This window comes from Pseudomonas ficuserectae (genome assembly GCF_024584585.1).
GTDB lineage: Bacteria > Pseudomonadota > Gammaproteobacteria > Pseudomonadales > Pseudomonadaceae > Aquipseudomonas > Aquipseudomonas amygdali.
Genome location: NZ_CP085684.1, coordinates 5,898,101 through 5,955,771, shown reverse-complemented (window position 1 = coordinate 5,955,771; position 57,671 = coordinate 5,898,101). Strand labels below are relative to the sequence as shown.

The 57,671-nt window shown below is 56.0% G+C and carries 36 protein-coding genes, 2 tRNA genes, 4 rRNA genes and 6 pseudogenes (2 of these 48 running past the window's edge); 25 read left to right on the top strand and 23 right to left on the bottom strand.

What is annotated here, in order from left to right; translation table 11 throughout:
- The 10 genes from LJU29_RS26755 to LJU29_RS26710 all read right to left on the bottom strand — a co-directional run.
- On the bottom strand, positions 1-1,668 hold the 5' portion of the coding sequence (locus LJU29_RS26755) for a DUF7844 domain-containing protein (protein WP_057423963.1). The gene continues 294 nt to the left of window position 1, outside the view; 1,668 of the gene's 1,962 nt are visible here — the first part of the coding sequence; its start codon is at positions 1,666-1,668; its stop codon lies beyond the left edge, outside the window.
- A complete protein-coding gene (locus LJU29_RS26750; RefSeq protein WP_257111435.1) occupies positions 1,665-1,985 on the bottom strand; it encodes a DUF2388 domain-containing protein in 321 nt (106 codons plus the stop codon). The genes LJU29_RS26755 and LJU29_RS26750 overlap by 4 nt, the downstream gene beginning before the upstream one ends.
- Positions 1,986-2,023: 38 nt before the next feature.
- The gene (locus tag LJU29_RS26745) at positions 2,024-2,347 is read right to left on the bottom strand and encodes a DUF2388 domain-containing protein (protein ID WP_005757043.1); all 324 of its coding nucleotides are present in this window, start codon (positions 2,345-2,347) and stop codon (positions 2,024-2,026) included.
- A gap of 67 nt (positions 2,348-2,414) precedes the next feature.
- A complete protein-coding gene (locus tag LJU29_RS26740; RefSeq protein ID WP_257111434.1) occupies positions 2,415-2,732 on the bottom strand; it encodes a DUF2388 domain-containing protein in 318 nt (105 codons plus the stop codon).
- A 310-nt stretch (positions 2,733-3,042) separates the two neighbouring features.
- Entirely contained in the window at positions 3,043-3,258 is a 216-nt protein-coding gene (locus tag LJU29_RS26735) for a DUF1127 domain-containing protein (RefSeq protein WP_002555870.1), read from the bottom strand.
- Positions 3,259-3,578: 320 nt separating this feature from the next.
- Positions 3,579-5,072, bottom strand: a complete 1,494-nt coding sequence (gene scpC, locus LJU29_RS26730) for a succinyl-CoA:acetate CoA-transferase ScpC (protein ID WP_057423962.1) — start codon at positions 5,070-5,072, stop codon at positions 3,579-3,581.
- A gap of 180 nt (positions 5,073-5,252) precedes the next feature.
- Positions 5,253-6,707 carry an NAD(P)(+) transhydrogenase (Re/Si-specific) subunit beta gene (locus LJU29_RS26725; protein WP_057423961.1) on the bottom strand — a complete coding sequence of 485 codons (1,455 nt, stop codon included), beginning with the start codon at positions 6,705-6,707 and terminating at the stop codon, positions 5,253-5,255.
- Positions 6,704-7,027, bottom strand: a complete 324-nt coding sequence (locus LJU29_RS26720; protein WP_002555867.1) for an NAD(P) transhydrogenase subunit alpha part 2 — start codon at positions 7,025-7,027, stop codon at positions 6,704-6,706. The genes LJU29_RS26725 and LJU29_RS26720 overlap by 4 nt, the downstream gene beginning before the upstream one ends.
- Positions 7,028-7,037: 10 nt before the next feature.
- Entirely contained in the window at positions 7,038-8,159 is a 1,122-nt protein-coding gene (locus tag LJU29_RS26715) for a Re/Si-specific NAD(P)(+) transhydrogenase subunit alpha (protein ID WP_005757047.1), read from the bottom strand.
- A 422-nt stretch (positions 8,160-8,581) separates the two neighbouring features.
- Complete coding sequence (locus LJU29_RS26710) at positions 8,582-9,490, bottom strand: LysR family transcriptional regulator (protein ID WP_054995684.1); 909 nt, start codon at positions 9,488-9,490, stop codon at positions 8,582-8,584.
- Between the two features lie 155 nt (positions 9,491-9,645).
- On the opposite strand from LJU29_RS26710, the gene LJU29_RS26705 reads away from it, so the two are divergent.
- From LJU29_RS26705 to rrf (LJU29_RS26670), 8 genes are all read left to right on the top strand, one after another.
- Positions 9,646-10,827, top strand: coding sequence for an acyl-CoA dehydrogenase (locus LJU29_RS26705; protein WP_257111433.1), 1,182 nt, complete (start codon positions 9,646-9,648; stop codon positions 10,825-10,827).
- A gap of 12 nt (positions 10,828-10,839) precedes the next feature.
- A complete protein-coding gene (locus LJU29_RS26700) occupies positions 10,840-12,060 on the top strand; it encodes a CaiB/BaiF CoA transferase family protein (protein ID WP_057423959.1) in 1,221 nt (406 codons plus the stop codon).
- 589 nt (positions 12,061-12,649) lie between these two features.
- Positions 12,650-14,188, top strand: a 16S ribosomal RNA gene (locus tag LJU29_RS26695).
- Between the two features lie 123 nt (positions 14,189-14,311).
- Positions 14,312-14,388 (top strand) — tRNA-Ile (locus LJU29_RS26690).
- A 30-nt stretch (positions 14,389-14,418) separates the two neighbouring features.
- Positions 14,419-14,494: transfer RNA gene (locus tag LJU29_RS26685), tRNA-Ala, on the top strand.
- A 239-nt stretch (positions 14,495-14,733) separates the two neighbouring features.
- Positions 14,734-17,626: ribosomal RNA gene (locus tag LJU29_RS26680) — 23S ribosomal RNA — on the top strand.
- A 160-nt stretch (positions 17,627-17,786) separates the two neighbouring features.
- A 5S ribosomal RNA gene (gene rrf / locus LJU29_RS26675) occupies positions 17,787-17,902 on the top strand.
- Between the two features lie 106 nt (positions 17,903-18,008).
- Positions 18,009-18,124: ribosomal RNA gene (gene rrf / locus LJU29_RS26670) — 5S ribosomal RNA — on the top strand.
- Together the 16S, 23S and 5S rRNA genes with 2 tRNA genes alongside form the textbook arrangement of a ribosomal RNA operon.
- A 109-nt stretch (positions 18,125-18,233) precedes the next feature.
- Here rrf (LJU29_RS26670) and LJU29_RS26665 read toward each other — a convergent pair.
- From LJU29_RS26665 to LJU29_RS26635, 7 genes are all read right to left on the bottom strand, one after another.
- Positions 18,234-18,710 (bottom strand): SRPBCC family protein, encoded by a 477-nt coding sequence (locus LJU29_RS26665; RefSeq protein ID WP_005759476.1) that lies wholly within the window; start codon positions 18,708-18,710, stop codon positions 18,234-18,236.
- 33 nt (positions 18,711-18,743) lie between these two features.
- Positions 18,744-22,178, bottom strand: a complete 3,435-nt coding sequence (locus LJU29_RS26660) for a non-ribosomal peptide synthetase (protein ID WP_257111432.1) — start codon at positions 22,176-22,178, stop codon at positions 18,744-18,746.
- Positions 22,175-23,122: a diiron oxygenase gene (locus LJU29_RS26655; RefSeq protein WP_257111431.1), complete on the bottom strand. Its 948-nt coding sequence runs from the start codon at positions 23,120-23,122 to the stop codon at positions 22,175-22,177. The genes LJU29_RS26660 and LJU29_RS26655 overlap by 4 nt, the downstream gene beginning before the upstream one ends.
- Before the next feature lie 41 nt (positions 23,123-23,163).
- Complete coding sequence (locus tag LJU29_RS26650) at positions 23,164-23,940, bottom strand: DUF3050 domain-containing protein (RefSeq protein WP_005759481.1); 777 nt, start codon at positions 23,938-23,940, stop codon at positions 23,164-23,166.
- An 812-nt stretch (positions 23,941-24,752) separates the two neighbouring features.
- On the bottom strand, positions 24,753-25,490 hold the full coding sequence (locus LJU29_RS26645; RefSeq protein WP_010195575.1) for a GntR family transcriptional regulator: 738 nt from the start codon (positions 25,488-25,490) through the stop codon (positions 24,753-24,755).
- A 318-nt stretch (positions 25,491-25,808) separates the two neighbouring features.
- On the bottom strand, positions 25,809-26,816 hold the full coding sequence (locus tag LJU29_RS26640) for an aldo/keto reductase (protein ID WP_054077449.1): 1,008 nt from the start codon (positions 26,814-26,816) through the stop codon (positions 25,809-25,811).
- Positions 26,817-26,836: 20 nt separating this feature from the next.
- Entirely contained in the window at positions 26,837-27,526 is a 690-nt protein-coding gene (locus LJU29_RS26635) for an HAD-IA family hydrolase (protein ID WP_005746950.1), read from the bottom strand.
- A gap of 153 nt (positions 27,527-27,679) precedes the next feature.
- Between LJU29_RS26635 and LJU29_RS26630 the strand changes: the two genes are divergently transcribed.
- Positions 27,680-29,161: a YdgA family protein gene (locus LJU29_RS26630; RefSeq protein ID WP_005746949.1), complete on the top strand. Its 1,482-nt coding sequence runs from the start codon at positions 27,680-27,682 to the stop codon at positions 29,159-29,161.
- A gap of 63 nt (positions 29,162-29,224) precedes the next feature.
- On the opposite strand, the pseudogene LJU29_RS29815 reads toward LJU29_RS26630, so the two are convergent.
- From LJU29_RS29815 to LJU29_RS26620, 3 pseudogenes are all read right to left on the bottom strand, one after another.
- Positions 29,225-29,581, bottom strand: a pseudogene (locus tag LJU29_RS29815) (methyl-accepting chemotaxis protein); the annotation flags it as partial.
- A 555-nt stretch (positions 29,582-30,136) separates the two neighbouring features.
- Positions 30,137-31,243, bottom strand: a pseudogene (locus LJU29_RS29810) (FIST signal transduction protein); the annotation flags it as partial.
- Positions 31,244-31,358: 115 nt separating this feature from the next.
- Positions 31,359-31,502, bottom strand: a pseudogene (locus tag LJU29_RS26620) (mechanosensitive ion channel family protein); the annotation flags it as partial.
- A 188-nt stretch (positions 31,503-31,690) separates the two neighbouring features.
- On the opposite strand from LJU29_RS26620, the gene LJU29_RS26615 reads away from it, so the two are divergent.
- The 4 genes from LJU29_RS26615 to LJU29_RS26600 all read left to right on the top strand — a co-directional run bounded on the left by LJU29_RS26615 (position 31,691) and on the right by LJU29_RS26600 (position 41,613).
- Positions 31,691-32,671, top strand: a complete 981-nt coding sequence (locus LJU29_RS26615) for an IS5-like element ISPsy2 family transposase (protein WP_257112708.1) — start codon at positions 31,691-31,693, stop codon at positions 32,669-32,671.
- A 562-nt stretch (positions 32,672-33,233) separates the two neighbouring features.
- A complete protein-coding gene (gene xopAD / locus LJU29_RS26610) occupies positions 33,234-40,595 on the top strand; it encodes a XopAD/skwp family type III secretion system effector (protein ID WP_257111430.1) in 7,362 nt (2,453 codons plus the stop codon).
- Between the two features lie 458 nt (positions 40,596-41,053).
- Positions 41,054-41,305 carry a type II TA system antitoxin, ParD family gene (locus tag LJU29_RS26605; protein WP_004643047.1) on the top strand — a complete coding sequence of 84 codons (252 nt, stop codon included), beginning with the start codon at positions 41,054-41,056 and terminating at the stop codon, positions 41,303-41,305.
- The gene (locus LJU29_RS26600) at positions 41,302-41,613 is read left to right on the top strand and encodes a type II toxin-antitoxin system RelE/ParE family toxin (protein WP_053486599.1); all 312 of its coding nucleotides are present in this window, start codon (positions 41,302-41,304) and stop codon (positions 41,611-41,613) included. Before LJU29_RS26605 ends, LJU29_RS26600 begins: the two co-directional genes overlap by 4 nt.
- 105 nt (positions 41,614-41,718) lie before the next feature.
- Here the strand turns inward: LJU29_RS26600 and LJU29_RS26595 are convergent, their stop codons facing one another.
- Positions 41,719-42,033: an HU family DNA-binding protein gene (locus LJU29_RS26595; RefSeq protein ID WP_005758826.1), complete on the bottom strand. Its 315-nt coding sequence runs from the start codon at positions 42,031-42,033 to the stop codon at positions 41,719-41,721.
- Positions 42,034-42,189: 156 nt separating this feature from the next.
- Here LJU29_RS26595 and LJU29_RS26590 point away from each other — a divergent pair, with 156 nt between their 5' ends.
- From LJU29_RS26590 to LJU29_RS26575, 4 genes are all read left to right on the top strand, one after another.
- The gene (locus LJU29_RS26590) at positions 42,190-42,471 is read left to right on the top strand and encodes a hypothetical protein (RefSeq protein WP_257111429.1); all 282 of its coding nucleotides are present in this window, start codon (positions 42,190-42,192) and stop codon (positions 42,469-42,471) included.
- 1 nt (position 42,472) lies between these two features.
- Positions 42,473-43,681 (top strand): IS91 family transposase, encoded by a 1,209-nt coding sequence (locus LJU29_RS26585; RefSeq protein WP_257111428.1) that lies wholly within the window; start codon positions 42,473-42,475, stop codon positions 43,679-43,681.
- Between the two features lie 425 nt (positions 43,682-44,106).
- Positions 44,107-44,595 (top strand): YjaZ family protein, encoded by a 489-nt coding sequence (locus LJU29_RS26580; protein WP_257111427.1) that lies wholly within the window; start codon positions 44,107-44,109, stop codon positions 44,593-44,595.
- A 419-nt stretch (positions 44,596-45,014) separates the two neighbouring features.
- Positions 45,015-45,398 carry a BglII/BstYI family type II restriction endonuclease gene (locus LJU29_RS26575; RefSeq protein WP_257111426.1) on the top strand — a complete coding sequence of 128 codons (384 nt, stop codon included), beginning with the start codon at positions 45,015-45,017 and terminating at the stop codon, positions 45,396-45,398.
- 281 nt (positions 45,399-45,679) lie between these two features.
- On the opposite strand, the gene LJU29_RS26570 is transcribed toward LJU29_RS26575, so the two are convergent.
- Positions 45,680-46,660, bottom strand: coding sequence for an IS5-like element ISPsy2 family transposase (locus LJU29_RS26570; RefSeq protein ID WP_054078085.1), 981 nt, complete (start codon positions 46,658-46,660; stop codon positions 45,680-45,682).
- Between the two features lie 215 nt (positions 46,661-46,875).
- On the opposite strand from LJU29_RS26570, the gene LJU29_RS26565 reads away from it, so the two are divergent.
- From LJU29_RS26565 to LJU29_RS26545, 6 genes and pseudogenes are all read left to right on the top strand, one after another.
- Entirely contained in the window at positions 46,876-47,376 is a 501-nt protein-coding gene (locus tag LJU29_RS26565; RefSeq protein WP_019740153.1) for an Hcp family type VI secretion system effector, read from the top strand.
- 23 nt (positions 47,377-47,399) lie between these two features.
- A complete protein-coding gene (locus LJU29_RS26560; protein ID WP_257111425.1) occupies positions 47,400-47,927 on the top strand; it encodes a DUF2778 domain-containing protein in 528 nt (175 codons plus the stop codon).
- Between the two features lie 1,320 nt (positions 47,928-49,247).
- Positions 49,248-49,367 (top strand): annotated as a pseudogene (locus tag LJU29_RS29805) (type III effector); the annotation flags it as partial.
- A 1,123-nt stretch (positions 49,368-50,490) separates the two neighbouring features.
- Positions 50,491-51,699, top strand: a complete 1,209-nt coding sequence (locus LJU29_RS26555; RefSeq protein WP_257111424.1) for an IS91 family transposase — start codon at positions 50,491-50,493, stop codon at positions 51,697-51,699.
- 171 nt (positions 51,700-51,870) lie between these two features.
- Positions 51,871-52,395: pseudogene (locus LJU29_RS26550) on the top strand (IS5-like element ISPsy2 family transposase); the annotation flags it as partial.
- A 686-nt stretch (positions 52,396-53,081) separates the two neighbouring features.
- On the top strand, positions 53,082-53,807 hold the full coding sequence (locus LJU29_RS26545; protein ID WP_257111423.1) for a hypothetical protein: 726 nt from the start codon (positions 53,082-53,084) through the stop codon (positions 53,805-53,807).
- 164 nt (positions 53,808-53,971) lie between these two features.
- Here the strand turns inward: LJU29_RS26545 and LJU29_RS26540 are convergent.
- Positions 53,972-54,073, bottom strand: a pseudogene (locus tag LJU29_RS26540) (helix-turn-helix domain-containing protein); the annotation flags it as partial.
- Between the two features lie 181 nt (positions 54,074-54,254).
- On the opposite strand from LJU29_RS26540, the gene xopD reads away from it, so the two are divergent.
- Both xopD and LJU29_RS26530 read left to right on the top strand, forming a co-directional pair.
- A complete protein-coding gene (gene xopD / locus LJU29_RS26535; protein WP_005760395.1) occupies positions 54,255-56,510 on the top strand; it encodes a Ulp1 family type III secretion system effector isopeptidase XopD in 2,256 nt (751 codons plus the stop codon).
- A gap of 200 nt (positions 56,511-56,710) precedes the next feature.
- A protein-coding gene (locus tag LJU29_RS26530) for an IS5-like element ISPsy2 family transposase (RefSeq protein ID WP_054078085.1) crosses the window boundary here: on the top strand, positions 56,711-57,671 show its 5' portion. It continues 20 nt past the right edge of the window; the window shows 961 of its 981 coding nt (coding positions 1-961); its start codon is at positions 56,711-56,713; its stop codon lies off the right edge, out of view.

Sequence of the window (57,671 nt, the reverse complement as noted above, 5' to 3'; positions counted from 1 at the left end):
GGTGGCATTGGAGACCTTGCCATCTTTCACTTCGCGTGCACCGAGATAGCTCTGCTTCACTTCGTCCTGGGCCAATAGCAGTTGCCTGCGCAGGCTGGCCTGCTCCAGCAGCAGAATCGCAGCACTGGTACGCAGATCGGCCTTAGCGAACCACTGGCTGCGCTCACTGGCTGGCAGGGCCATCCATTCTTCAACGGTGTTCTGCTTGATCGGCAGGTGCTTCTTCAAAACCTCGAACATGGCCTGATAGCGGTCACGGTAGGAATCGAACCGGTATCCCAGACGCAATGCTTCTCTGGGGTCGTCCAGCACACTGGTATCGGCCAGCCCGCGGCCTTTGAGGACTTCAAGCAGGCCGTTGGGCAAAATGCTGTCCAAGCCGACGAGCTTGGGATTGTGCGTACCGGCGCGCAGCAACTTGAGGTTTTCAACGGCGCAATTGTTCGAGAGGAAGTAGTAATTGCCGTCGTAGCTCCAATGCATCTCGGCAGCGTGCTGGACCAGACCTTCGATTTCCGGGCGCGACAGCTTGATTGGCACGGAGGCCAGGCTGCGCAGTTCGGTCTTGGTGTATTCATCGATGACCTGCGCCAGCGGCAAGACGAACAGCCGCGACGGGTAGGCACCCATCAGGCCGTCCCAGCTCGATAGCTGTACATCGCCGACGAATGCCCGATAAGACAGGACCAGATGCTGGTCGAGGTCCAGGCGGCAGTCCGGCCCACGAGGACGACCAGGTTTGCAGATCACCAGGCGCAACATGCTGTGGCCCCAGCGGCTCGCCCAGTTCTGATTCGCCTCGGCGAGCAGATAATCCACCGCGTAGACCCGCTCGGGGTCCAGCTTGCCCAGCGGCTCACGGCCGAAGTCGCTGCCGGCATTCAGATAAGGGTAGTACGTGGGGCATTTATCCCGTGCTGCGGGTGCCCAGCCAAAGCGCTCTTTGTAATACGCATACAGCGCCGGGCGACGACAGGCGTAGGCCGGGTCGAGGAGGAAATACTCCATGTTCACGGCCACGAATTCCAGCGGGCTGGTGGTTTCGTAGATGTCCGGGCTGCGGGCGACCTGGCCGTTATGTTCCTCGCGTTCACCGCGGCGTCCGACGTATTGCTGCCAGCCCGCCAGGTCCAGCAGGCGAGGGTCGTCACTCAGGGTAAAGCGGCGCTCGGTCTGGCCGCGGCAGTCGTCAGGCAGACCTACCTTGCCCAGTGAACTGTTACGTGATGTGCAGCGAAAAATCGCCGCTCGCTCGCTGGGCGACCACAGGCGGGCGCGGTCGTAGACGTGGGTCAGCTCATGCAGGACGGTGGCGAGCAACTCCTGGCGCACCGTTCCGTGTGGACGGCCTGTCTGGGCGGTGGCTGCCGAACCGTCGGTCAACGAGGCCAGCAAGTGGCTGTTGAGGTATAGCTGATAAGGGCCCGCCGCCTGACCGTAGGCGTTTTGCGGCATGTCGCTGGACCAGCTTACCTCGACGGTTCGGTCCAGTGCTTCGACGAAGCTGGGCGGCAGCGCGTGCATGGCTTCGTCGAGCAGCGTCTGGCTGGCTTGCTGTTGCGGCGCATCGAGGCCGTCCGTGTGCAGTTCCAGCTTCAGGCTGGCAAAGGCATGCGTCCCGACCAGCGACAGCGCGCCAGCAAGCAGCCAGGCGCGAAATCGCCTCACAATGCGAGGATTGCTTCAGCCAGGGTCTGATCGCTTGCGCCGCGTGCTTCTGGTACGCGGGTACGCAGTGTATCGAAGGCTGCATCCAGCTGGGCACCGTGGATGTCACCGCCGCTGGCAACGTAACTGGCGGCGGCGTCCTTGGCCTGGAGCACGACTTTGGAGTCGCGAATCGATGTGGTGGTGTCCGAGGTGAAATCAATGGTACGGCCAAACGCGCGAACGATGATGTTGCTCGTGGCTACAACGGTCTGAGCCTGGGCAAAATCGGCCAGCAATAGCAGGCCAAGGGAAGCAGCAATCAGCGGGGTACGCATGTGGTGACGTCTCCAGTTACGCAAAGAGGGGAAAGTGGCTATTGGACGAGGATTGCCTGCGCCAGTTCAAGGTCGCTGGCACGAAGTTTTGCATCTGCCTGACGCAGGGCGTGCAGCGCGGCCACAAGCCGGGCACAGCGTATATCTCCGTCGCTGGCGATGAACGCAGCAGCGTCGTCTCTGGCAGCCATCATGAGTTTGTTATCGAAAGGTGCTGTTGTGACCTGACTGGTTGCATAGCCGGTCTTGACCAGACCCTGCGTGGTCGTATCGAACGCTTGAACCTGACTGATACACATCAGGCTGGCAACGGGTGCGATAAACAGAAGGTGCAGTAGCGCATGACTTTCACGAACCGGCAAAACAGGTAGCAAGGCTAGCGCCATGCTCTGGCCAGAGCTACCCCGGCACATGGCCGGGGCACCACGGTCAGATGGCCAGAATGGCCTGAGCCAGTTGGCTGTCGGTCGCTTGCAATTCAGGCAGAACCTGACGGATGTGCTGCAGCGCGCCTTCGAGGCGAGCGCTACGGATGTCGCCGGAGCTGGCCACGAAGCTGGCGGCATCGTCTCGGGCGGCCAGAACGATCTTGTCATCTTTCAGAGAGGAGGAAATGTTGGACGTGGCACGTGTCGATGCATTGATTGCATCGACCACTGCGTCAGTGGTCACAATAAAGCTGGAGGCGTTGGCACCTGCAGCAGCAGTCAACAGGAAGGCAGCGCCGAGGGTACGTAGCAGAGACATGATCGAGTTCCATTGTGGTCAAAAGGGCACAGGCTGCCTGCGAGGCCGAAGGGCCGAGGTAGAGCGCTAGACTATCCCACAGATAGCGCGCTTGTCATGGCAGTCGATGGCTGCAGCTTGCACAGTTTGCATTATTTGGTAACTGTACCTGACGTTTTTGATTTATCTGAAACTGTGCTGTTATTGGCAATCTGTTAAGTACCTGTGCGAAAACGACAAAACCCGTCTCGGTTGCCTGAGACGGGTTTTGTATGAAGCAATTCGGGTTGCTGGCGAGAGACTTTAAGGTCTGGGACCAGCGAGCGCTGATTTAGCGCCAGAACGGCTTGCTCAGCTCTTCGTAACGCTGGGATTCGCTGATACCGGCGTCAGCCAGCAGGCGTGCATCCAGACGAGCCAGTTGATGGCGGCTGGACAGGCGACGCTGCCAGAGCATCAGGTTGGCGAATACGCGCAGAGGCAAAGAAGCTTTTGCAGTGGTAACGGTGCTTTCGCTGAACAGATCGGAACTGATTGTACGTTCCATGGTGTGACTTCCTTCCGCTTGTGGCGGGATAAGTGAGTTGCTTGACTGGTGCCCATTTTCCTCGCACGCGTCCAGCTTCCATAGACACAGTTCACCTGTATTGTGAGGGTTCAGTTAACTGTGATTGGGCACTGTTTTGTTCATAAATGGGGCAACTGTACCGGTCAGCACCATATAAGTGCATTTTGTGGTCGATTATGGTGATTTTGGCGATTTGAGGCAGTTTTATGACCGGTACAGCAGTACAGTTTTTCAAGAAGCTATTGAGTGCGAGCAGGAAGTGAGTCGGGAAAGGTCTCGTTCACTTCCAACTGTCCTGTTCAGCCCGGCAGCATGCGCCCGGTTTCTTCCAGGTTGATGTGCCAACTCAGTGCTTCGCGCAGGATGTGCGGGGTATGGCCGCCCAGCACGCAAGCGGCTTTGAAATAGGCGTTCAGCGCGTCGCGGTAATCCGGGTGTACGCAGTTGTCGATGATGACCCGCGCACGTTCGCGAGGGGCCAGGCCGCGCAGATCTGCCAGGCCCTGCTCGGTGACCAGGATGTCGACGTCATGTTCGGTGTGGTCGACATGGCTGACCATCGGCACAACGCTGGAAATCGCGCCGGCCTTGGCAATCGACTTGGTGACGAATATCGCCAGGTGCGCATTGCGCGAGAAATCCCCCGAGCCGCCAATGCCATTCATCATGCGCGTCCCGCACACGTGGGTAGAATTCACGTTGCCGTACAGGTCGAATTCCAGCGCAGTGTTGATGCCGATGATGCCCAGGCGGCGGATAACCTCGGGGTGATTGGAGATCTCCTGGGGACGCAGTACCAGCCTGGACTTGTAGCGATTGAAATCGGCAAAGACTTCCGCGTGTTTGGTCGCCGACAACGTCATGGAACTGCCTGAAGCAAAGGTCAGTTTGCCCGCGTCGAACAGATCGAATGTCGAGTCCTGCAGCACTTCGGAGTACATCGTCAGGTCCGTGAAGGGAGACGCCAGCAGGCCGTGCATCACGGCGTTGGCGATATTGCCGATACCCGCCTGTAGTGGCATCAGCTTGTCGGTAAGCCGGTCTTCGCGCACTTCCTTCTTGAAAAACTCTACCAGATGATTGGCGATGGCCTGCGTGTCGGCGTCAGGTGGCGTGACGGTGGACGGTGAATCTGGCTGGTTGCTGATGACAATGCCGACGATCTTCGCCGGGTCGATCTTCACTGCATGACTACCGATGCGCGAGTCTGCTTCCAGCACCGGAATCGGCAGGCGTGTCGGCCGGTAGCTGGGTATATAGATGTCGTGCAGACCTTCCAGCTCCAGCGGCTGCGACAGGTTGATTTCCACGATCACCTGCTTGGCCAGAATCGCGAAGCTGGCCGAGTTGCCTACAGAGGTACTGAGCACCAGATGGCCTTCCTCGGTGATCGCAACGCATTCGATCACCGCCAGGTCCACCGCCTTGATCTGCCGATTGCGCAGCATCTCGACGGTATCGGACAAGTGCTGATCGATGAACATCACCGTGCCGTTGTTGATTGCCTTGCGCAGTGTGCTGTCGACCTGAAAGGGCATGCGCCGGGACAGCACGCCGGACTCGGTCATTTGCTTGTCCAGATCATTGCCCAGGCTGGCACCGGTCATCAGGCTGATTTTCAGCGGTGTCACTTTGGCGCGCTCGGCCAGCGCATGGGGCACGGCCTTGGCTTCGCCTGCACGGGTGAAGCCACTCATGCCGACGGTCATGCCGTCTTCAATCAAGGCGGCAGCGTCGGCTGCGCTCATAACCTTGCTCATCAGGGAGGGCAGGCGGATACGGTCACGGTACATGGATTCTGTCTCGTAGATAGAAGCGAGCGACAAGTCTAGAGCGTTGAACGAGGTTCGTCCTGCTACCAAGGTCGCATTTGAGGGCTCTAATTGGCGGCTTTCAGCGCAAAACACTGTTACGCAGAATGTAAAAAGCCCCGGTCGCCAAGCGAGCCGGGGCTTTAATGTGGCAGGGTCAGGCTAGGCGTTTTCGACGGCCTTCACCATGTCCTCGATCACCTTTTTGGCATCTCCGAATACCATCATGGTTTTATCCAGATAGAACAGTTCGTTATCCAGACCAGCGTAACCACTGGCCATCGAGCGTTTGTTGACGATGATGGTTTTGGCCTTGAATGCCTCCAGAATCGGCATTCCGGCAATGGGCGATTTCGGATCGTTCTTGGCGGCCGGGTTGACCACGTCGTTGGCGCCGAGCACCAGTACCACGTCGGCCTGACCGAACTCGGAGTTGATGTCGTCCATCTCGAACACCTGATCGTAAGGCACCTCGGCTTCGGCCAGCAGTACGTTCATGTGCCCCGGCATGCGCCCGGCCACCGGGTGAATGGCGTACTTCACGGTGACGCCGCGGTGCACCAGCTTCTCCGTCAGTTCCTTGAGTGCATGCTGCGCGCGCGCGACTGCCAGCCCGTAACCCGGCACGATGATCACGGTGTCGGCGTTGGTCAGCAGGAAGGTGGCATCGTCTGCCGAGCCGGATTTCACGGGGCGGGCTTCCTTGCTACCTGCCGGCCCTGCCGAATCCGTTGCGCCGCCGAAGCCACCGCCGATCACATTGAAGAACGAGCGGTTCATCGCCTTGCACATGATGTAAGACAGGATCGCGCCCGAAGAACCGACCAGCGAGCCCGCGATAATCAGCATCGAGTTGTTCAGCGAAAAGCCGATCCCGGTCGCTGCCCAGCCTGAATAGCTGTTGAGCATCGAGACCACCACCGGCATGTCTGCACCGCCAATCGGGATGATCAACAGCACACCGATCACGAACGCCAGCGCGAGCATGATCGCAAAGGCAGTAAGGCTACCGGTGAACATGAAGGTCAGACCAAAGAACAGTGTGGCCAGACCAAGCACCAGGTTGAGCTTGTGCTGTCCGGCAAACTGTACTGGTGCACCTTGAAACAGCCGGAATTTGTACTTGCCCGACAGCTTGCCAAAGGCGATTACCGAGCCGGAAAAGGTGATCGCGCCGATGGCCGCTCCGAGGAACAGCTCAAGACGATTGCCCGCGGGGATGGCATCGCCCAGATGACCAACGATGCCCAGTGACTGAGGCTCTACTACGGCAGCGATGGCGATGAATACCGCTGCCAGGCCGATCATGCTGTGCATGAACGCGACCAGCTCAGGCATTTTGGTCATTTCAACCCGCTTGGCCATGATCGAGCCAGCGGTCCCGCCCACCAGCAGGCCGACCACAATGTAGCCAATGCCCGCACTGGTACCTTCAGCGGTAGACAGCGCAGCCAGTTTGAACACCAGCCCGATTGTCGTGATGACCGCCAGACCCATACCGAGCATGCCGAACAGATTGCCGCGGCGTGAGGTGGTGGGGTGTGACAAGCCTTTGAGTGCCTGGATAAAGCAGATCGACGCGATCAGATACAGCAGGGTGACCAGATTCATGCTCATGACTTCGGCGCCTCATCCTTTGCCTTGGGGGCCTTTTTCCTGAACATCTCCAGCATCCGCCGAGTGACCAGAAAGCCACCAAACACATTCACCGCTGCCAGTGCGACAGCCAGCGTGCCCATGGTTTTGCCCAGCGGCGTCACTGTGAGTGCGGCGGCGAGCATGGCGCCAACGATGACGATGGCGGAGATGGCATTGGTGACCGCCATGAGTGGCGTGTGCAGCGCAGGCGTGACGTTCCAGACCACGTGGTAGCCGACATAGATTGCCAGTACGAAAATGATCAGGTTATAGACGCCGGGGGAAATCAGCTCTTCCATTGGTGTGTCCTCAGCCGTTCTTGCGTACGACTTGCCCGTCGCGGCACATCAGGCATGCGGCGACGATGTCGTCTTCGAGGTTGATCGAGAATGTGCCGTCCTTGTCGAACAGCAGCTTCATGAAGTCCAGCAGGTTGCGGGCATAGAGTGCAGAAGCATCGGCTGCGACCAGCGCTGGCAGGTTGGTGTGGCCGACGACGGTCACACCGTGCTCGACGACGACTTGATCTGCCACAGTCAGCGGACAATTGCCGCCTTGTGCAGCGGCCAGGTCGATTACTACCGAACCGGGCTTCATCTGCGCCACGGTTTCGGCGCTGAGCAGCACCGGTGCCTTGCGGCCGGGGATCAGGGCGGTAGTAATGACGATGTCCGCCAGCCTGGCCCGCTCGTGAACGGCTGCGGCCTGGCGTTGCATCCAGCTGGCAGGCATCGGGCGGGCGTAACCGCCAACGCCTTCGGCGCATTCGCGCTCTTCGTCGGTCTCGTAGGGCACATCAATGAACTTGGCACCCAGCGACTCGATCTGCTCCTTCACTGCCGGACGCACATCCGACGCCTCAACCACTGCACCCAGCCGTTTGGCGGTGGCAATGGCCTGCAGACCCGCAACGCCTGCGCCCAGGATCAGCACCCGTGCGGCTTTGACAGTGCCGGCAGCGGTCATCAGCATGGGCATGAAGCGCGGGTAGTGGTGGGCGGCAAGCAGCACGGCCTTATAGCCCGCGATATTGGCCTGCGAAGACAGCACATCAAGGCTCTGCGCGCGGGAAGTGCGCGGCGCGGCTTCCAGGGCGAACGCGGTGATGCCCTGTGCGGCCATCTTGCCGATGAGTTCATTGTTGAAGGGGTTGAGCATGCCGATGACCACCGAGCCGCTCTTGATCAGGCTCAGCTCATTGTCGTCGGGCGCTACAACCTTGAGGATCAACTCGCCCGCAAACGCTTCGTTCGCGCTCCCAATCACAGCGCCTGCAGCTTCGTAAGCGCTGTCTGGAACGCTGGCCTGAATGCCTGCGCCGCTCTGCACGGTAATCCTGTGCCCTTGGCTGATCAGCTTTTTGATGGTTTCCGGGGTAGCAGCTACCCGGGTTTCGCCCGCTTGCGTTTCGAGAGGAACACCAATGTGCACGACAAATCTCCTGCGCGATTTTTTATCGTTCGTGTGTAGGCCAGTGCACTACGGCTGGTCCATCTGGCATGGCCAGGCAGCACGCCCCTTTGCAGCAGGGGCGGGGCATTTTGCAGGCGAAGTTTGCGGGCTTCAATACATTCTGTAACGAAACTATAGGTGAACTACAAGTCACACTGTGACCTATTGTCGCAGTAATTGGACGCAGGCCATTACCTGTATGGGCTTTGGCGCTATTCCGCACAAAAAAGGTGATTAATATTTTTTTGCTCGAAAATCTCGCATTCAAGCCAAAATAGGACAAAAGAACCTGTAAATATTAGGGGGTAAGTCCTTTTTTTGCGGCGAGCGAGAAGTTGTTTTAACGCGACATAAGGTTATATCTGTAGGTGTTATCTTCCGTTGACTACCTGAAATGCTGCTCAGATCTGCTCTTGGGGCAGCTGGTAATTCCGGGCCTGAGCGACCAACCAGTCGCGAAATGCGCTGAGTGACGCCGACTCCACTTTCCGTTCGGGAATCATCAGGTGGTAGGCCTTGCTGCCGGGCAGTGAACAGACGTTGGCAATCACCAGGCGCTTTTCATGCAGTTCGCGCTGAATAAGGAAGGGCGGGATCAGTGCCACACCCATGTCGTGCATGGCTGCCTGCGCGAGCATCGAAAACAGCTCGTAGCGAGGGCCGGTCATATCGCGGGCCACATCCATGCCCTGCGTGTTGAACCATTGGCGCCACGCATAGGGGCGCGTGGTTTGTTGAAGCAATGGCAGCTCGGCGAGCTCGCTTGCTTGCAGATGGTCTCGCCCGTTCAGGGATGAGGGGCTGCAGACCGGCATGGAGTTTTCACCCATCAGCCGATGCGACTGGGTGCCGGACCAGTCGGCGTCGCCGAAATAGATAGCAGCATCGAAGTCGGTGTCAGCAAACAGAAAAGGGCGCGTGCGGTTGGTCAGGTGAACCGTGACATCAGGGTGCTTGTGCTGGAAGTCCTTAAGGCGTGGCAACAGCCATTGGGTGCCAAACGTCGGCACCACGGCGAGCTCGATGGCGTTGGCGCCTTGTTGGCCCATGACCGACAGGGTGTCGCGCTCGACTGCGTCCAGTTGCTGGGCCACGCGGCGGCTATAGGAAAGCCCTGCCTCCGTGAGCTTCACACCCCGTCGAGAGCGCCGGAACAGCTCAACGCCGAGAAACTCCTCAAGCCCGCCAATCTGTCGGCACACCGCGCCTTGTGTCAGGGACAGCTCGTGAGCGGCCTTGGTAAAGCTTTCGTGTCGGGCAGCTGCTTCGAAACTGACCAGTGCAGTGGTGCTGGGTATTTTGCGTCTCATATCCTTTCTTCTCACTGGTCTTTTTGTTATGCGGGCCTGAAGCGGCTCTTGGAGTGAGAAATTAGCACAAGAGGTTGATAAAACCTCGTTTGTCGCCCGGGGATACCAGGACTAGGATCGTTACAGGATTTTTCAGCTGAACGTGAGGAACAGGCATGAGCGGTAAAGCAAGTTTTAACTGGATCGACCCATTGCTGCTGGATCAACAGCTCACTGAAGAAGAGCGCATGGTTCGCGACACTGCCGAGCAGTTCGCCCAGAGCAAGCTGGCCCCGCGCGTGCTTGAAGCCTTCCGTCACGAGAAAACCGACCCGGCCATCTTTCGCGAGATGGGCGAAGTGGGGTTGCTGGGTGCAACGATTCCGGAAGCGTTTGGCGGCAGTGGCCTGAATTACGTCTGTTATGGGTTGATCGCCCGTGAAGTCGAGCGTATCGATTCAGGCTATCGATCAATGATGAGTGTGCAGTCCTCGCTGGTCATGGTGCCAATCAATGAATTCGGTACGCAGGCCCAGAAAGAGAAATACCTGCCCAAGCTGGCCTCGGGCGAATGGATTGGCTGCTTCGGCCTGACCGAGCCCAACCATGGTTCAGACCCAGAGGCGATGATCACTCGTGCCCGGAGTGTCGAGGGTGGTTATCGCTTGAGCGGCAGCAAGATGTGGATTACCAACAGTCCGATCGCGGATGTGTTTGTGGTGTGGGCCAAGGACGATGCCGGCGATATCCGCGGTTTCGTTCTCGAAAAAGGCTGGGCAGGTCTGAGCGCCCCGGCTATTCATGGCAAGGTCGGTCTGCGTGCGTCGATCACTGGCGAGATCGTCATGGATAACGTGTTCGTGCCTGAAGAAAACATCTTCCCGGACGTGCGCGGTCTGAAAGGTCCGTTCACCTGTCTCAATTCTGCGCGCTACGGTATTTCCTGGGGCGCGCTGGGTGCGGCGGAGTTCTGCTGGCACACCGCGCGGCAATACACCCTCGACCGTCAACAGTTTGGGCGTCCGCTGGCGGCCAATCAGTTGATCCAGAAAAAGCTGGCGGACATGCAGACTGAAATCACTCTGGCGCTGCAAGGCTGCCTGCGTTTGGGGCGCATGAAAGACGAAGGTACGGCTGCCGTAGAGATTACCTCGATCATGAAGCGCAATTCCTGCGGCAAGTCGCTGGATATCGCGCGCATGGCTCGCGACATGCTGGGCGGTAACGGTATCTCGGACGAGTTCGGCATCGCCAGGCATCTGGTCAATCTGGAAGTAGTGAATACCTATGAAGGTACGCACGATGTGCACGCGTTGATTTTGGGGCGTGCGCAGACCGGCATTCAGGCCTTCTATTAAGGTGGGCTGGTCATGGGGGCGCTTTCACATATCCGGGTGCTCGACTTGTCCAGGGTCCTGGCCGGGCCTTGGGCCGGGCAGATCCTTGCTGACCTAGGGGCTGACGTCATCAAGGTCGAGCGACCAGGATGTGGCGATGACACTCGTTCGTGGGGTCCGCCATTTCTTCAGGACGCGGCCGGGCAGAACACCACCGAGGCGGCTTACTACCTGTCGGCCAATCGTAACAAGCAGTCAATCACCATCGACTTCACGCGACCGGAAGGGCAGAGGCTGGTACGGGAGCTGGCGGCGAAGTCGGATATTGTCATCGAGAACTTCAAGGTTGGCGGGTTGGCGTCTTATGGTCTGGATTACGAATCGCTCAAGGCTGTTAATCCACGTCTGATCTATTGCTCCATTACCGGTTTCGGTCAGAGCGGGCCGTATGCGACGCGTCCGGGTTACGATTTCATGATCCAGGCACTTGGCGGCCTGATGAGCCTAACCGGTCTGCCGGACGGTGAGGAGGGCGCGGGCCCGGCGAAGGTTGGCGTTGCGCTGACCGACATCCTGACAGGTCTGTATTCGACAACGGCCATTCTCGCCGCCCTTGCTCATCGCGATCAAAGCGATACAGGGCAATACATTGATATGGCGCTGCTCGATGTGCAGGTGGCGTGTCTGGCTAATCAGGCCATGAACTACCTGACCACGGGCGTTGCGCCCAGGCGCTTGGGAAATGCTCATCCCAATATAGTGCCGTATCAGGCTTTTCCTACTGCCGATGGCGACCTGATCCTGACTGTGGGGAATGACAGCCAGTTCAGAAGGTTTGCCGAAGTGGCGGGGCAGCCACAGTGGGCTGATGATTCGCGCTTTCTGACCAACAAACTGCGCGTGGCTCATCGTACCGAACTGATTCCATTGATTCGTCAGGCTACGGTGTTCAAGACCACTGCTCAGTGGGTTGACGAGCTTGAGGCGGCTGGCGTGCCGTGCGGCCCGGTCAATGACCTTGCTCAAGTGTTTGCGGATCCGCAGGTTATGGCGCGGGGGCTTGCTATAGAGATGCCGCACGCGTTGGGCGGGCGCGTTCCGCAGGTCGCCAGCCCTATCAGGCTATCGGAAACGCCAGTCGAATATCGAAGGGCGCCTCCTTTGTTGGGCGAGCACACGGCGCAAGTGCTTCAAGAGCTATTAGGGCTTGAGGGTGAAGAGGTTGCAGCGCTGCGCAAGTCAGGAGTCGTGTAGCTATATAGAAGAAAGCATTTGCGAAGGGCTTTTCTATATAGCTACAGGGCCTTAATGGCTAATTTCGATGTTTTTGAAATTAACGGTTGACGCCCTCTGTGATCTGTCTATAATTCGCCCCACTTCCGGCGCAGATGGAAACAAAAAAGCCTTGTAGATCAATAGTTTACAAGGGTTTAGAGTGAGGAGTCAGCGAGGAAGGAGGTCGAGTCTGCAGTGATCGACAGCGGTGAGAAAAAAGAGTTTGACACGCGGTTGTAACGCTGTAGAATTCGCCTCCCGCTGATGAGCAACTGAAGAGTTGATCGAAGCGCAAGTGGTTGAAGTTGCAAAGGAAACTTTGAAAACTTCTTAAAATAACCGCTTGACAGATACAGGAGGCGCTGTAGAATGCGCGCCTCGGTTGAGACGAAAGCTCTTAACCATCCGCTCTTTAACAACTGAATCAAGCAATTCGTGTGGGTGCTTGTGGTGTCAGACTGAAGTCAACAGATTATCAGCAACCCAAGTTACTCCGCGAGAAATCAAAGATGTAACCAACGATTGCTGAGCCAAGTTTAGGGTTTTCTCAAAACCCAGTTAGATGTTTGAACTGAAGAGTTTGATCATGGCTCAGATTGAACGCTGGCGGCAGGCCTAACACATGCAAGTCGAGCGGCAGCACGGGTACTTGTACCTGGTGGCGAGCGGCGGACGGGTGAGTAATGCCTAGGAATCTGCCTGGTAGTGGGGGATAACGCTCGGAAACGGACGCTAATACCGCATACGTCCTACGGGAGAAAGCAGGGGACCTTCGGGCCTTGCGCTATCAGATGAGCCTAGGTCGGATTAGCTAGTTGGTGAGGTAATGGCTCACCAAGGCGACGATCCGTAACTGGTCTGAGAGGATGATCAGTCACACTGGAACTGAGACACGGTCCAGACTCCTACGGGAGGCAGCAGTGGGGAATATTGGACAATGGGCGAAAGCCTGATCCAGCCATGCCGCGTGTGTGAAGAAGGTCTTCGGATTGTAAAGCACTTTAAGTTGGGAGGAAGGGCAGTTACCTAATACGTGATTGTTTTGACGTTACCGACAGAATAAGCACCGGCTAACTCTGTGCCAGCAGCCGCGGTAATACAGAGGGTGCAAGCGTTAATCGGAATTACTGGGCGTAAAGCGCGCGTAGGTGGTTTGTTAAGTTGAATGTGAAATCCCCGGGCTCAACCTGGGAACTGCATCCAAAACTGGCAAGCTAGAGTATGGTAGAGGGTGGTGGAATTTCCTGTGTAGCGGTGAAATGCGTAGATATAGGAAGGAACACCAGTGGCGAAGGCGACCACCTGGACTGATACTGACACTGAGGTGCGAAAGCGTGGGGAGCAAACAGGATTAGATACCCTGGTAGTCCACGCCGTAAACGATGTCAACTAGCCGTTGGGAGCCTTGAGCTCTTAGTGGCGCAGCTAACGCATTAAGTTGACCGCCTGGGGAGTACGGCCGCAAGGTTAAAACTCAAATGAATTGACGGGGGCCCGCACAAGCGGTGGAGCATGTGGTTTAATTCGAAGCAACGCGAAGAACCTTACCAGGCCTTGACATCCAATGAACTTTCCAGAGATGGATTGGTGCCTTCGGGAGCATTGAGACAGGTGCTGCATGGCTGTCGTCAGCTCGTGTCGTGAGATGTTGGGTTAAGTCCCGTAACGAGCGCAACCCTTGTCCTTAGTTACCAGCACGTTATGGTGGGCACTCTAAGGAGACTGCCGGTGACAAACCGGAGGAAGGTGGGGATGACGTCAAGTCATCATGGCCCTTACGGCCTGGGCTACACACGTGCTACAATGGTCGGTACAGAGGGTTGCCAAGCCGCGAGGTGGAGCTAATCTCACAAAACCGATCGTAGTCCGGATCGCAGTCTGCAACTCGACTGCGTGAAGTCGGAATCGCTAGTAATCGCGAATCAGAATGTCGCGGTGAATACGTTCCCGGGCCTTGTACACACCGCCCGTCACACCATGGGAGTGGGTTGCACCAGAAGTAGCTAGTCTAACCTTCGGGAGGACGGTTACCACGGTGTGATTCATGACTGGGGTGAAGTCGTAACAAGGTAGCCGTAGGGGAACCTGCGGCTGGATCACCTCCTTAATCGACGACTCAGCTGCGCCATAAGCACCCACACGAATTGCTTGATTCATTGAAGAAGACGATTAGAAGCAGCTTTAAGCTCCAAGCTGATAGCTCAACGCTAGCGGCTACAAGCTCGAAATTGGGTCTGTAGCTCAGTTGGTTAGAGCGCACCCCTGATAAGGGTGAGGTCGGCAGTTCGAATCTGCCCAGACCCACCAATTTTGTGTGGGAAACGGCTGTAGAAATACGGGGCCATAGCTCAGCTGGGAGAGCGCCTGCCTTGCACGCAGGAGGTCAGCGGTTCGATCCCGCTTGGCTCCACCACTTACTGCTTCTGTTTGAAAGCCTAGAAATGAGCATTCCATTGATCCTGATGATCAATGAGTGAATGTTGATTTCTAGTCTTTGATTAGATCGTTCTTTAAAAATTTGGGTATGTGATAGAAAGAAATAGACCGGGCACCTCTTTCACTGGTGCGTGTCCGGGCTAAGGTAAAGTTTGTGAATGCAAACTTTCGGCGAATGTCGTCTTCACAGTATAACCAGATTGCTTGGGGTTATATGGTCAAGTGAAGAAGCGCATACGGTGGATGCCTTGGCAGTCAGAGGCGATGAAAGACGTGGTAGCCTGCGAAAAGCTTCGGGGAGTCGGCAAACAGACTGTGATCCGGAGATGTCTGAATGGGGGAACCCAGCCATCATAAGGTGGTTATCTTGTACTGAATACATAGGTGCAAGAAGCGAACCAGGGGAACTGAAACATCTAAGTACCCTGAGGAAAAGAAATCAACCGAGATTCCCTTAGTAGTGGCGAGCGAACGGGGACCAGCCCTTAAGTTGTATTGAGATTAGCGGAACGTTCTGGAAAGGACGGCCATAGTGGGTGATAGCCCTGTACGCGAAAATCCCTTTGCAATGAAATCGAGTAGGACGGGGCACGAGAAACCTTGTCTGAATATGGGGGGACCATCCTCCAAGGCTAAATACTACTGACTGACCGATAGTGAACCAGTACCGTGAGGGAAAGGCGAAAAGAACCGCGGAGAGCGGAGTGAAATAGATCCTGAAACCGTATGCGTACAAGCAGTGGGAGCCCACTTTGTTGGGTGACTGCGTACCTTTTGTATAATGGGTCAGCGACTTATTTTCAGTGGCGAGCTTAACCGAATAGGGGAGGCGTAGCGAAAGCGAGTCTTAATAGGGCGTCTAGTCGCTGGGAATAGACCCGAAACCGGGCGATCTATCCATGGGCAGGTTGAAGGTTGGGTAACACTAACTGGAGGACCGAACCGACTACCGTTGAAAAGTTAGCGGATGACCTGTGGATCGGAGTGAAAGGCTAATCAAGCTCGGAGATAGCTGGTTCTCCTCGAAAGCTATTTAGGTAGCGCCTCATGTATCACTGTAGGGGGTAGAGCACTGTTTCGGCTAGGGGGTCATCCCGACTTACCAAACCGATGCAAACTCCGAATACCTACAAGTGCCGAGCATGGGAGACACACGGCGGGTGCTAACGTCCGTCGTGAAAAGGGAAACAACCCAGACCGTCAGCTAAGGTCCCAAAGTCATGGTTAAGTGGGAAACGATGTGGGAAGGCTTAGACAGCTAGGAGGTTGGCTTAGAAGCAGCCACCCTTTAAAGAAAGCGTAATAGCTCACTAGTCGAGTCGGCCTGCGCGGAAGATGTAACGGGGCTCAAACCATGCACCGAAGCTACGGGTATCATCTTATGATGATGCGGTAGAGGAGCGTTCTGTAAGCCTGTGAAGGTGAGTTGAGAAGCTTGCTGGAGGTATCAGAAGTGCGAATGCTGACATGAGTAACGACAATGGGTGTGAAAAACACCCACGCCGAAAGACCAAGGTTTCCTGCGCAACGTTAATCGACGCAGGGTTAGTCGGTCCCTAAGGCGAGGCTGAAAAGCGTAGTCGATGGAAAACAGGTTAATATTCCTGTACTTCTGGTTATTGCGATGGAGGGACGGAGAAGGCTAGGCCAGCCTGGCGTTGGTTGTCCAGGTTTAAGGTGGTAGGCTGAGATCTTAGGTAAATCCGGGATCTCAAGGCCGAGAGCTGATGACGAGTGTTCTTTAGAACGCGAAGTGGTTGATGCCATGCTTCCAAGAAAAGCTTCTAAGCTTCAGGTAACCAGGAACCGTACCCCAAACCGACACAGGTGGTTGGGTAGAGAATACCAAGGCGCTTGAGAGAACTCGGGTGAAGGAACTAGGCAAAATGGCACCGTAACTTCGGGAGAAGGTGCGCCGGTGAGGGTGAAGCATTTACTGCGTAAGCCCACGCCGGTCGAAGATACCAGGCCGCTGCGACTGTTTATTAAAAACACAGCACTCTGCAAACACGAAAGTGGACGTATAGGGTGTGACGCCTGCCCGGTGCCGGAAGGTTAATTGATGGGGTTAGCGCAAGCGAAGCTCTTGATCGAAGCCCCGGTAAACGGCGGCCGTAACTATAACGGTCCTAAGGTAGCGAAATTCCTTGTCGGGTAAGTTCCGACCTGCACGAATGGCGTAACGATGGCGGCGCTGTCTCCACCCGAGACTCAGTGAAATTGAAATCGCTGTGAAGATGCAGTGTATCCGCGGCTAGACGGAAAGACCCCGTGAACCTTTACTATAGCTTTGCACTGGACTTTGAATTTGCTTGTGTAGGATAGGTGGGAGGCTTTGAAGCGTGGACGCCAGTCTGCGTGGAGCCAACCTTGAAATACCACCCTGGCAACTTTGAGGTTCTAACTCAGGTCCGTTATCCGGATCGAGGACAGTGTATGGTGGGTAGTTTGACTGGGGCGGTCTCCTCCTAAAGAGTAACGGAGGAGTACGAAGGTGCGCTCAGACCGGTCGGAAATCGGTCGTAGAGTATAAAGGCAAAAGCGCGCTTGACTGCGAGACAGACACGTCGAGCAGGTACGAAAGTAGGTCTTAGTGATCCGGTGGTTCTGTATGGAAGGGCCATCGCTCAACGGATAAAAGGTACTCCGGGGATAACAGGCTGATACCGCCCAAGAGTTCATATCGACGGCGGTGTTTGGCACCTCGATGTCGGCTCATCACATCCTGGGGCTGAAGCCGGTCCCAAGGGTATGGCTGTTCGCCATTTAAAGTGGTACGCGAGCTGGGTTTAGAACGTCGTGAGACAGTTCGGTCCCTATCTGCCGTGGACGTTTGAGATTTGAGAGGGGCTGCTCCTAGTACGAGAGGACCGGAGTGGACGAACCTCTGGTGTTCCGGTTGTCACGCCAGTGGCATTGCCGGGTAGCTATGTTCGGAAAAGATAACCGCTGAAAGCATCTAAGCGGGAAACTTGCCTCAAGATGAGATCTCACTGGAACCTTGAGTTCCCTAAAGGGCCGTCGAAGACTACGACGTTGATAGGTTGGGTGTGTAAGCGCTGTGAGGCGTTGAGCTAACCAATACTAATTGCCCGTGAGGCTTGACCATATAACACCCAAGCAATTTGAATGGACTTCCTGACAGGAGCATCAGATTGCGGTGACTGTGAAGATGACACGAACCGAAAGTTTGCGTCACAAACGCACCGAGCTATCACATACCCGATTTGCTGAAGCGCGCCGCATGGCACGACTCGGTACCCGAATTTCTTGACGACCATAGAACATTGGAACCACCTGATCCCATCCCGAACTCAGCAGTGAAACGATGTATCGCCGATGGTAGTGTGGGGTTTCCCCATGTGAGAGTAGGTCATCGTCAAGATTAAATTCCAGAAACCCTCATCGCTTACGCGTTGAGAGTTTTTGTTTAAGTAGAAGCATCAAAATTCGCTGAGACGTTACCTGTTAACGGATCGGCAACAGAATTTCTTGACGACCATAGAGCATTGGAACCACCTGATCCCATCCCGAACTCAGCAGTGAAACGATGTATCGCCGATGGTAGTGTGGGGTTTCCCCATGTGAGAGTAGGTCATCGTCAAGATTGAATTCCGAAACCCCTCATTGCGTTTGCGATGAGGGGTTTTGTCGTTATGGAGCCCCAAAAAAGCCCGCGCAGGCTTTCGTGCTGAGCGGGCTGGATAGTGCATGAATCAGCCAAAAAGGCTGCTTACGTTACTCATCGCACCGTCAGCAAACCCCTGAAGAAACGCTTCAAATGCATCCCCTTCAGGGCCTCCCTGAACAGGGTCGGCAACGATCGTCCAACGAGCGACACACGCATCGTCCCCGGTAGCTTCAACAGTCATTGCCGCCCATAGGTTACTCACCGGTAAACTGGTGTGGATCAGTGACCAGGTCATGTACAGCGCCTGATCATCCCGGGAGTTCAGTTGTTCGATGGCCACGTTGCCGTCCTTGAACAGTTTCCTTCGAACCGAGCCCTTACCTTCCCCTGTGACCTCAATGCTGTCCAGCGAGGGTATGAAGGCTTGGAAACCACCAAAATTCCCGACCACAGCCCATACGCTGGCTGCATTACCGGGGACTTCCACGGCTGAAGCCACTCGGCACGACACCGGGTTGCGGATAAGGGTGTCGGGCTTCAGATTACTGTGAAGTGTGCTCATGTGTTTCTCCATTTACGTCAGTGGGGTATCAATTCAGATGAAGCCGATTTCTTTCAGGTAATCGCAGCCCTTGCGCAGCAGCTCAGGGGTTTTCTGCGGGTAATGCCCGCCCATACGGTGAATACCGCTGAGGGTGTTGCGGTACTCGATCATCGAGATGTCGCCGATGTCTTCTTCAAACCCGTCGAGATAGAAACCCAGCACACCAAACAAAGCGTTCTGGCTGTCGACACGGCTGAGTTGGGCCTGCCATTGCTCGACGCTGACCAACTCGAACTGACGGCCTGCCCCGCGGAAGGCTTCCACATAGTTACTCCAGCTCAAGGGCTCGGGGTTATGCAGGTTGAACACAGCGTGTTCCGGTTGATAGCGACTGGCATGGAAGCCGATGAAGCGTGCCAGGAAGTCCACCGGCATAAGGTCGAAGTTGATAGCGAACGCCGGAACCTGACCCAGTTGCAGCGAGCCTTTGAGCATTAGCATCAGGCGGTTTTTTTGCGGCTGGCATACGCCGGTGACGCTGTTGAACGCTATGTTGCCGGGCCGATAGATGTTCACCCAGGCACCTTGCTCGCGCGCGCGCTGCAGAACACGCTCAGCTACCCATTTGGACAGGTTGTAACCGTTCTTGATGTAGATCGGCGGGGTAGCGGCAGCGGGCTGTTCAAGCACGTTGCCGGCTGCATCGACTGCACTGCAGGCGGAAAGGGTCGAGACGAAGTTGAAGATCTTTTTGCTGCGCCCCTCACACAGCTTCAGGCATTCAAAGACCGGCGCAACATTGTCTTTGACGAGGGTTTCATAGTCCTGCACATGGTTCACATTGGCAGCGTTATGCACCAGCGCACCGAACTCGCTATCCAGTCGTTCATATACCGCTTCACTGAGACCCAGCCTGGGCCTTGTCACGTCAGCGGCGTAGACCTTCACGCGACTCAGGTCCAGATAATCCAGACGGTTTTCCCGCAGTGAATGCTCGAAACGCTGTTGTGCGCTTTGCCCCGCAGCTTCACGAACCAGGCAGGCGATCTCTGTCGCCCCCCAGTTCAACAGCGCTTCAACGATATGCACACCGAGAAAACCGTTGGCACCGGTGACAATTACCTTGTGAACATCACCCAACTGGCTGATGGGCAAAGTCGTCATCGGGGTATTCGCATCGGCATCCAACAGTGCCTGCGCACTGATGGTGTAAGCCGAAGCACCATCGCTGTCGATCAGGCTGGCCAGTGTCAGGACGGTAGGTGCTTCTATAAAACGGTTGATTGGAATGCTGCGCCCAAACCGCTCACGAACCCCCAGCAACAGACGTGACAGCAGAATCGAATGACCGCCCAGATTGAAAAAGCTTTCGTCCGTAGAGATATCTTCTGACGGCAGTTCCAGCAGTTCGGCCCATAACGCCAGCAGCGCTTGCTCCTGCTCGGTCTGCGGCAGACGACCAGTGCGTTGCCCGCTGAAGCTCAGCGGTATTTCCAGAAGTGCTTTGCGATCGACTTTGCCGTTGCTGGCAAACGGCAGACTGGGCAGCGTCGTGTACACAGCAGGGTGCATGTAGTCAGGCAGCAGACGTTGCACATGCGCTCTCAACGCTTGTTCGTCATGCTCCAGATACGGTTGAGCGAGAAACGCCAGAATGCGTCGCTGCTCGTCGATCACCACCGCCACTTGTCGATACAGCCCGCTGTCGCGCAAACAATGCTCGATCTCTTCCGGCTCGACCCGAAAGCCGCGAATCTTCACCTGATTATCACGGCGTCCACTCAGCACGATGCCTTCAGCCGTCCACTTGGCGATATCGCCAGTGCGATAGGCCCGCAGTTGCTGCCCGTCCGGCCTGGTCAGCCACACATAGCGCTCGGCGGTAAGCTGGGGATTGTTTACGTAGCCCAGGCAAACACCAGGACCGACGATATACAGCTCACCCTGCGTTTGCTCCGCTACGGGCTGCAATTGCTCGTCGAGAATCCATGCCTGGCTGTTGGCAATCGGTCGTCCCAGATGCCGATTGCTGCTGGACGGCGCGAACTCACAGGCCGTGATTAACACGGTGGCTTCGGTGGGGCCATACAGGTTGTGGAAATGACACTGCCTGGTGAGCTGTGCAATCACATGCGGCTCACAGACATCACCCCCGGTCATGACATGCTCCAGTCCCAGAGGCTGATCCAGCGGCAGAATGCTCAACAGTGCCGGTGGCAGAAACGCGTGAGTGATGCCTTGTTGCAGCACGCTGACCAGTTGCAATAGATCGCGCCGCTGATCTTCATCAGGCACCACCAGTTCGGCACCATTGAGCCAGGTGGGAAAAATGTCGATGATCGACGAATCAAAGCTTAACGTAGAAAACTGCAGCACCCGGCTCTGCTCGCGCAGGCTCACATACTCGGCGTACCAGGCAGTGAAATGGCTGAGGTTGCGCTGGCTGAGTAATACGCCTTTTGGCTGCCCGGTGGTGCCTGACGTGTACAGCGCCATGCAAGGCGCGTCCTGCGCAGCATGAACGCGCATGCGGGCTGAAACGGCATTCCCCATAGGCACCGCAGCAATATCCAGTGCCGGAAACTCCGCGGCGGCCAGTGGGTGCGTGCCATCGTGAAGCAACAGCATTGCTCCCGAGTTTTCCAGAATGTACTGCTGACGCTGCAAAGGCTGGCCAGGATCAAGCGGCAGATAAACCGCACCGCAGCCCAGAATCGCCAGAATGCCCGCATACAGCTCGGGTGACTTGGGCAGGCAGATGCCGATCACCGGAGGCGTGTCGGCTTTCGCAGACGCCAGCAAAGGCAGCAACAGGCGCTGAATGGCGATGCTGTGCGCGTGCAGTTCTCGATAGCTGAGCGTCTGATTGCGAACGGACAGTGCCGGACGTTCGGCAAACATCAGCAGCGCCTGTTCCAACCGCTCGGTGATCGAGGTTTCAGCCCGCTTCAGCAGGTGGGATTGTTCTGTCTGATTCAGACGATGCTCGAAGAGCAAATGATCAATCGCCTGCAAACCATCCTGCCGGTCACTCTGAGCGGGTGTTGCAGTAGGCAGACTGTTGAAATAATCATCGTCCCTGGACAGTCGGCTGACCTGCAATGCCACCATCCTCACCATGCCTGCTACAGCCACATCACGCAGTACCCGGCCGTTGCCTGACTCCTCGGCCGGCAGCCGCTCGTGAGCGATCAGGCGTCGCGCGTTGGCCGGTCCGTGCCAGCAGAGCAGCTCCAGGCGAGGCAGACCGTGCGCCAGCGCCGCGCTGAAGCCGACCCGCAGGCCCAGATGAGTGCCGTGGCCTCGTACCCCGCGAAGGTCCAGACTGCCGTCCTCGATCAGGACGCAACCGTCAGGCATCGTCAACGCATACAGCGCCTGCTGGTCAGACAGGTGCCGCACGCCATGGCCGTGGTCTAGCAGCTCGGCATTCAGATCGCTCAGGGTCAGGCTGTGGCCTATGAGCACAATCTCCAGGCGCTTCATTGCAGCGTCCCCTGAACCGGCAGATAGTCCGCCAGCGCACGCTGCACACAGGGATCGTCCAGCATCGAGCTGCTCTTGAAGAAGCGCATGATATTGGCGACCAGCGGGTGGTGGCGGTTGACTGGGAAACTCACGGCCCTGGTTTCATCCTTGAGCGCCTGCTTGATGGTGTCCGGCACCTGCAAGTGCTCGATCAGGGTGAAATCGAAGCCGTTCTGTATGTCATTGGTCAAATACTGAGCGATAAACACCGGCAGGATGCGCGCGATGGATTCCCGATCCTGCTCATCTGCGGTGTGCCAGTAGATTCGTACTAGCCGCGCCCAGAATCCCGAATGGCGTCCCTCGTCCAGCAGATGGTCAGCCATCAGTCCCTTGATCGATTGCTTGACCGAGTCGTCCTTGGCGAAGGCCGCTACATCATTGGTCACGGTGTTTTCCGCGATAGCCACGCAGATCAGCTCAACTGCACTGCGCAGATGCTCCGGGGCCAGAGCCAGCGCGGCGGGTATGGCCCGGCTGAGTTCGATTTCGTCAGGCAGCTGGATAGGCTCGATGCCCGTCAGCGCGATGGTCTGTTGCATGAAGTCCATCGCCACCAGCGCGTGATAGTCCTCGTCGACCACCACTGTCATCGCGTCGTAGCGGCAGGCAAACGGGAAGCGAATCGTGAAGTTGTCCTTGGCAATACTGCGTGCGGTCTTGTCGACGATCTCGGTTTCAAAGATCACCACATCGTTGATGAATTTATAGAGGCTCTGCACCAGTGCGTAATCGCGTAAATGCGCGCACTCGCGGGTGAACGTGTCACTGAGCACCAGCGGCTGACGGCTGAGGGGGTAGATCAGTTTTTCATCGTTCTCGACCATTCTGCGTGGACGGGTACGGATGGTGGCGCGGCCTTCCCACGCATCGATGAACGACGTGTAGTCTTCTGCTTTCATGATGTCTTCCTTGTAAAGGCTTCAGGGGTTGCGAGCGGCTCTTACGCACTGGCCTGCATCAATGGCGCGCGCATGCTCATGCGCAGCGTGTCCCATAGCCGGACCCTGCTTTCCACCGCTGCGATAGCCGCCTGATACACCTCTCGTTCACGCTGCGCGTCGCCAGCAATCAGGCGGGCCAGCAACTGCTCCGCTGCCGGGCCGTGGTCCTCGGAGTCCACTTCGATGTGGCGCTCCAGGTAGTAACGAAAGGTGGGTGCCTGTTCGACGGTGATGCCCCAGTCGTCGAGGATGCTCTGGAACATCTGCGGGATGACGCTTTCGCGCCCGTGCAGAAATGCCGCAGCAACGCTGTGTGCCGGCGCATGAAGGGCAGTGTCGAGGGTGTGCGTCACGAATGCCGATGCGGCCTGACCTGCGTTGACCCGTTGCAGGGCCGTTGTGTAATGCAGGCCCTGCTGCTGCAGTTCAATGAAACGCTCGATCTGTAACGTGCTCGCGCCAATCTCGCGCATGGCGTCCAGGTACAGCTCGAAATGGCTGTAATGACCTGCATCCAATCGGTCATCGGACTCTTCTCCCAGCACGATCTCGTTGATCAGGCGGGCGGCGCAGGCATCGGTCGGTGGCAGCCACGGCAATTGCGTGCAGGTCAGTTCCTGTTGCAGACGTTTGGTCAGAGACATGAAATCCCAGACGGCGAATACATGGGTTTCCATAAAGCGCCGCAATACGCCCAGCGTCGTGATTTCGGCAAAGATCGGGTGACGGCTAAGTTCAACTTTCTTTTGGTCGAGCAGCGTTTTCTCACAATGCATGGTGATGTCCCTGTGGTCATGGTAGCGGTAGTTGGCAGTGCAGTTATTCGAAGTTTTAACGTGTTGCCCGTGCCGGATGAATAGGATGAAAGACCTGAATGCAAGGCGAACAAAGGCCTGAAGGCAGAGGCAATAATTTGCCGCAACTGCACGTCGGTTATGTCCATTAAAACGCTTGCACAAGTTCAATCAGCCGGGCTGCAGCCCTTATGATTTGCGGCTTTTAGTCCGGGTGCCGTCAATTACGCTGACGGCGAAGAAAACTTAAAACAAATTTAATGCAGTGCGCAATTCTTTTTTAATAATATTTAAGTTGTTGCTTTTACGGTGCGTAAGTTGCCATATAAAACACGTGGAATATGTTTTATAGGGACGCAGGCAACCCTTCCGACTGATTGAGTCAGAATTATCAATAATGAGTGAATGCCTCACTCAGCGTTGCCGTTATGCTGAATAATCAGGTGGTTGGGTTTTTAATGGGCGATGCTGGAAATGACTTCCAATGTCGTTTGCCCCGTTTAACAACTCCTTGTCCATTGGGTTCAAATGAACACAGAACTGCTCCGGTCCCGCGTGGACAGTTCAGCCGTAGCCAAGGAACCTCCTCAGGCTGGTTTCCTCTGCGCTACGGTCGAGTTTGCCTGATTCCTGTGTCGGGCCACCCGGCAGATCAGGAAAATAGCTATAAAAACGCCAGGCCAGGCGTCAGGCCTGACCGGTGTTGAAGATAGGTTGGGAAAGCACGGGGGAAGTGCGAGCGGCTAATCCGCAGGCGTCATGTCATCGCCTTGTGGATAAGCCGTCTCAATGATTCAGGCGGGGGTTTTCTTTGCTGTACGGGCTGGCTTGGCGTTGATGGCCTTATTGCTGTTCAGGTACTGGGTGACGGCCTGCACACCCCGGTTGAGGTGATACTGCAGCGCTTCGACACACGGCTCGACCGCTTTCTGTTCGGCGAGCCGCAGCAGCTGCCAATGGTCATCCTGAGAAAGCTTGCCCAGCCCCATGGCGGAAAGATTGAAACGCAAGAAGCGCTCTTCTTCGTTCAGGCCTTCTTCAACCAGACGCATCAGGCGCTTGTTGTGAGTCTTGGCATACAACGACAAGTGGAACATCCGGTTGAGCCTGCCGATCTGGCCAAAGTCCGTCTCGACTTCAAGCTGCTCGATATAGCCTGCAGCCGCTGCCAGATCGTCCGCGTCCAGCAACGGGATGGACAAGCGCAACGCCTCGGACTCCAGAAGGATCCGCAAGGCATAAGCGTCCACTGCGTCTTCGGTAATCAACGGTGCGACTACTGCGCCCTTGTGCGTTTCGACCCGCAACAGCGACTGCGCCTCGAGCTGGCGCAGTGCTTCGCGCACAGGCATGCGGCTGACGCCAAACAGTGTGGCCAGCTCCTGTTGGCGCAGAGCCGTGCCACTGGGAAGACTGCCATCGATAATGGCATTTCGCAGCTTTTCTTCAATCACGGTTCTGGCAAGGTGCGCCGGAGGCTGCTCGTTGCCCAGTACGGAGCTTAGAAAGGCTTCTCTATCTGATTTGCGCATCGGACTACTTCTTCATCAACCTTGGCTGGATAAAGTCCAACTAATCGCTGGATTGCCGACAGACTAGCCAAGACTTGCCAGTAAGTCGCGAAAATAGAAGCATCATCATGTTTTGCTGCAAGCGCCGGGTTGCGGTTCAGCCCTGCGAGCCTCAATGAGTACGCGTCTATCTTAGCGCTCATTCGCTCTGTGTACCGAACGGGCATTCTTAGATAACAGGAATTTCACGTTATGCTTTCATGACATAACGCTCTGAAACGGGCGTTTCAGAGCGCACTAGAATGGCGTTCGCGGCATAAGGCCGCAGGCGGTACTGCCTCAGCGAGTCAGGCGGCCAGACACAAAGTGCTGAACGTCATTGAAACCAGGCGTCGACGCATGCCCAGGTGTTACCAGCGAATCGATAAATGCCTCGTCCTCGGCGGTAATATCAACCGTTAGTGCCTTGGTGTAACCGTCCCACTGCTGTTCGGTCCTTGGGCCAACGATTGCCGATGTCACGGCCCGGTTGTTGAGCACCCAGGCAATGGCGAACTCGACAATACCTACACCCTTGTCCTGCACGTACTCTTGAATTCGCTGCGCAATACGCAGCGATTCCACGCGCCATTCGGTTTCCAGCAGCCGCTTGTCCTGACGTCCGGCCCGGCTTTCACTGTCGGGGGCGATGTCCGGGGCGTATTTACCGCTGAGCACCCCGCGTGCGAGCGGGCTGAAGGGCACCACACCCAAACCGTGATACGCCGCTGCCGTGATCTGCTCGACTTCGGCCTGACGGTTGACGATGTTGTACAACGGCTGGCTGATGACCGGCTTGTCTACGCCCAGGCGCTGCGCGACGTTGACGATTTCAGCGATTCGCCAGCCGCGAAAGTTCGACACACCCCAGTAGCGGATCTTGCCCTGACGGAGCAGATCACCAATGGCCGAGACGGTCACTTCAAGTGGTGTGTCCTGGTCTTCCTTGTGCAGGTAATAGATATCCACATAGTCGGTGTCCAGACGTCGCAGGCTGTTCTCGATGGCATTGAAGAGGTGCTTGCGATTCAGACCGGCGCGATTGGGTAGGCCGTCGGCTGGCCCGATGGCGACTTTGGTGGCCAGTACCCAGTCGCTGCGCTGGGCGGCGATGGCCCGGCCAACGATTTCTTCCGAGCGCCCACCGTTGTAGACATCCGCCGTGTCGATAAAATTGATGCCCTGATCCCTGGCCTTGTCGATGATGCGCAGGGACTCTTCGGCACCGGTCTGCTCGCCGAACATCATCGAGCCGAGTGTCAGGGTGGAAACCTTGAGGCCGGACTGGCCGAGGGTTCGATAATTCATGCTCAACATCTCCATGTCATTCAGACGAGTTCAGGCAGCCCCCACGCCTTGAGCGGGAAGTCGGCCAGCGAGGCAAGCAGCAGGTCTGCATGCTCGTATTGCTCGACCGGCATATGCGAGTCCGGTACGGCAACAGCGTACATGCCCGCAGCCTTGGCGGCCGTCACGCCGAACGGCGAGTCTTCGAAGACCAGGCAATCACTCGGCGAGACGCCAAGGCGGCGGGCGGCGACCAGGAAGATGTCCGGGGCCGGTTTGGCAGCGCCGACTTCCGGGTCGTCTGCGGTCACGACGGTATCGAACAGCTCGAACCACGCGCGGTGCAGCGTTGTTTTGGCTTCGAAGTAATGCACCGACGAGCTGGTGCCCACGGCGATGGGAATATTGTGGGCTGCCAGATGCCTGACCAGCGCCTCGGCTCCGGGCATTGCCGGCGCTTTGGGAAAACGCTCTTCGAGCATCGGTTCACGGGTTTCGAGAAACTCGTCGATCGACATCGGCAATTCAAGCGCCTTGATCACGTAATCCGAGAAATCCCGGGCACCGCGGCCGATGGTGTGCTGTTTGATGGACCAGTCGAAAGTGCGCCCGTGGCGGCTGGCGATCAAGTGGGTGACTTCGGTATAAACCCCCTCGGTGTCCAGCAACAGGCCATCCATGTCGAAAATGACGGCCTTGATCGGGCCTCGTTCGGTGTGTTGCTCGCTCATGTGATCACATCCCGTTCTCAAATTCGTTTCAGCCTAACGTTTCCGTGAATACCGTGGCTACCCTGTGTTTCTGATAATCTTTCGCGGTTTTCAACTGTGCTGCCAGTCCCGGTACGACTTTCCCATCATCAGAACGGATATCTTCACGTCACTATGAATAAATCAGCAGGTATAGCGATTGGCGTCATCGTCGTAGCGGGCGCACTGGTTACGGCGGGCGCCTGGTACACGGGCAATCAACTGGAAGGCGCGCTGACCGACTCCATCAGCAAGGCCAACCAGGAACTCGCGAAGTCGTTCAAGGGCACCGACACCAGCGTCAAACTGGAAATGCTCTCGCTGGAAAAGCACTTCTTCAGCAGCACGGCGCACTATCGCGTGGACATCCAGAACCTGTCCGATAGCACCCAGGGCGGCCAGTTCCTGTTTGTCGACCAGATCGAGCACGGGCCCATTCCGTTGTCGCGCCTCAAGACCCTGAACCTGCTGCCCGTCATGGCCCTGAGCAATTTCCAGATGGAGAAAAGCCCCAGCGCCGAAAAGTGGTTCGCCATGAGCAAGGACGTTCCACCGCTCAAGGGGCAAGCCAGCATCGGCTATGACCGCGCCACCAAAGGCACGCTGCAGATGGCCCCGCTGGAAATGACCGACGTAGACGGTACGTTCAGGTTTTCCGGGCTCGACCTGAATGCAGAGTCGTCCGCCGACGCCGAAAAATTCAGCCTGGCCGGCAACATGGAAAACCTGCAGCTCAACGTCGCGTCGCCTGACGGCCCGGTCAGCATCGACGTCAAAGGCATGACCTTTGACACGGGCGGCACCAAAGGCCAGTCCGGTTTCTATCTGGGCCACACCAACATGAAAATCCAGAGTGCGGGTTTTCAGGTGGTGGGCAAGCCGCCGGTGCAGATCAAGGACTTCACCAACACCAACCTGGCGCAGGAAGATGCCGGTAACCTGGCTGCCCAGATCAACTACGATGCCGGCATGATTTCCTACGCAGGCAAGGACGTTGGCTCAGCGCACATGGGCTTCAAAATAGCCAACTTCGATGTGGTGGCCACGCAGGCGCTGTATCAGTTGTATCAGGATAAAATCCTGCCTCAACAGCAGCAGGCCGCGCTGGAGAAACGTCCGTTTCGTCTTGAGCTGAACCCGGCTGATCAAGAGCTGATGAACACCCAGATGAAAAAGCTGCTGATCGCCAAGCCGCATATCGAACTGGAAAAACTCTCGCTCAAGACCAGCAACGGCGAAAGCCACATGCGCATCGCGGTGGACCTGGCCGATCCAGGCCCGCTCGATCAGCCTTCCGATTCGCTGCTCTTGAAAAGTCTGGGCGAAGTCAACGCAAAGGTTGTCCTGTCCAAGCCGATGATTCGCGATCTTGCTACCCAGCAAGCCATTCGTGAAGGCCAGACCGACCTCAAGGTCATCGCCGAGCAGGCCAAGGCCGCTGGCGACATGGCCAGTGCCATGGCCGAGATGATGCAACTGGCCAAGGTCGATGGTGACAACATCGTTTCCGACCTGCGTTATGCCGACCAGATGGTCGACTTCAATGGCCAGAAAATGACCGTGCAGCAATTCATGAGCAACGTGATGGGCAAGGTCGGCGTGCTGGGCAACCAGTAAGCTGCCTGCAACACGGCCTGCTGTCAGGACGGGCAATGTACCGTCCTGACAGCAGAGGCCCTGCTACCGAGTCAGCCCGCGCAGGGTATCCGCCAGTTGCCGGGTACGTTGCGAGGTGCCCGCGGTCATGTCGCTGGAGCCTTCCAGCTCCGCCAGCAGGCTGGTGAGCGTGCCGACTTCCAGGGATTGCTCTTCGATATGCTGCGCAACCTTGCGAATCTCCTCGGCCAGACGCTCGATATCCGTGCCGATGTCATTCGCGTTTTGCGTGGTTTTCTGCGCCAGCTGACGCACTTCATCGGCGACCACTGCAAAGCCACGGCCCATTTCGCCGGCCCGAGCTGCCTCGATGGCGGCGTTCAGCGCCAACAGATTGGTCTGCCCGGCGATCTGCTGAATCATCTGCACGACTGACTGGATGCGCAGGCTGGACTTGGCCAGCTCCCGAGAGCCAAGCACGACCTCGTCGGCCTGGCTGACTAGGCTCTTGACGGTATTACCCGCCTTGTCGATGACCGTTTCCTGCTGCGTGATGGTCTGGGACAGTTCATCCATCGAAACATGCAGCTCGCCTGAGTAGTGGCGCAACTGATCGGCGATTTCTTCCTGATCCTGATGAGCCTTGACCAGTACATCGCCCAAATCGCTCAGGCCGCCGAACACTGGGCGGATCTGCTCGTCCAGACCACTCGGGTCAATGGTTTGCACAAAGTTACGCTGCTTGAACTGGTCGATCTGCTTGACCACCACATGGCTCAAACCGGCCAGCTTCTTGATCTGCCGACGCAGGAAGAACGCCTTGAATTCGCCGTAATAGGCAATGAAGTTATCGATGTAATCGTCGCGGAACGGCTGACCTTCCGGCACCTTGAAAAAGAACACTGCGGTGAGGGTCTGGTTGAGGTTCAAACCCAGAATCTCGCCGAAGGTCGAGAAGCCCACCACTGGCGTCTCGCCGAACACATCATTCATGCGGCCCAATTCACTGCCGTTGTTCAGACGACGCAGAATGCAGTCGCTCAACAGGCCGAGCAACGGCTTGCCGGACTTGCCCTGTAGAAAGCGCGCGAAGTCCTTGCGCGTGGTGTCGATCATCGACGTCCGTTTGACCATCACCAGTTCTTCGCCGGGTGCCACGTCGCAGAACAGATGAACCCGCTCGCTTTCATAATCGATGCGCGCAATGGAGCGTACGAACAGTTCCTCGCCCACCCGAATGGCGAACGAATATTGCGCCAGCTTGCCTTCCAGCTCATGCCGCTCGCACTTCAGCGCATCACACAGCGCTGCAACCATCGTGGCAATCTCGCCTCTGGAATTGACCACCTGGCTGATATAGCGCTCTTCCAGCGAGGCGGTCAGGACACTCAGGCTCAGTGGCGTTGGCTCGAAGTTCTGGCTCTTGAAGACGCCAAAGCGCACATTCTTTGCGCTCTTTAGAAACACCACCTGAGCATGGTTCTCGTAGCTGCGTTTACCGTCGTGAATCAGCGTCTTCTTGAAGTCGCTTTTGCCGCCTGCAGAGCCACCCACGAACAGGCATGGGAAACGCCCTGACTCGTAGAGCGCTTCCATGAAAAACGACTCCGATGCCGAAAGCCCGTCAAAGGTGACGTAGGCCAGCGTATCCCTGTGGTCGATAGGCGTGCTGACCTGAGTGCGCTTGATCGAGTCGGTCAGCCGCGCAATGCGCTCACGCATGGACAGTCGCTTGCCCGCGCCGCGAATATCTTCGCTGTGCAGGGGAATATGCACCACCTCGGCACTCTGGATAACGCTTGAGTCGAACAGCGCCAGCACGATCCGGTCCCACTGATTACCCGCCGCGCAATACAGCGAATCATTGCTGGAGCACAGTTCGCCGGATGTTGTGCACAGGCTGATCTTGGCGTTGGGAAAGCGTGCCGCGACAGACTGGGCAACCTGACCGAAGTCGACGTGAGGTGAAACGAAGCCTGTCAGGTAGACCGGGTCAAAACTTAACGCCGACAGCGTGTCGTTCAATTCCCGCGCGGACGTAATGACACTGAGTACGCCTCCGGTCCGCGAAGTGCCGGCCCGAAAACGAGATAGAAAGCTCATGGTTGAATCCGTAAGAGTAAAAGGCAGGGGCCGTAAAAAAGGCCGAGGTCTTTTAATCGGCTGCTGACGGGTTCAGGTTAGCCGGTGGGCGATGAATTTTGCCTATGCGTGCCGCTCAGGACATGTTCAGCATCAACGCTCTGATCAGGGCAAGCGTCTGGCGATGCACTGAATCATAGTGATTATTGTGGCAATAGGGCCGTACTGACAGGGTGATGGAATCGGCTGTCGTAGAGGACAGATGCACATCGACCGCGGGGCAGGGCTCGCCCGGCAGATGGCCTGACGAGCGGAGCCGTACATTGAAGGGAAAAGCAGGGGGCCGGCTACTGGTAGTTTTGACTGGAGGCAGATGGCCTGCGCCTGCCGTCGAGTGCTAAGGAAACTCTGAAAAAGACTTCCTAATTTGGCAAAATCTCCGGACACCAGTCGCCGAGCTTTTCGATGATGAAACAGATGACCTTCGCCGACGCCGAGTATGCCGGCAAGCGCAAGCAGACCCGTAAGGAATTGTTCCTGATCGAGATGGATCAGGTGGTGCCCTGGAAAGGTTTGATTGCCCTGATTGAGCCCTATTATCCAAAAGGAGAAGGTGGCCGGCCCGCCTACCCACTGATGGCGATGCTGCGTGTTCATCTGATGCAGAACTGGTTCGGCTACAGCGATCCGGCGATGGAAGAAGCGCTGTATGAGACGACCATCCTGCGTCAGTTTTCAGGCCTGAGCCTGGAGCGAATTCCAGACGAAACCACCATTCTCAACTTCCGTCGTCTGCTGGAAAAGCACGAGTTGGCGACCGGGATTCTCGGCGTAATTAATGGTTATCTGGGCGACCGTGGCTTGTCGTTGCGTCAAGGCACCATCGTCGATGCCACGCTGATTCACGCGCCCAGTTCGACCAAGAACAAGGATGGCAAACGCGATCCTGAGATGCATCAAACCAAGAAAGGTAACCAGTACTATTTCGGCGCCAAGGCTCACATCGGCGCCGACGACGAGTCAGGCCTGGTGCACAGCGTGGTAGTAACAGCGGCCAATGTGGCAGACGTCACGCAGGTTGCCAAACTGCTGCACGGCGAGGAAAACGTAGTCTGCGCCGACGCAGGTTACACCGGGGTCGAGAAGCGCGAAGAACACGCTGGGCGCAAGGTCATTTGGCAGATTGCCGCCCGCCGCAGCACTTACAAAAAGCACGGAAAACGCAGTATTTTGTACAAGGCGATCCGAAAAATCGAGAAGGCCAAGGCCCAGATTCGCGCCAAGGTCGAGCATCCGTTTCGGGTCATCAAACGCCAGTTTGGCTATGAAAAAGTGCGCTTTCGGGGCTTGGCCAAGAACACCGCGCAGATGGTGACGTTGTTCGCCCTGTCAAACCTGTGGATGGCCCGCCGACATTTGTTGGCGAGCGCAGGAGAGGTGCGCGTGTAATGCAGGAAATGGTTACCGCAAAAGGCTTTGCAGCGGCCGAAAGAGCTAAAAAGCGAAGATAATTGAGCAAATTTCGACATGCATCGTTTTTTGAAAAGTGCTGAGGACTCGGTAGCCGGAAAACATCCGGCTACTTCAGACCTTCCCAAGGAACCAAATCCGTCCAAAAGGCCACACAACGCGACACTTTTAATGAAAATTTGGTGGCTACATAACTTCAGCGTCAGTGGTCAAAAACCTCTTTAAGGAACGCTGCAAAAATAGCCAACCGCTCAGCAGGCCCGGCAAGAGGCTGGCTCGCTCATTACACAGCCGCGCAGAGACATCACTGCAGTTCGAACGCGAGGCGTGAGCGGCCAAACGGCACCTTGGCTGGACGCGCCACTGAGGCGGCCCTGTTGGAGGAGCGGATCCTCGCTCAAATATCAGCGTCGGTACGAAGATCAGGTGCAAGAGCTAAAGGTCGTATTGCGTCAGCAAACAACGCCTTGACCGCCAAGAAACACGGCCCAGTGCAACTCAACCGTGACAACGACTACATTCGGATGGACTAATTGCAGACATGAGAATCCCCAACGTCAATCTAAACGCATTGAGCACAAACCGGTCTTTCAGTGAAGAGGACCAGCTCAAGCGGACCGGGGATCAGCCGGAAGCCAGTACCGGCAACAGTTGCAATGAGCGGCAGCCGGCCAAACGGCGACGGGTGGAGCAGGATGAACCTGGAGCCGGTGGCCGCGCACGGGACAGGGACGCTCGGCAACAGCCTACCATTCACGCGCACTTGCGCAACGATATCACCGACCGACATCGTACCAAGTCCGAGCGGCCCCATGACAGAGCGCCCGCTGACGTCAGTGCATCGTCATCGCATCGTAGGCCACAAAGAACAACGCATGGCTGGGAGGCGCGCTTGGCCGAACACACGTTCGACCGGGCGGCAGGAAAACGACCTCGGGAAGAGCGAGAGCCGTATCGGCAGCCAAAGCGGCCAATGCATGACTTGGAGTGGACGGCGGCGGATCTTCACCAGGCCGAACATCAGCTCGATCCAGCTGCAAAAGAGCAGCTGCAGGAACAGCGAGAGCGGTATCGGAAATGGCTGAGTGCCCCCAGCCGAGTACCTCAGAACCACAACGCTCGCTTGTGCGTGTCGGTGGCAAAGGAAAACGCGCTGGCGCGTCACATCGGCTGCGGGCTGGCGCTGCCTTTCCTGGATGAGAGCGTCAACGCGCAAACCAATGCGCAGTGGCTCGACCAATACCTTCTGATGATTGCCAGTGCAAGGCGCGCCACAGGGGCAGGCGTAACGCATAGCGAGCTCGATCGTTGCACGGAGGTTGCGGCGCAGTATCTCTGCAAGACCAAGTGGTTTGACGGTGCATCGCTGACGCAGCTGGCCCATGTGGGCAACAAGCTGAGCAAGCATCCGAACCAGCAAGCGTGCATGGATGCAATCGCGTGGATCGCCGGACAGCTCAATCAGGCAGATGATTTATCGGGACTGGATGGCCGCCACTCAGTCCTATTCTTGAACGCCTTCGCCAAGAACTTCAACAGCGGCAGGTGTGAACGCGCGGTGGCTCGTCTGGCGCGTCACTTGCAACGTAACCACTCTGCCCGATCGTCTCTGGACGCGCAGCACATCGGCCTGGCACTCAATGCCTTCAGCAAGTGGCCCGACAATCCGGACTGCCAATCCATGGCGTACTTGCTTGCTGATATGCTTGCAAGCAACAGACGCTTGCGTCATGCGATGGATGGGCAGAGCGTCGCGAACGCGCTCAACGCCCTGAGCAAATGGCCCGACACACCGCACTGCGCGGACGCCGCCAACGCACTGGCCTTGAGGCTGGCCAATGATCGCCACTTGCTCAACGCCCTCAACCCGCAACAGATGGCCAACGCGCTCAACGCCCTGAGTAAATGGCCCGACACACCGCACTGCGCGGACGCTGCCAACGCGCTGGCCTCACGGCTGGCCGACGAGCGCGGTTTGCGCAAAGCCCTCAACCCGCAAGGCGTGGCCAACGTGCTCAATGCCCTGAGCAAATGGCCCGACACGCCGGACTGCGCGGCAGTCGCCAGCGCATTGGCCTCGCGACTGGCCAACAATCGCGAGTTACGCAACGCCCTCAACCCGCAAGAACTGGCCAACGCGCTCAACGCCCTGAGCAAATGGCCCGACACACCGCACTGCGCGGACGCTGCCAACGCGCTGGCATCGCGGCTGATCGACGCCCCTGGGTTGTGCAACGCCCTCAACCCGCAAGGTGTGGCCAACGCGCTCAACGCCCTGAGCAAATGGCCCAACACGCCAGACAGCAAGTACGCCGCCAACGCGCTGGCCTCACGGCTGGCCGACGAGCGCGGTTTGCGCAAAGCCCTCAACCCGCAAGGCGTGGCCAACGTGCTCAATGCCCTGAGCAAATGGCCCGACACGCCGGACTGCGCGGCAGTCGCCAGCGCATTGGCCTCGCGACTGGCCAACAATCGCGAGTTACGCAACGCCCTCACCCCGCAAGAACTGGCCAACGCGCTCAACGCCCTGAGCAAATGGCCCGACACGCCGGACTGCGCGGCAGTCGCCAGCGCATTGGCCTCGCGACTGGCCAACAATCGCGAGTTACGCAACGCCCTCAACCCGCAAGAACTGGCCAACGCGCTCAACGCCCTGAGCAAATGGCCCGACACACCGCACTGCGCGGACGCTGCCAACGCGCTGGCATCGCGGCTGATCGACGCCCCTGGGTTGTGCAACGCCCTCAACCCGCAAGGTGTGGCCAACGCGCTCAACGCCCTGAGCAAATGGCCCAACACGCCAGACAGCAAGTACGCCGCCAACGCGCTGGCCTCACGGCTGGCCGACGAGCGCGGTTTGCGCAAAGCCCTCACCCCGCAAGAACTGGCCAACGCGCTCAACGCCCTGAGCAAATGGCCCGACACGCCGGACTGCGCGGCAGTCGCCAGCGCATTGGCCTCGCGACTGGCCAACAATCGCGAGTTACGCAACGCCCTCACCCCGCAAGAACTGGCCAACGCGCTCAACGCCCTGAGCAAATGGCCCGACACACCGGATTGCGCGAACGCGGCCAACGCACTGGCCTCGCGACTGGCCAATGATCGCCACTTGCTCAGCGCCCTCGACCCGCAAGGCGTGGCTAACGTGCTCAATGCCCTGAGTAAATGGCCCGACACGCCGGACTGCACTGCCGCCGTCAAGGCACTGGCCTCGCGACTGGCCAATGATCGCCACTTGCTCAACGCCCTCAACCCGCAACAGATGGCCAACGCGCTCAACGCCCTGAGTAAATGGCCCGACACGCCGGACTGCACTGCCGCCGCCAACGCGCTGGCCTCGCGACTGGCCAATGATCGCCACTTGCTCAGCGCCCTCGACCCGCAAGGCGTGGCTAACGTGCTCAATGCCCTGAGTAAATGGCCCGACACGCCGGACTGCACTGCCGCCGTCAAGGCACTGGCCTCGCGACTGGCCAATGATCGCCACTTGCTCAGCGCCCTCGACCCGCAAGGCGTGGCTAACGTGCTCAATGCCCTGAGTAAATGGCCCGACACGCCGGACTGCACTGCCGCCGTCAAGGCACTGGCCTCGCGACTGGCCAATGATCGCCACTTGCTCAACGCCCTCAACCCGCAAGGCGTGGCCAACACGCTCAACGCCCTGAGCAAATGGCCCGACGTGGACGTTAGCCAGGCCTCCGCTGACGCCTTGGCCTCGCGACTGGCCAATGATCGCGAGTTACGCAACGCCCTCAGTCATATCGGCGTGACTCAAGCACTCAACGCCTTGAGCAAATGGCCCGAACGTGCGAATTGCGAGAGTGCTACCGATGTCTTGGCCGGCAGGCTGGCGGAGGACAACGATCTGCGACAAGCCATGGATGAGCACCACGTGGCTGTGTCGCTCAATGCGCTGAGCAGATGCCTCGGAAGGCCGGCATGTCATTCGGCAGTGTTGCTGCTCGCCGAACGCGTCGGCTCGGCAGAGTTGCCGTGGCAGCAGTTCGAGATGCGTGGGCTCGCCATGGTGGCCAACGCGATGTCCCGTCTGCTGCACCTGGATGAGGAACAGTTCCAAATTTTGGGACGCGCCAAACTGCTGGCAATGGCCGGGCACCTGGAGCTGCACCGTGAGCGTTTTGAGTCTGCCTCCGCGCAAGACATTGGTATGCTCTTCAAGGCCCTTTCATCGGCGCAACTCCATCGCCAGATGCGTCCGCTGGCTCGGTCGGCCCTGGAGCGGGTTGCGGTGCTCGCGCAGGAAAACGGATTACGGGAAACCAACCTTGAGGGGCTCGGCAGCCTGTGCATGGGATTCTTGCCGTTGATCCGCAGCCCAGAGTTGACCTCTCGCCATCGGGGGCACGCATTGCGCGTGTTCAATACGTTGCAGCCCATCATCGAGCGCAAGATCGACTTGTACCTTACCGGCGGTGTCCCGCCGTCTTCGACCGACCTCGAACAATACGCCACTCGATGCCCGGCGCTGACCTTCTTCCAGGTACTCAAGGCTTACAGCATGGTGAGCCGGCAATGCAAGCCGCGCCACATCGAAGGCTCGCGCCAGGAAATTCGCCAACGTCGCGAAGAGTTGGGGAAATGGGTTGACAGGACGCTGGAGCGGACACGCGAGGCCATCGAGGAGGACCTCGGCGAGATGAGCTGGAACTTGATCGCGCAGATCGAGGCCGGTGACATCGTATTTGACGCCCTGGACCTGCGCATGGCGAAGGAAGCAGCGAAGATTACGCAGGCCCATCCACCGAGCCAGTTCGACCTTGACGCCGGGCGCCTGAGCATGCGGTCGGCACCCGGCGAGCCCGTTGCTCCGGCACCCGGCAACGGCAGCACGACCCACATCGTGGTCGATCTGCGCGGCAAGGAAGTGTCGACCAATGCGACCGAGACGAACAAGCCGTACTCGCTATTTACACGGCTGACGGGCTTGCCGCTGGTGGAGGTCCAACTGCCTGGGGCAATTTCGACGTTCATGCTCGCGCGTACGCTCACCTACCAGGACGAACCCTGGCGTTTTGACATGTTCGGCGGCAGCCGCGCCACGCGAGGCCACATGAGTCGCCCCGCCCAGTTGCTGTCCGGCACATCCGGAGCACCGTCGCTGCTGCCGGCAATGCGCTATACAGACACCGCGCCGGGCAGTAGCCTGATGCAGCTCATCGCCAAGCTTGCCCCGCAGCGCGAAGACTGGTCGCGGATGCAGCGCTCGCTACTAGAGATGGTGCCGACCGATCACGTCATTGAGGGCACACTGCGTCTGGGATTTTTTGAAGACGTCAGCGGCCCTGCGCACCCGTTCAAGCCAACAGCACCGGACGGGCATGCATTGGCGCTGTGCCCCAACGATGGTTGCGGCTTCCTGAAGCTGGAGGTGGCACTACGCATACCGGCCTTCCGTGAGTACTTCTCTGCCTGGCAAGCAGTGCAGGCCGGTGAGGCCAGCCAGAAGCAGCGTGACCTTATTGCCAAGGATAAGGGACCCACGCGGCTGGCACCGCAGGCGCTGCAGCACTTCCCACGTGACGAGGCGGCACTGCAGGAGGCGCACGAGGCGATGCAGCGCCGGTTGCAGGCGCTGCCGTCGGAGTTGAGTCAACTCACGTTATACGAACTGGCCACCAGCGGCGGCTACCAGGGCCAAAGAGTCAGGGCGGTGCCTGCTGCCGACGACAAGGTGCACCTACCGAGCGAGCGCAGCCAGACCTTCGACGCCGCAGGCGGCGCCTTGCTGATCGGCAAGCCGCCCTATGACAAGGAGAACCTGCTGCCCGTGCCGGAAGAACGCGTCGCGACAGTGGCGCAGAGCGACGCCACCGCCGAATTCCTCTCGCAGTCCTTTGGTATCCAGTACAGCTACACTGGCTTCGACGACGGATCGGGCAGCGACGCCGAGATGCTGCACAGCAAGGGCATGCTCATCGTGGTGCCATCAAAGAACTGGCCAGCCAATTTTGCGGACATGGATCTGGCCTGCTCGAAGGAGGACCTCAAGACCTTATCGCGCTGGACGACCGGTCGCGACCGCAGTGCCGTGCCGCAGGACATGCTCACCACCGGCAGCCTGCGGCTCAAGGACATCGTGGAGCCCGGACGCATGGGCGCACTGCCTATCCCGGAACTGCGCAAGCGCAACATGGACACCGACGGCGACGACGCGTTCGTGTACGCGGGCTACCCCAAGCTGGCCGCGCTGATTTCGCGCGAGATGGCCGATCGCGAGGTACGCCGCGGCCAGCCACGTTCCTTCAAGCCGCCGAAAACGGCCACGCCGGCCATTGATCCTGACAACGGCCATTACCAGGCGGGGCGGCTGTCCGAGATCATGTCTCTGCAACGTGGCGGCCAGATCATGGGGGCGGCCAGCACCTTGGCAGCGCGCTTCATGGCGCAGCCTGACCACCTGCGTGAGGCAATGGCGCGCAATATGATGTTCGGCACTTATGACGGCATTGAGCGCGACCTGCGTAACGGTCTACGTGTAGCACTCGACAGCAAAGCCAGAGATCCTCAGGTGTTGACGGAACTGCGCAACCAGGCATACAACGCCATCGGGCGCGCCCACCTGCCCGAGGCACGTGAAGCCGCCGAGCTCCTGCATGCACAACTGCTTCGACTGGAGCCGGGGGCATCATCGCGTGCCGAAATGCCGCCATTGCCGGATGCGCTGGGCGAGGCCTTCCCACGCCTCGCCCAGGCGTACCTTGCTGCGCCTGATACTGAGGCACGGATTCACGCCATCATCGACAACTACCCGGTGTGCAGGCTCTCGCACGCGCAATTCCCGGCAGGGCAACCGGGGCTCATCCCTGGAGAGCCGGAACTGAGCATGCGCAACCTCTTCACCATCGCGATCAAGGTGGGCACCGATGCGCTGAAGTCTGACACCGGCACTGCGCTGTTCGCCAAGATCGTTGAGTCGTGCGAACGATCCGAGCGAGGGTTCGCTGATCGGGTTCGCAGCGTACCGTATGGCAAGGTGACTGCCCGGGCCATGCACGATGGTCGCTTCGACGCCGAGCAGACCCAGATGGACCTGCAGAACATGCCGACGATGGCTGCGGGCGTCATGCAAGACGCGCTACACTCGCTGCAGCAAGCAGACCTGATCGACCCACCGCCACCGCCCGCCGAGCGCTTGCGCGCCGTGCAGCCAGAGGACATTGCGCTTGAGGCGCAGAGCTTACTGAAGCGTGCTCGCGAGATGGAACCTAGGGTCACTCACATGCTGAGGCGCGTCGCCGAGTCCCATGCTGGGCAACTGGCGGGCATGGACCATCAACTGAAGTCGGTCGGCTCGTTGAAGGAAAAGCTAAAGCAGCAGATGGCTGTGAAAAACAAGACCCTGGAAGAAGCCGTGGCCGGCGTGAACGATGCGTTGCGCTACAGCGTAGTACTGGATCCGCAGGATTTCACCGCTGGCTTGCGCGGTGTGCTGGCCTCGCTGGACGATCAGGGCCATGTGCGCGTCAAGCTGAACAACCTGTTTGCCAAGCACAAGCCAGCCTTTAAAGCGGTCAATGTCACTATGCGCAGTCCCGAAGGCGCGCTCTGGGAGATCCAGTTCCACACGCCTGACACCTTCAGGCTCAAGGAGCAATTCCATGATCTTTACAAGCACGGCTATGCGCTGCAGCTTCAGGGTGCCCCACTGACTGACCAGCGAGAAGTGCAGGCGCCCGCGCAAGACGCCTTCAGACTCGTGCCTTCGCCGCCAGAGTGCGACGATATCGACGACTGGGAGGAGGAGAACGTCCCGGCCTTGGCAATCACGGTTCCGGCTTTCAAATCCCAACCAAACAATCGCAAAGACGCCGCAAAATTCCGTGCAGGCGTGAGCAGCACACCGCAAGTGACGCTGTCACAGCAGAGGGTGCCAACTCGATGACCCCCTTGATAGCCTCTTCCTGAGCCGGTGGGCTTTTTCAAAAGCGGGCTGGGTGCTTCGTGACGATGAGTAGGTCAGCGCCATTGGCCTTGACCGACTAAGGTTGCGCCAGCTCGTCGCGGACCTTGATGGGGAGCCCGCAGAATTCGGAAAAAATCGTACTACAAGGGCTTCCCCATTGAGCACAAGCCCAATAGTTTCTGTTTGACTCCGCTGCATGTGCCGGATCGACGGAAAGAAGGTGAAGGACTGCAGTACTACAAACGGTCATCTTGAGCTGATCGCTCGGTAAGCCGGAATCCCAGAAATTTCCGTCATGGGCGGGAAGCGAGTACTGGTGCGAATTGACGCCAAACAGGTGTTTTACGACAACCTGCGTCAATGTAACCATGTATAACCGCCTGCTCCATTAGCACATATGTTCTAATGTGGGAATGTGTAGTCTTGGAGGTTATCCCATGAGTCGCTTAACCATCGACATAACAAACCAGCAGCACCAAAGCCTGAAAGCGCTGGCTGCCTTGCAGGGCAAGTCCATCAAGCAATATGCGCTGGAAAGACTGTTTCCGGGCGATGCTGATGCCAATCAGGCATGGGAAGAACTGAGAACCCTGCTCGGCGCACGTATTCACGAGGGACTTACCGGCAATGTGTCTGCCAAGAGCATCAGCAAAATTCTCGATGAAGAACTGATCGAGGGCAGCGCTTGACCGGCTACGTTCTCACCGCTGCGGCAGAATCCGATCTGCGGGGCATCGTCCGCTACACCCGTAAGCAATGGGGCGATGCGCAGGTGCGCCGCTACATCGCTACGTTGGAACAGGGGATCGCCAACCTCGCCGATGGCCGGGGTGTGTTCAAAGACATGAGTGCGCTTTTTCCGGCTCTACGGATGGGGCGGTACGAGCATCATTACGTCTTCTGCCTACCGCGTGAGGGAGCGCCTGCTCTGATCGTGGCTATTTTCCATGAGCGCATGGATCTGATGACACGACTGGTTGATCGGCTCAAAGAGTAATAGTCTGGGTAGCCATGATGGAAATAGCGGCTGTTTTCGATTGCAAGCCGCTACACCTAGCGGCCGTCACCACAATTCCGGCCATTAGACTGAAATCAGTTCAGCTTAACGTACTTCAAAATCCTTTTTCTGAGGCGCACCGTTGTTGATCGCGTCGTTCAGCCTCTTGGCCGGGACGAACTTGATGACTTTCTTGGCAGCGATTTCGATGGCAGCGCCAGTCGAGGGGTGGCGGCCAGTGCGGGCTGGGCGCTCTGCCACTTTCAGTTTGCCGATGCCCGGTAGAGTGATTTCTGCACCGTTGCCCAGCTGGTCGGCAACGATCTGTCCCAATTGATCAAGAGCCTTACCCGTGGTGTTTTTTGGCGCGTCGATAGCTTCTGCGATACCGGCGATGAATTGGTCTTTAGTCAGAGACATTATGGTGTTCCTTCCCTATCAAGTTCATTTGGATTGCAGAGTAAGGGGTCAGCTTGGGGCCGAGAACTGGGCAGCCTGCGGCTGCAAATTGTGGGATTTTGAAATCGGTTATCATAGCCGAAATCGAGTCGATCCCTCCTCAGCACAGGCTTACACATGGCGTCAGAGACCAAAAAACGTAAACGGGCGAGCCGGGCAAAAGCCAAGGCAAAGCAGACCCGTCTCCAACGCGCCGGGCATACCACCTTCGTTCCCGATACCGACTTTTTCTTCGATATCAATCCTTTCGGTAATGTCGATCTTTGTAGTTGCTGCCAGACAACGTATCTGAACGACATGTTTCCCGACGCTTCTTGCGTAAGCGTTTCGATGAGAGAAGGGCCAGGCGGATTCGCCATCACCGCCGTCATTCACCACGATGAGGAGCCGCCCTGCTGACGTGGCCTCTGCACCGCCTGCTTACAAACCTCGACCGCTCAAAAACCTCTTCACGGCCAACGGCTGCTGGGCAGATTTGCTGGAGGCCGGCGGTCTGCGCCAAATCGAAGTGGAGTCGATCAGCAAAATGCTCGCCTGCGGCACCTCGATACTGGGCGTCAAACACTACACCTGCGCCAATGAGCATTGCCCACACGTCAAATACCTGTGCAACACCTGCCATTGCCGGGCCTGTCCTTCCTGCGGCAAAAAGGCCACCGACCAGTGGATCGCCGTGCAAAACAACCGTCTGCCCGACTGCCCCTGGCAGCATCTGGTGTTCACGCTGCCCGACACGCTGTGGTCCCTGTTCTTCTACAACCGCTGGCTGCTCGATGCGCTGTTTCGTCTGGCGGCCGATAACCTGATCTACACCGCCAGGCGGCGCGGTTTGCGCGTCGGGATTTTCGGGGGGCTGCACACCTATGGCCGGCGGCTCAACTGGCATCCCCACGTCCACCTGTCGGTGACCGCGGGCGGCCTGGATGAGCAGGGCGTCTGGAAAAATCTGTCGTTCCACAAAGAGGCCCTGCGGCGGCGCTGGATGTGGCTGGTGCGCGATTACCTGCTGGGACAGCCGCTTTCGCAATTGACGATGCCGCCGCCGCTGGCCCACATCCTCTGTGAAAGCGACTGGCACCGTCTGATACTGACCGCTGGCGGCCAGCACTGGCACATCCACTTGTCGAAGAAGACGGAAAACGGGCGAAAGACCGTCAATTACCTGGGCCGCTACCTGAAAAAACCGCCCATCTCGGGCAGTCGTGTGGCGCATTACACCTGCGGGGCCACGTTGAGCTTCACCTACCTGGATCACCGCACGCAGACCTATCAGCAGGAAACGCTAAGCCAGGCCGACATGCTGCGCCGGGTGGTGCAGCACATCCCGGAGAAGCATTTCCGGATGATCCGGTATTTTGGTTTTCTGGCCAATCGGGTGTGTGGGAAATACCTGCCGAAGGTGTATGAAGCACTGAAGATGGCGACGCCAGGACCGGTACCAAAGCTGTATTTTGCGCAGATGGCCAAAGCCTTTCTAAACGTCGATGCGTTCCGCTGCGTGCTGTGTGGCGCGCGGATGGTATACACGGCGGCAATCAGCGGGCTGACGGTGCAGGGACTGATCCTCAACGCTCAGGCGATTGCGCAGATGAGGTACGTGAAGCCCTGACAGGGGGTAGGTGCGTCCGCACCTAGGCTTCGCGGTGAAATAACCTGCATTAACGCTTACTGATAGGGATTTTCACTGCATAAGTAACGCATCAGCGTCTTCCTACACATCGCTATGAAGGCATGACGCCTCCTTCCATAGCGTCAGCCTGATGCATAGGCATTTTGAAATTCCTATGCATCAAGCGCAAAAGTCGAGACTTTTACCGATTGTGTAAGGATAAAATCTATAACCTTTGCTATCAGGTGTCAAAATTATAGTTTCATGGCCCTAAACTGACGGATTGCTAGCAGGTGCCCTGACGTCAGTTTAGAGTGTACTTTATTCGGACACAGCCCAGCGGCACGAGGGCCTGCCTCCTGCCGACATTGCTTACCGTACGATTTTTTCCGTATTCTGTAGGCTCACCTTAAAGGCAGTGGCAGATGAGCTGGACAGACATCACCGACAATGGACGAGTCTACAGCATGGCGCATTTGCAGCCGTTCACACATGTTTATAAAGTCGATGAGCGCGATATCACCGTCCACTTCACCTTCGGGTTCCATTGCTTTACCGATGAAAAAGACGACGGCAAGTTGATTTCTAATCGTGGCGAACGTCGCTCCTTCTCTCCGACTCGCTGGGAAGCGAGCAAAGAGTTAGACCCCTGGATACGTAATCGGCTGCTTGATGCCCGTGTAACTCTTTATCATGACCACAAGCGGCAACGCCGATACTTCTGCATGGATCTGTACGATTACGCGCTGTTCTTTCAGATTACCAAACCGGAGAGCACCGTAGACACGCTTAAAATCCTAGTGATTTCCGCGTACGGCGTTGATCAGTGGGGCCGTTCCGGATTGCCGCACAAAGGACCTCACCACAACTTGAGTTGGGTGTTGAGCCAGCGGGCCCAAGGCATCATTCTCTAACCCCGAAAAGCAGAAAGCCCCAACACTTACGTGTCAGGGCTCTCTGTGAATCTCGTTAAAGGTCTACCTTTTCGCACATCTCGTGCTTATCCAGCCAAGGCTCGGAGAGGCATTTCGGCCTCCGGATCGCCACCCCTCGTTTCCGAAGTTCCAGTCTGTGACGACACCTTGAGTATATCAAAAAAGATGACGTACGTGTCAACTCAATTGACAAAAAGCTTGGCAACATAAGGTTTGGAGGCTTAGCCGTGAACGATCACCTGCATAACCTATGCTTTTAGGGCTTAAATTCACTTTCTGTTCCGTTGCCCCCCAAACCCCGCTTAGGCCAACGCGGGTTTTTTCTTGCCTGTAGGTGTAAGCCAGAATCCCAGAAATTTTGGTCATGGGGCATGTGTGACCTCAGCCAGGCAGGCCGAATGCTTAGCGTACGATTTTGTCCGTTCTCTCTATCCACCCCAAAAACAATGCACCTTAGTCGTGATGAACAGAAAAAAGAGATTGAAGACGCAGGTTTTGTGCCGATCTCATCTTATAATCAAACAGACTTTGTAAAGGACAGGGTGGCGGTAGAAGTTCAGTTCGGAAAATATTCTTTCGTTGCATACGATCTATTTGTTAAGCACATGGCGTTTTATGTGGGTGATGTAATTGATATAGGAATAGAAATATTGCCTATGAAATCTTTGCAAACAGAAATGTCATCAGGACCTGGGTATTACGAAGGGGAGCTTTACAATCTTATACGTCAGGGCAGGGGAATTCCTGCAGTTCCGTTAGTTGTTATCGGAATCGCTCCATAATTATCTAATAACCCTGTGAAATCATCCTCTCGCTGTTATTGTCAAGTACGTCCATGGCGGCCTGCATTTGACTTGGCCAGTTTGCCCCGATTGTGTGCGTTCTCAACGGTTCACGCTCGATCACTTAGCCTTTAGGGAAGGTCTGAAGTAGCCGGATGTTTTCCGGCTACCGAGTCCTCAGCACTTTTCAAAAAACGATGCATGTCGAAATTTGCTCAATTATCTTCGCTTTTTAGCTCTTTCGGCCGCTGCAAAGCCTTTTGCGGTAACCATTTCCTGCATTACACGCGCACCTCTCCTGCGCTCGCCAACAAATGTCGGCGGGCCATCCACAGGTTTGACAGGGCGAACAACGTCACCATCTGCGCGGTGTTCTTGGCCAAGCCCCGAAAGCGCACTTTTTCATAGCCAAACTGGCGTTTGATGACCCGAAACGGATGCTCGACCTTGGCGCGAACCTGGGCCTTGGCCTTCTCGATTTTGCGGATCGCCTTGTACAAAATACTGCGTTTTCCGTGCTTTTTGTAAGTGCTGCGGCGGGCGGCAATCTGCCAAATGACCTTGCGCCCAGCGTGTTCTTCGCGCTTCTCGACCCCGGTGTAACCTGCGTCGGCGCAGACTACGTTTTCCTCGCCGTGCAGCAGTTTGGCAACCTGCGTGACGTCTGCCACATTGGCCGCTGTTACTACCACGCTGTGCACCAGGCCTGACTCGTCGTCGGCGCCGATGTGAGCCTTGGCGCCGAAATAGTACTGGTTACCTTTCTTGGTTTGATGCATCTCAGGATCGCGTTTGCCATCCTTGTTCTTGGTCGAACTGGGCGCGTGAATCAGCGTGGCATCGACGATGGTGCCTTGACGCAACGACAAGCCACGGTCGCCCAGATAACCATTAATTACGCCGAGAATCCCGGTCGCCAACTCGTGCTTTTCCAGCAGACGACGGAAGTTGAGAATGGTGGTTTCGTCTGGAATTCGCTCCAGGCTCAGGCCTGAAAACTGACGCAGGATGGTCGTCTCATACAGCGCTTCTTCCATCGCCGGATCGCTGTAGCCGAACCAGTTCTGCATCAGATGAACACGCAGCATCGCCATCAGTGGGTAGGCGGGCCGGCCACCTTCTCCTTTTGGATAATAGGGCTCAATCAGGGCAATCAAACCTTTCCAGGGCACCACCTGATCCATCTCGATCAGGAACAATTCCTTACGGGTCTGCTTGCGCTTGCCGGCATACTCGGCGTCGGCGAAGGTCATCTGTTTCATCATCGAAAAGCTCGGCGACTGGTGTCCGGAGATTTTGCCAAATTAGGAAGTCTTTTTCAGAGTTTCCTTAGCATTTCTGAAACACCACACTAAGAACAGGCCCAAGGAATAAAGGGTATATTTTAGCCATCTGCTTACCGTATCGCGATACCTGAAGCTATCGGGCCGTGTTAAAATCTACAGAAAATTGCTCACTAATATTGAAGGAGTTAAATATGGCTTTTGATGCATACTTAAAAATAGAAGGCATTCCCGGCGAAGCACTTGACACCCAGTTCAAGGACTGGATCGAAATGGAAGATTTCGACGTGGGTGCAAGCCAATCTGCGTCAGCCACTGCCACCAGCGCTGGCGGGGCCATAGGTGGGCGCGCTCGTATGAGCGATCTGTTCTTTCGTAAGGCCGTAGACAAGTCAACGCCTAAACTTCACGAGGCTTGTTGCAGTGGGAAACACTTCAACGAGGTCACGATCGCAGTTAATCGCGCTGGAGCTGAAAAGTTCAAGTACTTGGAAATTAAACTAGAAGAAGTAATTATTTCTTCCGTATCGCTTAACGGGAACGGTAACGTTGAAGGCGGCTTTCCTACGGAGACGGTGCGCCTAAATTATGGCCGTATGAAAATGACATACGCGCAACAAAAGCGTGCCGATGGTCAGGGCGGTGGTCAGGTTGTTGGTGGTTGGGACGGTATCGCTAATAAAGTATATGCCTAAACTAGAAAAAGGAGAGTTTTTCCATGGCCTCCCCTACTATTGATACTAATAAGATTGCCTATTGCACATTCGAGCTAACAGGGCAAGCTACCAGCTTGTTAAAGTGCAGCGATAACCAGAGCTATGAGGCTTTTTCCGGCAAGACTGATTTCGTCAATAATCCAGATGAAGTAGGCAACGCGAAAAACGGGCCTCTACCTCCAGGGCGGTATTATATACTTGACAGGGAACACGGCGGCAGGCTGGGCTGGATTAGAGATCCGATTCATGATTTATTCGCGCGCACTGATCGGGATGATTGGTTTTCTCTTTATCGAGACGACGGGAGCATTGACGATGAAATAATTATTAATAATGTGACCAGGGGAAGTTTTAGGTTGCATCCGGCGGGCCCCATGCGAGTCAGCGAGGGCTGTGTAACATTGCCGTCAAAACTTGGTTTTGAACAGTTAAGAATCTACTTACGTAATATGCCTGGAGATATGATTCCGGGCACTACAAAAAAATATTATGGGATTTTAGACGTCATTGATCCTAGGGGAGAGAGATAATGCGAGCCATAAAGGCTATCTTCAAATTTCTTGCGATCTTAGTCGTAGCTTCCTTGGTCGCGAGGACCGCTATAGTTAGCGGTTTGGTTCAGGCCGGACTAGACACTTCGATAGGCAATGCTATTGATACTAGCCTGCAGAATTTCTTTGGCATTAACGGAGGCGAAGATGCAGAGGGAATGAAAATTGATATAGTAATCGTCACTTCCTTAATTTTAGTCACTGCGTTATATTGGCTGCTGTCACGAATAATATCCAGACGACTTTCTAACAAGTAGAAATCACTCATAACTTATAAAGTTGTTGTCGCTGATGCTGAATTGACCTACGTGCTGAATTGATCTTGGCTACAGCTTTGTAGGCGTTAACTGATCTGGCTTATGAGTCACGTAGGTGTAACAACCTTCAGTCGAAATGGTCCCGACCTGCAATCATTGCGTTTTTCGACCGGGATTGATTGCGTCTATCCGGCACCGCGAACCAGCATTTACTGCAAACGAACCTGCATCCACCCACTTCGACCTGCAATCGAGAGCGGCCGACCAGGATTAAATGCGACTGAAAACCGATGATTTAGGCGGGGTTTAGGGGGCCGGGGAGCAATGGAACCGTAAACGCACTTAAGACATGGTTAGAGTTCGCTAATCCCCTCAGGTGGTGGGGATTAGCGAACTCTGATTTGCTGAACGAGTTTATCGAACCGATTTTCGGGGTGTTATTGGGGTCGATAGAGAAAACGGACAAAATCGTACTACAAGGGCTTCCCCATTGAGCACAAGCCCAATAGTTTCTGTTTGACTCCGCTGCATGTGCCGGATCGACTGAAAGAAGGTGAAGGACTGCGGTACTACAAACGGTCATCTTGAGCTGATCGCTCGGACCCTGATGAAAGACGCACGTGAGGGCCTCGTTCGCTAATCGGGACTGAATTTCCCATACGATTTTTCAGGTATCCCTCACGCAGGTCCAACCCGCTTCACATCAACGACGGCAGTGCACATTGATCCTTTTATCCGCTCATGATCCTCGCCCTAACGCCTTACAAGGTGATCAGTCATGACCTCTGGTGTTTACGCGCCCGTTGGTTCTGCCTGTTCAGGCTTGAACAGGGCAGCCTGCGGCTGCAAATCGCCCGTTCTTGCGATCGCGTAGCAGCAGAAACATCGATTTGAGCTTTGTCATGAGGCCCATTATTGATCACCATGAAGCCTGCTTACCCACCGCTGCTGCTTCAGATGAGTCCAGCCTACACACCTCGACCGCTCAAAAACATCTTCACCGCTAACCAGTGCTGGGCACACCTCATGTACGTATAGCGCCGTGGCGGCGGGGGCGGAAATTTCGGCACAGATACACCCGCAGGCTCTCAGTGGTATCCAGCGCAACAGCAGGATCGACAAAGCAGTCATCGAACACATCGCTGACCATCCGGCAGTCAAGGCCTCCAGAGCATCGCCGAGGCGAAAAATCGAATAAATCAGCGGCTCCCTTGCGAAATACGGCGTTATTCATGCGTAGGAATTTTTAGGTTCCTACACATGAATCTTTACGGTTTTATACTCCTTGCCGTTTGATAAGTTCAAATCCCTGCGCATAAACAAGGTTGAACGTGTCTAACGCATGCATTATTTCTTCGTCAGGCAGGCTGGCGGGAACTGTCAATACCGGTTCGCCACCGGCACCTCGCGCTGTAGCCGTATGGGGATTCGACTTCCGATCAATCCGAATATCATTGGGGTTTACGAGGTAAAAAAGTTGGTCATGTGCTTCTTCCGTGATTGCTGATAGAGTTTGGAAACTGAGCAGTTGACGCTGAGAGGAAGGTGATATCTATTCAAATTCCGCACCGAAGATCCAGAAGCTTTTAAGCATAAGCCTGTTTGTTTCAGTTTCGCGGACTGTTACCTCTGGCGTTTCCGAACGCACGTGCTGAGGGGGCGGCACGTATTCCTGTTTGCAGCAAGATATCTGACACGGTGCTCCTCTTGTCCAATACGGTAGCGATGGTTGTGATGCTCCGGTGGCGCAATGCTTTCAGACTCAATGGGAAAAGCCGTATCGAAGTGAGGAAGCTCCTCAGTCAAACTTTGCGCTTCTTGGAGTATCCTGTAGGCATCCAGATTGCTGCTCCAATTATTAATTCTTACCATTGAACTTCTCCTTGAATAAAAAGTCATAGTGACCCGCTAGGGTCAAATCATTGCATTCCATTGAGGATCACAAAGCGCTGTAACTGAATTACGGTCTTCTGTAATCCCACCATCTACAAATCGTCTCTTTTTCGCAATTTTTCCGTAACACAGGCCTTGTGTTAGCTTAGCCAGCGATTTGGTTCCATCAGCAATAGGTCCAGAGGGTCTTTATTGATCTGCATCAAAAAAACATGAAGTTTTAGGCTCGAGACAAGAAGCATGGGTAAAGCCAGCGCCGGAACCGCTGAAAATCAGCAGCGTGAACGACATGTTTCCCGACGCTTCTTGCGTAAGCGTTTCGATGAGAGAAGGGCCAGGCGGATTCGCCATCACCGCCGTCATTCACCACGATGAGGAGCCTCCCTGCTGACGTGGCCTCTGCACCGCCTGTTTACACACCTCGACCGCTCAAAAACCTCTTCACGGCCAACGGCTGCTGGGCAGATTTGCTGGAAGCCGGCGGTCTGCGCCAAATCGAAGTGGAGTCGATCAGCAAAATGCTCGCCTGCGGCACCTCGATACTGGGCGTCAAACACTACACCTGCGGCAACGACAGCTGCCCGCACGTCAAATACCTGTGCAACACCTGCCATTGCCGGGCCTGTCCCTCCTGCGGCAAAAAGGCCACCGACCAGTGGATCGCCGTGCAAAACAACCGTCTGCCCGACTGCCCCTGGCAGCATCTGGTGTTCACGCTGCCCGACACGCTGTGGTCCCTGTTCTTCTACAACCGCTGGCTGCTCGATGCGCTGTTTCGGCTGGCGGCCGATAACCTGATCTACGCCGCCAAGCGGCGCGGTTTGCGCGTCGGGATTTTCGGGGCGCTGCACACCTATGGCCGGCGGCTCAACTGGCATCCCCACGTCCACCTGTCGGTGACCGCGGGCGGCCTGGATGAGCAGGGCGTCTGGAAAAATCTGTCGTTCCACAAAGAGGCCCTGCGGCGGCGCTGGATGTGGCTGGTGCGCGATTACCTGCTGGGACAGCCGCTTTCGCAATTGACGATGCCGCCGCAGCTGGCCCACATCCTCTGTGAAAGCGACTGGCGCCGTTTGATACTGACCGCTGGCGGCCAGCACTGGCACATCCACTTGTCGAAGAAGACGAAAAACGGCCGAAAGACCGTCAATTACCTGGGCCGCTACCTGAAAAAACCGCCGATCTCGGGCAGTCGTCTGGCGCATTACACCTCTGGAGCCACGTTGAGCTTCACCTACCTGGATCACCGCACACAGACCTATCAGCAGGAAACGCTGAGCAAGGCCGACATGCTGCGCCGGGGGGTGCAGCACATCCCGGAGAAGCATTTCCGGATGATCCGGTATTTTGGTTTTCTGGCCAATCGGGTCTGCGGGCAGTACCTGCCGAAGGTCTATGAAGCACTGAAGATGACGACGCCAGGACCGGTACCAAAGCTGTATTTTGTGCAGATGGCCAAAGCCTTTCTAAACGTCGATCCGTTCCGTTGCGTGCTGTGTGGCGCGCGGATGGTATACACGGCGGCAATCAACGGGCTGACGGTGCAGGGACTGATCCTCAACGCTCAGGCGATTGCGCAGATGAGGTACGTGAAGCCCTGACAGGGGGTAGGTGCGTCCGCACCTAGGCTTCGCGGTGAAATAACCTGCATTAACGCTTACTGATAGGGATTTTCACTGCATCAGCGTCTTCCTACACATCGCTATGAAGGCATGACGCCTCCTTCCATAGCGTCAGCCTGATGCATAGGCATTTTGAAATTCCTATGCATCAACAAGGATGGCAAACGCGATCCTGAGATGCATCAAACCAAGAAAGGTAACCAGTACTATTTCGGCGCCAAGGCTCACATCGGCGCCGACGACGAGTCAGGCCTGGTGCACAGCGTGGTAGTAACAGCGGCCAATGTGGCAGACGTCACGCAGGTTGCCAAACTGCTGCACGGCGAGGAAAACGTAGTCTGCGCCGACGCAGGTTACACCGGGGTCGAGAAGCGCGAAGAACACGCTGGGCGCAAGGTCATTTGGCAGATTGCCGCCCGCCGCAGCACTTACAAAAAGCATGGAAAACGCAGTATTTTGTACAAGGCGATCCGCAAAATCGAGAAGGCCAAGGCCCAGGTTCGCGCCAAGGTCGAGCATCCGTTTCGGGTCATCAAACGCCAGTTTGGCTATGAAAAAGTGCGCTTTCGGGGCTTGGCCAAGAACACCGCGCAGATGGTGACGTTGTTCGCCCTGTCAAACCTGTGGATGGCCCGCCGACATTTGTTGGCGAGCGCAGGAGAGGTGCGCGTGTAATGCAGGAAATGGTTACCGCAAAAGGCTTTGCAGCGGCCGAAAGAGCTAAAAAGCGAAGATAATTGAGCAAATTTCGACATGCATCGTTTTTTGAAAAGTGCTGAGGACTCGGTAGCCGGAAAACATCCGGCTACTTCAGACCTTCCTTAGGTCGTGAGCACTTCGATTTTAAATGTTCGATTGAAGTGATAACCAAGTAAATTAGCATGCAACATGCTACGTAAACTTTAATTCAGTTACTGTGCTGCATTCTGCCCCTGCAACCGCCGTCTAAAAATAAAGGTTTGCAGTTAGAGCTCAGACCATAGCCAGTAAAATATATTTTATTCAATAGACTGCTTTATGTGGAACCGATCGAGGGGTTCTGACCACATAAGTAAAAATCCAAGATGGAGAATGTGCTAAAGCAGATTATGCCATAACAAGCCTGTAGCTCACTAGCCGTCTAATTTGATCTTTTGCAAGATATTCAATAAATAGCTTTTAAATTAATACTTACACAGGCAGGAATGATGATGAGAATACAAGGTGGTACGCCTTTTAGCATTCAACAGAACACAATGTCTGAGCATAACCCAGCTCAAGAGCAAGGGAGGTTTTCTTTCGGCGAGGAAAGGGTTTCAATCAGCTCGCCTGTCGGCTCCCAAGCATCAGTGTCAACGGAACCCGCTGAAAACGCACGAGTTATGAGCGTCATGCTGAGTCCACAAAGGCCAAATGTAAAGAAAGCCGATCTTATTCCAGGCGATATTTTGCTTCTGATCGATGAGCCACATGATACCGAGAAGCTGCATAAAATTATTATTGCAGGCCAAAAACTTGAAGGTCTGTCTATGCTGAGGAATAATCTAGGTAAAGCCAGTGCGGTTCACGCAATATTGTGGACTCGAAATCCCCAAAATCCAGTTTCAACCGAGCGTGGTGGGAAGGGGGAGAGTGAAGTTGTTGAAATGCGCGGCGGCGGTATAATGGACACCGCCTTGCGCAAGGGCCTTTATCAGGTTTACCGGCCTAAAGACAAAAATATAGGTGACTGGGCAGCGCAGTCAGCCATGTCATGGGCAAGCGAACGAAAAATACCTTACAATGCAATTAAGTCCGCTAAGTCTGTCACTCGCTTCTCAAATTTTGGCCCATTAGCCATAGCCTCTGCAAAAAAATATGGGAAAGACGCGTTCGAATCCAATCCAAAGTGGGGGGAAGACTGCGCGTTCTGTTCTCATCTTGTACTTGCTGCTTATCAGGCAGCGGCCCAAAACGTGGGAACTCCTTTGAGTGGGGCATTAAAAGTGGATGCGAAAGGATGTTCTGTTCGAACGCTTAGTCACTTTCTAAAAAAAGACACGACCCAGTTCGAGTTCACTGGTCACTTACGTATAAAACCAGACGAAGTTCTTTTTCCTGAGGATTAATTCTATAGATTTGTCAGGTTGTGTCGAAAAAAGATAGGAATTTAAGCTCGATAGTTGCCACAGTCGACAGCCTTCAGTCGCAATTAATCCTGGTCGGCTGTGCTCGATTGCAGGTCGAAGCGGATGGGGGCAGGTCGAGGCCATTTCGATTGCAGGTCGTTACAACTACGCCCCAGCAGACGAGCAATCTCTCGCTGACTGAGATCTCGGTATTGTCCGATTTGAATGGCGACGCGTTCTTCTATGCTGAGTTCGGTATAAGACATTGCCGCACCTTACCTGAGGTAGGGGTGTTGCACTCAGTTTTTGCGGCCGCCTTTCCTTTTGAGTAGAAAACTATAATTCAATTACCGGGTTTTAGTGGTATCTCATTGGCATGAAATGCGGTATGTGATAGTTTAAATCTGAACGGTTTTTGCTAAAACCTTTGACTTTAAGGATAATCCAATGTGGAACTTTAACAACTGGAGCAACAATCTAGATGCATACCGGAGACTCCAAGAGGCGCAAATCGGAACTGAAGAACTCCCTCCACTCGATAGCACTTTGACAGTTCATGCCGAGGGTATAGAGTCACAGGACCGGCAGAAAAGTCATCGGCACCTCATTCAGCAAGAAGAATACCGCGGCCGACATCTAGTTGAACAAGCAGAAATACAGGCTTATGCTCAGCACGTGCATTCAAAAACGCCAGAGATAATAGCAGGGATGCATTCTGTTCCCGAACACCTTGAAAATATATCGTTTAGAAATGGCGGCAGAAAAAATCCATATCCGGAGGATGAGGAACTCATCGCAAGGTTTCATATAAGCGCCGACGCTGGTGAGAGTAACGAGAACACCGTGCTAATTTACAAAAAAACCCTGACTAAGTTTAGCACTTGGCTCAGGATGGCCGGCAAGCCTGGTTTGCATGCCCGGCTGTTTGATGATGGACTAGCGGAGGACCTAAAAGAATTTGTAGCGCGGACGCAAAAATGGCATTTTCCATTAACGGTATTGAACTATCTTAGGGAGTCGGTCACTAACAAAAGTGGAGCGGTGACTATCCAGGGCTTCGATCGGAAGTCTATTCAAATTACAAATGAAGATGAATGGCTAATCAGTGAGGCTTTTCCCGAAGATGATGTGACCTCTAAAGGTTACTTAGATCACTTGAAACGCTTTAGCACATGGCTCGGTGAAAGGGGCGAACAAGGGTTGTGCGAAGAGGATAGCCTGCACTCGGGCCATTTGACAGCCCTGGCTAGAATGTACACCAAAGAAGCAACGGGCCGTGACAAGCTGGTTCCGGCACTGAAGCATCTGCGACACTTTGACCTTACAGGAGTTAAGGTGTATGCCGTCAAGAGAAACACCCGTGTGCTTCCAGAGGCCGATCGGCTACTCAGTGAGCGATTTGCAGTTTGGTTGAGAAAGCAGGGATATGGCGGGAAGGTTAACCGTCGCGGTAAAGAAGATGGCGCCTCCGTGCAGGCAAGCTCATTGCGTTCGTTTAGTGCTTGGCTGCAACAGGAAAGGCACGCGCCGATATCCTTGGCGTCCCGTCTTCAAAACAGGGACGAAGGCTTGGATATCGAATTGGATCTCTATACGCATGCAAAGAGCGCGAGCTTTGCCAGGACTATGAGAACAACACTACGTCGAGCTCGGCAAATGGTGGCCGACTCCCAGACTGATTCCATCCACCATGTCTCCGGCTTTACCGGCTTCAGCCAATTGAGCCTGCATCCGTCTTGGCTTGAAAGCCAAGGTGGAGCGGAGCCATCCGCTTCGGGGGGATCCGTAAACCAGTACCCTGATTCACCAGCGAAATCCTCCTATTCTTCAATGTTTCCGCCCACACCTTTGAGTGGTTGGCCCCTGGTACCTCAAGACTCGTGGTCAGCCCAACTTGAGCACTCATCTGTTACGTTGCCAAATTCAGATTGGTCAGGTTGGGGCTGGGATCCAGATACGCCGCAGGCAATAACCGGGCCTTTACAGCAGCCTGATACAGAAATGTCGGACTCTATATTTGGCGATCTTTCTTCAATCAATTCCTTATCTTACCAGGACGTCACAGGTCCCTCTCAACAGCATGAAGTTTTAGATGTGGACAGTTCATCGTCTAGGGCTACCATTGACATTATCCAACGTTTGGCTAACGATCCTTGGCTTTGGGACAGTGACATCGTTAGATACACTAGATACGTTGAGGCAGAATTGCAAGGTCACCCTCGGGCGGCTCTACTGAATTTCGTTGATCCTCAACAAGTTCGACTTTTGGTAGAAGGAGACCAACGGCTACGCAATGAAGTTCTTCCTCATCTCACAGGCCGCAATACGCCACCGATTCTGCTAATGCCTGTAAATAATAATAATCAGCACTGGTCGCTGCTTTGCGTCAATAGACAAACAGGACAAGCCTTTCACTATGACTCAATGGTTTCCCCCGAGACAGCCCATCTCGCCACTAATACATCTCAGTACTTCTTGGCAAGACGAATAGCAATGAGTATGGGTGTAGCAAATGCCCCAATGGGCATGCCGATTGCTCGGCAGAGAGACACATACTCGTGCGCTGACCATGTTCTCACTGGAATTGAGGCATTAGCGCGCAGGACGGTTAGTGGCCAGATATTTCAACCTGAAGGTATGGACCTCAAAGGAGTTAGACCAAATCGGGATCATGTCGTCGAGATATTGAAACGAACCGAATAGTGCGCTGTGGAGGAAGATTTCGACCATTACGACGACTGAAATCAGCTTAAAGTACTTTAAAATCCGTTTTCTCAGGCGTCCCCTTGTATGCTCCCGGTTTTACGTTGAGTTCCAACGCGGACGATTGACCTAGGGAAACTCTGAAAAAGACTTCCTAATTTGGCAAAATCTCCGGACACCAGTCGCCGAGCTTTTCGATGATGAAACAGATGACCTTCGCCGACGCCGAGTATGCCGGCAAGCGCAAGCAGACCCGTAAGGAATTGTTCCTGATCGAGATGGATCAGGTGGTGCCCTGGAAAGGTTTGATTGCCCTGATTGAGCCCTATTATCCAAAAGGAGAAGGTGGCCGGCCCGCCTACCCACTGATGGCGATGCTGCGTGTTCATCTGATGCAGAACTGGTTCGGCTACAGCGATCCGGCGATGGAAGAAGCGCTGTATGAGACGACCATCCTGCGTCAGTTTTCAGGCCTGAGCCTGGAGCGAATTCCAGACGAAACCACCATTCTCAACTTCCGTCGTCTGCTGGAAAAGCACGAGTTGGCGACCGGGATTCTCGGCGTAATTAATGGTTATCTGGGCGACCGTGGCTTGTCGTTGCGTCAAGGCACCATCGTCGATGCCACGCTGATTCACGCGCCCAGTTCGACCAAGAACAAGGATGGCAAACGCGATCCTGAGATGCATCAAACCAAGAAAGGTAACCAGTACTATTTCGGCGCCAAGGCTCACATCGGCGCCGACGACGAGTCAGGCCTGGTGCACAGCGTGGTAGTAACAGCGGCCAATGTGGCAGACGTCACGCAGGTTGCCAAACTGCTGCACGGCGAGGAAAACGTAGTCTGCGCCGACGCAGGTTACACCGGGGTCGAGAAGCGCGAAGAACACGCTGGGCGCAAGGTCATTTGGCAGATTGCCGCCCGCCGCAGCACTTACAAAAAGCATGGAAAACGCAGTATTTTGTACAAGGCGATCCGCAAAATCGAGAAGGCCAAGGCCCAGGTTCGCGCCAAGGTCGAGCATCCGTTTCGGGTCATCAAACGCCAGTTTGGCTATGAAAAAGTGCGCTTTCGGGGCTTGGCCAAGAACACCGCGCAGATGGTGACGTTGTTCGCCCTGTCAAACCTGTGGATGGCCCGCCGACATTTGTTGGCGAGCG

Coding starts and splice junctions, on each gene's coding strand:
- LJU29_RS26565 (WP_019740153.1), top strand. CDS start 46,876: ATGGCTTTTGATGCATACTTAAAAATAGAAGGCATTCCCGGCGAAGCA.
- LJU29_RS26725 (WP_057423961.1), bottom strand. CDS start 6,707: ATGAGCATGAATCTGGTCACCCTGCTGTATCTGATCGCGTCGATCTGC.
- LJU29_RS26735 (WP_002555870.1), bottom strand. CDS start 3,258: ATGGAACGTACAATCAGTTCCGATCTGTTCAGCGAAAGCACCGTTACC.
- LJU29_RS26580 (WP_257111427.1), top strand. CDS start 44,107: ATGAGCTGGACAGACATCACCGACAATGGACGAGTCTACAGCATGGCG.
- LJU29_RS26595 (WP_005758826.1), bottom strand. CDS start 42,033: ATGTCTCTGACTAAAGACCAATTCATCGCCGGTATCGCAGAAGCTATC.
- LJU29_RS26710 (WP_054995684.1), bottom strand. CDS start 9,490: ATGAGACGCAAAATACCCAGCACCACTGCACTGGTCAGTTTCGAAGCA.
- LJU29_RS26605 (WP_004643047.1), top strand. CDS start 41,054: ATGAGTCGCTTAACCATCGACATAACAAACCAGCAGCACCAAAGCCTG.
- LJU29_RS26720 (WP_002555867.1), bottom strand. CDS start 7,027: ATGGAAGAGCTGATTTCCCCCGGCGTCTATAACCTGATCATTTTCGTA.
- LJU29_RS26545 (WP_257111423.1), top strand. CDS start 53,082: ATGAGCGTCATGCTGAGTCCACAAAGGCCAAATGTAAAGAAAGCCGAT.
- LJU29_RS26590 (WP_257111429.1), top strand. CDS start 42,190: ATGGCGTCAGAGACCAAAAAACGTAAACGGGCGAGCCGGGCAAAAGCC.
- xopAD (WP_257111430.1), top strand. CDS start 33,234: ATGAGAATCCCCAACGTCAATCTAAACGCATTGAGCACAAACCGGTCT.
- LJU29_RS26615 (WP_257112708.1), top strand. CDS start 31,691: ATGAAACAGATGACCTTCGCCGACGCCGAGTATGCCGGCAAGCGCAAG.
- LJU29_RS26570 (WP_054078085.1), bottom strand. CDS start 46,660: ATGAAACAGATGACCTTCGCCGACGCCGAGTATGCCGGCAAGCGCAAG.
- scpC (WP_057423962.1), bottom strand. CDS start 5,072: ATGTACCGTGACCGTATCCGCCTGCCCTCCCTGATGAGCAAGGTTATG.
- LJU29_RS26740 (WP_257111434.1), bottom strand. CDS start 2,732: ATGTCTCTGCTACGTACCCTCGGCGCTGCCTTCCTGTTGACTGCTGCT.
- LJU29_RS26700 (WP_057423959.1), top strand. CDS start 10,840: ATGGGGGCGCTTTCACATATCCGGGTGCTCGACTTGTCCAGGGTCCTG.
- LJU29_RS26630 (WP_005746949.1), top strand. CDS start 27,680: ATGAATAAATCAGCAGGTATAGCGATTGGCGTCATCGTCGTAGCGGGC.
- xopD (WP_005760395.1), top strand. CDS start 54,255: ATGTGGAACTTTAACAACTGGAGCAACAATCTAGATGCATACCGGAGA.
- LJU29_RS26575 (WP_257111426.1), top strand. CDS start 45,015: ATGCTTAGCGTACGATTTTGTCCGTTCTCTCTATCCACCCCAAAAACA.
- LJU29_RS26665 (WP_005759476.1), bottom strand. CDS start 18,710: ATGAGCACACTTCACAGTAATCTGAAGCCCGACACCCTTATCCGCAAC.
- LJU29_RS26705 (WP_257111433.1), top strand. CDS start 9,646: ATGAGCGGTAAAGCAAGTTTTAACTGGATCGACCCATTGCTGCTGGAT.
- LJU29_RS26660 (WP_257111432.1), bottom strand. CDS start 22,178: ATGAAGCGCCTGGAGATTGTGCTCATAGGCCACAGCCTGACCCTGAGC.
- LJU29_RS26640 (WP_054077449.1), bottom strand. CDS start 26,816: ATGAATTATCGAACCCTCGGCCAGTCCGGCCTCAAGGTTTCCACCCTG.
- LJU29_RS26635 (WP_005746950.1), bottom strand. CDS start 27,526: ATGAGCGAGCAACACACCGAACGAGGCCCGATCAAGGCCGTCATTTTC.
- LJU29_RS26650 (WP_005759481.1), bottom strand. CDS start 23,940: ATGCATTGTGAGAAAACGCTGCTCGACCAAAAGAAAGTTGAACTTAGC.
- LJU29_RS26750 (WP_257111435.1), bottom strand. CDS start 1,985: ATGCGTACCCCGCTGATTGCTGCTTCCCTTGGCCTGCTATTGCTGGCC.
- LJU29_RS26645 (WP_010195575.1), bottom strand. CDS start 25,490: ATGCGCAAATCAGATAGAGAAGCCTTTCTAAGCTCCGTACTGGGCAAC.
- LJU29_RS26560 (WP_257111425.1), top strand. CDS start 47,400: ATGGCCTCCCCTACTATTGATACTAATAAGATTGCCTATTGCACATTC.
- LJU29_RS26655 (WP_257111431.1), bottom strand. CDS start 23,122: ATGAAAGCAGAAGACTACACGTCGTTCATCGATGCGTGGGAAGGCCGC.